This window comes from Stenotrophomonas sp. YJH_SMC_17, assembly GCF_059371655.1.
On sequence record NZ_JCAFUU010000001.1, the window covers coordinates 783,325 to 838,532 of the forward strand.

The 55,208-nt window shown below is 67.1% G+C and carries 56 protein-coding genes (2 of these 56 only partly in view); 28 read left to right on the forward strand and 28 right to left on the reverse strand.

Translation table 11 applies throughout. The features are described 5' to 3' along the window. The 13 genes from AC5P8Z_RS03685 to AC5P8Z_RS03745 all read left to right on the forward strand — a co-directional run. Nucleotides 1–873: the 3' portion of a LysR family transcriptional regulator ArgP gene (locus tag AC5P8Z_RS03685; RefSeq protein WP_286071231.1), read on the forward strand. 33 nt of this gene lie to the left of the window's left edge; only the last 873 of its 906 coding nucleotides appear in the window; the start codon falls outside the window, past its left edge; its stop codon occupies nt 871–873. 172 nt (nt 874–1,045) lie between these two features. Then, nucleotides 1,046–1,492 carry a GNAT family N-acetyltransferase gene (locus AC5P8Z_RS03690; RefSeq protein WP_286071230.1) on the forward strand — a complete coding sequence of 149 codons (447 nt, stop codon included), beginning with the start codon at nt 1,046–1,048 and terminating at the stop codon, nt 1,490–1,492. A 194-nt stretch (nt 1,493–1,686) separates the two neighbouring features. Next, the gene (gene mqo / locus AC5P8Z_RS03695; protein ID WP_495228130.1) at nt 1,687–3,375 is read left to right on the forward strand and encodes a malate dehydrogenase (quinone); all 1,689 of its coding nucleotides are present in this window, start codon (nt 1,687–1,689) and stop codon (nt 3,373–3,375) included. Nucleotides 3,376–3,701: 326 nt separating this feature from the next. Next, nucleotides 3,702–5,894, forward strand: a complete 2,193-nt coding sequence (locus AC5P8Z_RS03700) for a TonB-dependent siderophore receptor (RefSeq protein ID WP_286071228.1) — start codon at nt 3,702–3,704, stop codon at nt 5,892–5,894. A gap of 272 nt (nt 5,895–6,166) precedes the next feature. Then, a complete protein-coding gene (gene mdcA, locus AC5P8Z_RS03705; RefSeq protein ID WP_495228132.1) occupies nt 6,167–7,810 on the forward strand; it encodes a malonate decarboxylase subunit alpha in 1,644 nt (547 codons plus the stop codon). Nucleotides 7,811–7,820: 10 nt separating this feature from the next. Further along, nucleotides 7,821–8,141 carry a malonate decarboxylase acyl carrier protein gene (gene mdcC, locus AC5P8Z_RS03710; protein ID WP_295565550.1) on the forward strand — a complete coding sequence of 107 codons (321 nt, stop codon included), beginning with the start codon at nt 7,821–7,823 and terminating at the stop codon, nt 8,139–8,141. After that, nucleotides 8,138–9,046: a biotin-independent malonate decarboxylase subunit beta gene (locus AC5P8Z_RS03715; RefSeq protein WP_495228134.1), complete on the forward strand. Its 909-nt coding sequence runs from the start codon at nt 8,138–8,140 to the stop codon at nt 9,044–9,046. The genes mdcC and AC5P8Z_RS03715 overlap by 4 nt, the downstream gene beginning before the upstream one ends. Beyond that, on the forward strand, nt 9,043–9,753 hold the full coding sequence (mdcE, locus tag AC5P8Z_RS03720) for a biotin-independent malonate decarboxylase subunit gamma (protein ID WP_495228136.1): 711 nt from the start codon (nt 9,043–9,045) through the stop codon (nt 9,751–9,753). Before AC5P8Z_RS03715 ends, mdcE begins: the two co-directional genes overlap by 4 nt. Next, nucleotides 9,746–10,387 (forward strand): malonate decarboxylase holo-[acyl-carrier-protein] synthase, encoded by a 642-nt coding sequence (gene mdcG, locus AC5P8Z_RS03725; protein WP_495228138.1) that lies wholly within the window; start codon nt 9,746–9,748, stop codon nt 10,385–10,387. The genes mdcE and mdcG overlap by 8 nt, the downstream gene beginning before the upstream one ends. Further along, nucleotides 10,384–11,241, forward strand: coding sequence for a triphosphoribosyl-dephospho-CoA synthase MdcB (gene mdcB, locus AC5P8Z_RS03730; protein WP_495228140.1), 858 nt, complete (start codon nt 10,384–10,386; stop codon nt 11,239–11,241). The genes mdcG and mdcB overlap by 4 nt, the downstream gene beginning before the upstream one ends. Then, nucleotides 11,238–12,158 (forward strand): malonate decarboxylase subunit epsilon, encoded by a 921-nt coding sequence (mdcH, locus tag AC5P8Z_RS03735; protein ID WP_495228141.1) that lies wholly within the window; start codon nt 11,238–11,240, stop codon nt 12,156–12,158. Before mdcB ends, mdcH begins: the two co-directional genes overlap by 4 nt. A gap of 104 nt (nt 12,159–12,262) precedes the next feature. Then, on the forward strand, nt 12,263–13,630 hold the full coding sequence (locus AC5P8Z_RS03740; RefSeq protein ID WP_495228142.1) for an SLC13 family permease: 1,368 nt from the start codon (nt 12,263–12,265) through the stop codon (nt 13,628–13,630). A gap of 217 nt (nt 13,631–13,847) precedes the next feature. After that, the gene (locus tag AC5P8Z_RS03745; protein ID WP_286071219.1) at nt 13,848–14,567 is read left to right on the forward strand and encodes a GntR family transcriptional regulator; all 720 of its coding nucleotides are present in this window, start codon (nt 13,848–13,850) and stop codon (nt 14,565–14,567) included. A gap of 64 nt (nt 14,568–14,631) precedes the next feature. Here AC5P8Z_RS03745 and AC5P8Z_RS03750 read toward each other — a convergent pair whose 3' ends face one another. Beyond that, nucleotides 14,632–14,958, reverse strand: a complete 327-nt coding sequence (locus tag AC5P8Z_RS03750) for a hypothetical protein (protein ID WP_495228144.1) — start codon at nt 14,956–14,958, stop codon at nt 14,632–14,634. A 31-nt stretch (nt 14,959–14,989) separates the two neighbouring features. Next, nucleotides 14,990–15,448, reverse strand: coding sequence for a hypothetical protein (locus AC5P8Z_RS03755; RefSeq protein ID WP_495228146.1), 459 nt, complete (start codon nt 15,446–15,448; stop codon nt 14,990–14,992). Nucleotides 15,449–15,599: 151 nt separating this feature from the next. Here AC5P8Z_RS03755 and AC5P8Z_RS03760 point away from each other — a divergent pair, with 151 nt between their 5' ends. Beyond that, complete coding sequence (locus AC5P8Z_RS03760) at nt 15,600–16,547, forward strand: nucleoside hydrolase (RefSeq protein WP_286071216.1); 948 nt, start codon at nt 15,600–15,602, stop codon at nt 16,545–16,547. 4 nt (nt 16,548–16,551) lie between these two features. Here the strand turns inward: AC5P8Z_RS03760 and AC5P8Z_RS03765 are convergent, their stop codons facing one another. The 6 genes from AC5P8Z_RS03765 to AC5P8Z_RS03790 form a co-directional block, all read right to left on the reverse strand. After that, nucleotides 16,552–17,811 carry an MFS transporter gene (locus AC5P8Z_RS03765; RefSeq protein WP_286071215.1) on the reverse strand — a complete coding sequence of 420 codons (1,260 nt, stop codon included), beginning with the start codon at nt 17,809–17,811 and terminating at the stop codon, nt 16,552–16,554. Nucleotides 17,812–17,889: 78 nt separating this feature from the next. Next, a complete protein-coding gene (locus AC5P8Z_RS03770) occupies nt 17,890–18,903 on the reverse strand; it encodes a hypothetical protein (RefSeq protein WP_495228148.1) in 1,014 nt (337 codons plus the stop codon). A 128-nt stretch (nt 18,904–19,031) separates the two neighbouring features. Next, entirely contained in the window at nt 19,032–20,345 is a 1,314-nt protein-coding gene (locus AC5P8Z_RS03775) for a sensor histidine kinase (RefSeq protein ID WP_495228150.1), read from the reverse strand. Continuing rightward, nucleotides 20,342–21,082 carry a response regulator gene (locus tag AC5P8Z_RS03780; protein ID WP_286071212.1) on the reverse strand — a complete coding sequence of 247 codons (741 nt, stop codon included), beginning with the start codon at nt 21,080–21,082 and terminating at the stop codon, nt 20,342–20,344. Before AC5P8Z_RS03780 ends, AC5P8Z_RS03775 begins: the two co-directional genes overlap by 4 nt. A 57-nt stretch (nt 21,083–21,139) precedes the next feature. Next, the gene (locus AC5P8Z_RS03785; RefSeq protein WP_286071211.1) at nt 21,140–21,685 is read right to left on the reverse strand and encodes a redoxin family protein; all 546 of its coding nucleotides are present in this window, start codon (nt 21,683–21,685) and stop codon (nt 21,140–21,142) included. A gap of 3 nt (nt 21,686–21,688) precedes the next feature. Beyond that, complete coding sequence (locus tag AC5P8Z_RS03790; RefSeq protein WP_495228152.1) at nt 21,689–22,483, reverse strand: alpha/beta fold hydrolase; 795 nt, start codon at nt 22,481–22,483, stop codon at nt 21,689–21,691. A gap of 369 nt (nt 22,484–22,852) precedes the next feature. Between AC5P8Z_RS03790 and AC5P8Z_RS03795 the strand changes: the two genes are divergently transcribed. From AC5P8Z_RS03795 to AC5P8Z_RS03815, 5 genes are all read left to right on the forward strand, one after another. Next, nucleotides 22,853–23,497 carry an HvfX family Cu-binding RiPP maturation protein gene (locus tag AC5P8Z_RS03795; RefSeq protein WP_286071209.1) on the forward strand — a complete coding sequence of 215 codons (645 nt, stop codon included), beginning with the start codon at nt 22,853–22,855 and terminating at the stop codon, nt 23,495–23,497. Between the two features lie 100 nt (nt 23,498–23,597). After that, complete coding sequence (locus AC5P8Z_RS03800) at nt 23,598–24,074, forward strand: HvfA family oxazolone/thioamide-modified RiPP metallophore (RefSeq protein WP_495228153.1); 477 nt, start codon at nt 23,598–23,600, stop codon at nt 24,072–24,074. Between the two features lie 58 nt (nt 24,075–24,132). Further along, a complete protein-coding gene (locus tag AC5P8Z_RS03805; RefSeq protein WP_495228155.1) occupies nt 24,133–24,978 on the forward strand; it encodes an HvfB family MNIO-type RiPP peptide maturase in 846 nt (281 codons plus the stop codon). Beyond that, the gene (locus tag AC5P8Z_RS03810) at nt 24,971–25,705 is read left to right on the forward strand and encodes an HvfC family RiPP maturation protein (protein WP_495228157.1); all 735 of its coding nucleotides are present in this window, start codon (nt 24,971–24,973) and stop codon (nt 25,703–25,705) included. Before AC5P8Z_RS03805 ends, AC5P8Z_RS03810 begins: the two co-directional genes overlap by 8 nt. A gap of 52 nt (nt 25,706–25,757) precedes the next feature. Next, on the forward strand, nt 25,758–26,396 hold the full coding sequence (locus AC5P8Z_RS03815; RefSeq protein WP_286071205.1) for a ferric reductase-like transmembrane domain-containing protein: 639 nt from the start codon (nt 25,758–25,760) through the stop codon (nt 26,394–26,396). A 136-nt stretch (nt 26,397–26,532) separates the two neighbouring features. Here AC5P8Z_RS03815 and AC5P8Z_RS03820 read toward each other — a convergent pair whose 3' ends face one another. The 11 genes from AC5P8Z_RS03820 to AC5P8Z_RS03870 form a co-directional block, all read right to left on the reverse strand. Further along, nucleotides 26,533–27,669, reverse strand: coding sequence for a metallophosphoesterase (locus tag AC5P8Z_RS03820; RefSeq protein ID WP_495228159.1), 1,137 nt, complete (start codon nt 27,667–27,669; stop codon nt 26,533–26,535). A 102-nt stretch (nt 27,670–27,771) separates the two neighbouring features. Next, nucleotides 27,772–29,313, reverse strand: a complete 1,542-nt coding sequence (locus AC5P8Z_RS03825) for a TerC family protein (protein ID WP_286071203.1) — start codon at nt 29,311–29,313, stop codon at nt 27,772–27,774. A 43-nt stretch (nt 29,314–29,356) separates the two neighbouring features. Next, nucleotides 29,357–29,581, reverse strand: coding sequence for a helix-turn-helix domain-containing protein (locus tag AC5P8Z_RS03830; RefSeq protein WP_005408494.1), 225 nt, complete (start codon nt 29,579–29,581; stop codon nt 29,357–29,359). After that, the gene (locus tag AC5P8Z_RS03835) at nt 29,581–30,048 is read right to left on the reverse strand and encodes a DUF2975 domain-containing protein (protein WP_286071992.1); all 468 of its coding nucleotides are present in this window, start codon (nt 30,046–30,048) and stop codon (nt 29,581–29,583) included. The genes AC5P8Z_RS03830 and AC5P8Z_RS03835 overlap by 1 nt, the downstream gene beginning before the upstream one ends. 184 nt (nt 30,049–30,232) lie before the next feature. Continuing rightward, a complete protein-coding gene (locus AC5P8Z_RS03840; protein WP_286071202.1) occupies nt 30,233–30,814 on the reverse strand; it encodes an NMCC_0638 family (lipo)protein in 582 nt (193 codons plus the stop codon). A 127-nt stretch (nt 30,815–30,941) separates the two neighbouring features. Beyond that, nucleotides 30,942–31,463: a GNAT family N-acetyltransferase gene (locus AC5P8Z_RS03845; protein ID WP_286071201.1), complete on the reverse strand. Its 522-nt coding sequence runs from the start codon at nt 31,461–31,463 to the stop codon at nt 30,942–30,944. Further along, complete coding sequence (locus AC5P8Z_RS03850; protein WP_286071200.1) at nt 31,460–31,900, reverse strand: hypothetical protein; 441 nt, start codon at nt 31,898–31,900, stop codon at nt 31,460–31,462. The genes AC5P8Z_RS03845 and AC5P8Z_RS03850 overlap by 4 nt, the downstream gene beginning before the upstream one ends. 71 nt (nt 31,901–31,971) lie before the next feature. Continuing rightward, a complete protein-coding gene (locus tag AC5P8Z_RS03855) occupies nt 31,972–33,714 on the reverse strand; it encodes a GGDEF domain-containing protein (protein ID WP_495228161.1) in 1,743 nt (580 codons plus the stop codon). A gap of 162 nt (nt 33,715–33,876) precedes the next feature. Next, complete coding sequence (locus tag AC5P8Z_RS03860; protein WP_286071198.1) at nt 33,877–34,902, reverse strand: AI-2E family transporter; 1,026 nt, start codon at nt 34,900–34,902, stop codon at nt 33,877–33,879. 118 nt (nt 34,903–35,020) lie between these two features. After that, nucleotides 35,021–36,073 (reverse strand): sensor domain-containing diguanylate cyclase, encoded by a 1,053-nt coding sequence (locus AC5P8Z_RS03865; RefSeq protein WP_286071197.1) that lies wholly within the window; start codon nt 36,071–36,073, stop codon nt 35,021–35,023. A gap of 146 nt (nt 36,074–36,219) precedes the next feature. Then, nucleotides 36,220–37,227 (reverse strand): LacI family DNA-binding transcriptional regulator, encoded by a 1,008-nt coding sequence (locus AC5P8Z_RS03870; protein ID WP_286071196.1) that lies wholly within the window; start codon nt 37,225–37,227, stop codon nt 36,220–36,222. Between the two features lie 95 nt (nt 37,228–37,322). Between AC5P8Z_RS03870 and AC5P8Z_RS03875 the strand changes: the two genes are divergently transcribed. The 5 genes from AC5P8Z_RS03875 to AC5P8Z_RS03895 are packed head-to-tail and all read left to right on the forward strand — an operon-like array spanning nt 37,323 to nt 41,967. Then, entirely contained in the window at nt 37,323–38,375 is a 1,053-nt protein-coding gene (locus tag AC5P8Z_RS03875) for a sugar phosphate isomerase/epimerase family protein (protein WP_495228164.1), read from the forward strand. A 27-nt stretch (nt 38,376–38,402) separates the two neighbouring features. After that, nucleotides 38,403–39,641, forward strand: coding sequence for a nucleoside permease (locus AC5P8Z_RS03880; protein ID WP_495228166.1), 1,239 nt, complete (start codon nt 38,403–38,405; stop codon nt 39,639–39,641). Then, nucleotides 39,642–40,766: a Gfo/Idh/MocA family protein gene (locus tag AC5P8Z_RS03885; RefSeq protein ID WP_286071193.1), complete on the forward strand. Its 1,125-nt coding sequence runs from the start codon at nt 39,642–39,644 to the stop codon at nt 40,764–40,766. It abuts the gene before it with no gap. A gap of 19 nt (nt 40,767–40,785) precedes the next feature. Beyond that, nucleotides 40,786–41,652: a sugar phosphate isomerase/epimerase family protein gene (locus AC5P8Z_RS03890; protein WP_495228168.1), complete on the forward strand. Its 867-nt coding sequence runs from the start codon at nt 40,786–40,788 to the stop codon at nt 41,650–41,652. Between the two features lie 27 nt (nt 41,653–41,679). Further along, nucleotides 41,680–41,967, forward strand: coding sequence for a c-type cytochrome (locus AC5P8Z_RS03895; protein ID WP_495228318.1), 288 nt, complete (start codon nt 41,680–41,682; stop codon nt 41,965–41,967). Nucleotides 41,968–41,977: 10 nt separating this feature from the next. Here AC5P8Z_RS03895 and AC5P8Z_RS03900 read toward each other — a convergent pair whose 3' ends face one another. From AC5P8Z_RS03900 to AC5P8Z_RS03925, 6 genes are all read right to left on the reverse strand, one after another. Then, nucleotides 41,978–42,721 carry a 3-keto-disaccharide hydrolase gene (locus AC5P8Z_RS03900; protein WP_495228170.1) on the reverse strand — a complete coding sequence of 248 codons (744 nt, stop codon included), beginning with the start codon at nt 42,719–42,721 and terminating at the stop codon, nt 41,978–41,980. An 11-nt stretch (nt 42,722–42,732) separates the two neighbouring features. Next, nucleotides 42,733–43,308 carry a gluconate 2-dehydrogenase subunit 3 family protein gene (locus AC5P8Z_RS03905; RefSeq protein WP_495228171.1) on the reverse strand — a complete coding sequence of 192 codons (576 nt, stop codon included), beginning with the start codon at nt 43,306–43,308 and terminating at the stop codon, nt 42,733–42,735. Next, nucleotides 43,308–44,993, reverse strand: coding sequence for a GMC oxidoreductase (locus AC5P8Z_RS03910; protein WP_495228173.1), 1,686 nt, complete (start codon nt 44,991–44,993; stop codon nt 43,308–43,310). The genes AC5P8Z_RS03905 and AC5P8Z_RS03910 overlap by 1 nt, the downstream gene beginning before the upstream one ends. 27 nt (nt 44,994–45,020) lie before the next feature. Continuing rightward, nucleotides 45,021–45,917, reverse strand: a complete 897-nt coding sequence (locus tag AC5P8Z_RS03915; protein ID WP_495228175.1) for a hydroxypyruvate isomerase family protein — start codon at nt 45,915–45,917, stop codon at nt 45,021–45,023. A 479-nt stretch (nt 45,918–46,396) separates the two neighbouring features. Then, nucleotides 46,397–47,182: a hypothetical protein gene (locus AC5P8Z_RS03920; protein WP_495228177.1), complete on the reverse strand. Its 786-nt coding sequence runs from the start codon at nt 47,180–47,182 to the stop codon at nt 46,397–46,399. A 93-nt stretch (nt 47,183–47,275) separates the two neighbouring features. After that, nucleotides 47,276–47,851 carry a single-stranded DNA-binding protein gene (locus AC5P8Z_RS03925; RefSeq protein ID WP_010483495.1) on the reverse strand — a complete coding sequence of 192 codons (576 nt, stop codon included), beginning with the start codon at nt 47,849–47,851 and terminating at the stop codon, nt 47,276–47,278. Nucleotides 47,852–48,144: 293 nt separating this feature from the next. On the opposite strand from AC5P8Z_RS03925, the gene AC5P8Z_RS03930 reads away from it, so the two are divergent. The 4 genes from AC5P8Z_RS03930 to AC5P8Z_RS03945 all read left to right on the forward strand — a co-directional run bounded on the left by AC5P8Z_RS03930 (nt 48,145) and on the right by AC5P8Z_RS03945 (nt 54,167). Then, nucleotides 48,145–49,176, forward strand: a complete 1,032-nt coding sequence (locus tag AC5P8Z_RS03930) for a LacI family DNA-binding transcriptional regulator (protein WP_286071185.1) — start codon at nt 48,145–48,147, stop codon at nt 49,174–49,176. Between the two features lie 130 nt (nt 49,177–49,306). Beyond that, nucleotides 49,307–50,209, forward strand: a complete 903-nt coding sequence (locus tag AC5P8Z_RS03935; RefSeq protein ID WP_495228179.1) for an ABC transporter ATP-binding protein — start codon at nt 49,307–49,309, stop codon at nt 50,207–50,209. A 12-nt stretch (nt 50,210–50,221) separates the two neighbouring features. After that, complete coding sequence (locus tag AC5P8Z_RS03940; protein WP_495228181.1) at nt 50,222–53,806, forward strand: M1 family aminopeptidase; 3,585 nt, start codon at nt 50,222–50,224, stop codon at nt 53,804–53,806. 61 nt (nt 53,807–53,867) lie between these two features. Then, nucleotides 53,868–54,167: a hypothetical protein gene (locus AC5P8Z_RS03945; RefSeq protein WP_495228183.1), complete on the forward strand. Its 300-nt coding sequence runs from the start codon at nt 53,868–53,870 to the stop codon at nt 54,165–54,167. A 78-nt stretch (nt 54,168–54,245) separates the two neighbouring features. Here AC5P8Z_RS03945 and AC5P8Z_RS03950 read toward each other — a convergent pair whose 3' ends face one another. The 3 genes from AC5P8Z_RS03950 to AC5P8Z_RS03960 all read right to left on the reverse strand — a co-directional run. After that, complete coding sequence (locus AC5P8Z_RS03950; protein ID WP_495228185.1) at nt 54,246–54,557, reverse strand: hypothetical protein; 312 nt, start codon at nt 54,555–54,557, stop codon at nt 54,246–54,248. 91 nt (nt 54,558–54,648) lie between these two features. Next, on the reverse strand, nt 54,649–54,951 hold the full coding sequence (locus AC5P8Z_RS03955) for a hypothetical protein (RefSeq protein ID WP_495228186.1): 303 nt from the start codon (nt 54,949–54,951) through the stop codon (nt 54,649–54,651). Continuing rightward, nucleotides 54,948–55,208, reverse strand: partial view of an SseB family protein gene (locus AC5P8Z_RS03960; RefSeq protein ID WP_495228188.1) — the 3' portion only. Its footprint extends 126 nt past the window's final position; the window shows 261 of its 387 coding nt (coding positions 127–387); the start codon falls outside the window, past its right edge — the gene reads right to left on this strand; its stop codon occupies nt 54,948–54,950. Before AC5P8Z_RS03960 ends, AC5P8Z_RS03955 begins: the two co-directional genes overlap by 4 nt.

Sequence of the window (55,208 nt, forward strand, 5' to 3'; positions counted from 1 at the left end):
GCCGCGGTGATCCGCGAAGGCAGCTTCGACCGCGCCGCGCAGTCGCTGAATGTCACCCCGTCCGCCATCTCGCAGCGGGTCAAAGCGCTGGAAGACCGGATCGGCCGCCTGCTGGTCAAGCGTGGCACCCCGGCCACCGCCACTGCCGAGGGTCAGCTGCTGGTGCAGCTGGCCGAGCAGACCGCCCTGCTCGAACACGATGCATTGCACCGGATGGGCCTGGCGGACGAGGATCTGCCACAGGCCAGCATCCCGGCGGCGGTGAACCACGACAGCCTGGAGACCTGGTTCCCGCAGGCGGCCTATCAGTTCGCACAGACCACCGGCACCACGCTGGACCTGCGCGTAGAGGACCAGGACCACACCGTCGAACTGCTGCGCCAGGGCACGGTGCTCGGTGCAGTGACCACACTGGACGAGCCGGTGCAGGGTTGCCAGATCCACGCGCTGGGCAGCATCCGCTATGCGGCGACCTGCACCCCTGAGTTCCGCGAGCGCCATTTCGCCAAGGGCGTGACCGCGCAGGCGCTGGCGCAGGCCCCGGTGCTGGTGTTCAACCGCAAGGACGACATGCAGTCGCGCTTTGCCCGGCGCATGGCCGGCGACGACCTGCCCAGCACCGCGCCGACCTGGTGGATCCCGTCCACCCGCGCTTTCGTGCAGGCCAACCTGGGCGGCATGGGCTGGACCATGAACCCCCTGCCGCTGGTGAAGCGGCACCTGGACGCCGGCCGCCTGGTCTACGTGCGCCAGCGCGCCTGGGAAGACGTACCGCTGTACTGGCAGCACTGGAAGGGCGACGTGCAGACCATGGCGCTGCTGACCCGCGCGGTGCTGGACGCGTCCTCCGCGCTGATCCGGCGCAAGCGCTGAAAAAAAAGCGGACTGAGGGGATCACGTCATCTTTGCCCTGCATGACGTTTGGGCCTTAAACGACTTAATCGCCTCCGTCTCCTTTTTCTCCATCCAATCTCCATGCGCCCTACACACCGGGTCCATGCGTGATGCGGATACTGGCCGGCCGATCACTGCAAGGAAGCCCTGCATGCCCGTATTCGTCCGCGATGCGCGCCCCGAAGACGCTGCCGCCTGCATCGACCTGCGTGGGCGCACCCGCGAGAACGCCTTCAGCGCCGCGCAACTGGCGGAGCTGGGCATCACCGCGCAGACATGGGCCGAAGCCATCTCGGCAGGCGACTTCATCGGCCGCATCGCCTGGGACGGCGAGCGCATGGCCGGCTACTGTTTCGCCGATCGCGACAGTGGCGAAGTACTGGTGCTGGCCCTGCTGCCTGAATATGAAGGCCGCGGCATCGGCCGCCAGCTGCTGCAGGAGGTGGTCAGCCTGACCCGCGATGCCGGCCACCCGCGGCTGTTCCTGGCCTGCTCGGCCGACCCGCGCTCGCGCTCGCACGGCTTCTACCGGCGCCTGGGCTGGCGCCCGACCGGGGAGGTCGACGAGGCCGGTGACGAGATTCTTGAGTTGGTTTGATTGACGGCGCCGCCAGGCATCGCCCGGCGCTACCGGGTAAGGATGGCGCGAAGTGCCGGATGCTGCGTTGCATCAAAAACGGACCGGATCCGGTTAGAATCGCAGCTGGATGCTGCAAGGCGTTGTTTCTTCACGCCCTTTCCCTGCTCCCTGCGCATCCTGAACTCCTCCCCTCCGCCAACGATCCCGCCCCCATGAAGAAATTTGGCAAGGCTCTTCTCGCCCTGCTCGTGCTGCTGTTGCTGGCCGCCGCGCTGTTCCTGTACTGGCCGCTGACCCAGCGCTCGGTGCCCGCCGCCAGCAATGACAAGCCCGTCGACGTTGTGCTGGTCGGCGCCGGCATCATGAGCATCACCCTGGCCACCTACCTGCAGGAACTGCAGCCGGACTGGAACATCCAGGTCTACGAACGCCTCGACACCGTCGCCGGCGAAAGCTCCGATGGCTGGAACAACGCCGGCACCGGCCACTCGGCCTTCGCCGAACTGAACTACACCCCGGAACTGCCCGACGGCAGCATCGAGACCAAGCGCGCGGTCGGCATCGCCGAATCGTTCGAGGTCTCGCGCCAGTTCTGGTCGCACCAGGTCAAGGAAGGGCGGCTGAGCCAGCCCAGCGACTTCATCAACCCGACCCCGCACATGAGCTTCGTCTGGGGCGATGACAACATCGCCTACCTGCACAAGCGCCAGCAGGCCCTGGTGAAGAATCCGCTGTTCTACGGCATGCAGTACTCCGAAGATCCGGCACAGATCAAGCAGTGGGCACCGCTGCTGATGGAAGGCCGTGACCCGAAGCAGAAGGTGGCCGCGACCTGGATGCCGCTCGGTACCGACGTCAACTTCGGCGTGATCACCCGCCAGCTGACCACCGGCCTGCAGCGCAGTCCGAACTTCAGCCTGCACCTGAACCATGAAGTGAGCGCGCTGCGGCAGAACGCCGACAAGAGCTGGAACGTGACGGTGAAGGACCTCAAGGCCGGCACCGAGTCCACCACCCACGCCCGCTTCGTGTTCATCGGTGCCGGTGGCGCCGCGCTCAAGCTGCTGCAGATGTCGGGCATCCCGGAATCCAAGGACTACGCCGGCTTCCCGGTCGGTGGCCAGTTCCTGGCCTTCCAGGGCCAGGACGTGACCTCGCGCCACGGCGTGAAGGCCTACGGCATGGCCGAGACCGGCTCCCCGCCGATGTCGGTGCCGCATCTGGATGCGCGCAAGCTGGACGGCAAGCCGGTGGTCCTGTTCGGGCCGTTCGCGCTGTACAGCACCAAGTTCCTCAAGCACGGCTCGTGGTGGGACCTGTACTCGTCAGTCACCCACAACAACGTCGGCCCGATGCTGGAAGTGGGCAAGGACAACCTTGATCTGGTGCAGTACCTGATGGGCCAGGCGCGCCTGAACGATGCTGATCGCCAGGCCGAGCTGGTCAAGTACTTCCCCAACGCCAAGCCGGGCGACTGGAAGCTGATCACCGCCGGCCAGCGCGTGCAGATCATCAAGCGCGACCCGCTGAAGGGCCCGGTGCTGCAGTTCGGTACCGAGATCGTGACCGACAAGGACCACACCATCGCCGCGCTGCTGGGCGCCTCGCCGGGCGCGTCGACTTCGCCGCCGATCATGCTGGACCTGATGGCCAAGGCCTTCCCGGACCAGATGAAGGCCGGTTGGGAAGCGCGCCTGCGCGAGATCGTGCCGTCGTACGGGCGCAAGCTCAACGACAGCGCCGCGCTGACCAACGAGATCCGCACGCTGACCAGCCAGACCCTGCACCTGCCCTACCTGGAAGTGCCGGTGGATGCCAATGCGGCAGCGCCTGCGCCGACCGCGGTTCCGGCGCCGGCCAAGGAAAAGCGAAACGCCAACGAGGAACTGCAGGCGCTTTAAGCCCGCCATTTCCTTTCGATGCAGACGGACGGCCACCTTCGGGTGGCCGTTCGTTTTTTGGGAGGGGCTCCCTGGTGTAGAGCCGAGCCCATGCTCGGCTCCAGCCAGAAGCAGCCGAGCATGGGCTCGGCTCTACGGACGGCCGTGCCCGGTGCCAGGACGCCCCTGCGCATCGATACGAATTGTAATGTTGTTAAGAATTATTTACATTTGCGCCCTGCGCAGTGACCGCGCCCTCCCAGATGGACCTGATGTGCCCGAAGCCGCCGCCCCGGGTACTGGACGACTGTCGCCACCCTTCCCCGCTTCCAAGCCTCGAGCCCACCATGTCCTTGACCCTGCGTAACCGCCTGCCCCGCCGCGCGCTGCTGCCGGCTGCCCTGCTTTCGTCGCTGTCCCTGCTGGCGGCGCCCAGCGCGTTTGCTGCCGCCGACGGCTCAGCTGATGCCAAGACCCTGGACCGGGTCAGCGTCCGTGCCGAGCAGTCCGCTCCGCCATCCAGCACCACCCGCCTGCCGATCACGCTGCAGGAAACCCCGCAGTCGGCCACGGCGATCAGCCTGAAGCGCCTGCAGGACGAATCGCTGTTCAGCATCAACGACGTGATGCGCAACGTCACCGGCGTCAGCGTGTCCTTCTATGACACCCAGCGGCCGCTGTACTACGCACGCGGCTTCGCCATCACTGACTTCCAGGTCGACGGCATCCCGACCTACAGCGGTTCGACCAACCAGGAGTACGACACCGCCTTCTATGACCGCATCGAGGTGATCCGCGGTGCCAACGGCCTGCTCAGTGGCGCCGGCGTGCCGTCGGCCACGGTCAACCTGCTGCGCAAGCGCCCGGGCAAGGAGTTCGATGCCTCGTTCGCGATCAGCGCCGGCAGCTGGGACTACCGGCGCATGGAGGCGGACGTGACTGCGCCGCTGACCGATGATGGCCGTTTCCGCAGCCGCGTGGTCGCCGCCTATACCGATCGTGGCCTGTATTACGATCGCTACGACGAGAACAAGATGGCCGGCATGGCGGTGCTGGAAGGCGACGTCACCGACAGCACCACGATCACCCTCGGCTACCAGAGCCAGGACAACAACCCGACCGGCTCGACCTGGGGCACCGTGCCGTTCTTCGACAACCAGGGCAACTTCGCCCACCTGCCGCGTTCGACCAACCTGTCGCCGAAGTGGAGCTACTGGAAGCGCGAGAGCAACACCGCGTTCGCCAACCTCGAACAGCGCTTCGGTGACAACTGGCTGCTGAAGATCAACACCGCCTACACCCGTGGCAACGTGCAGAACGTGCGCCTGTACGGCACCGGCAACCCGGACCCGGTGACCGGCTCGGGCATCTTCCTGCGCGCGGCCGCCGGTGATTCCAAGGACACCCGCCGCAACGTCGACGCCTACCTGACCGGCAGCTTCGACCTGTTCGGCCGCGAGCACGACCTCACCGTTGGCGCGCAGTGGTCGGACCTGGAAGGCACGACGAACACCCTCGCGCTGAACTACCCGACCGACTGGGCGCGCTGTGGCAGCGAACGCTGCTACTACATCCCCAATGTGTACAGCTGGAACGGCGACATCTCCGAAGTGACCTACCGTCGTACCGGCGCACGCCGCGTAGCCAAGACCACGCAGAGTGGCGTGTACCTGGCCACCCGCCTGCGCCTGGCCGATCCGCTGTCGCTGATTGCAGGCGCGCGGCTAAGCCGCTGGGAAACCCTCAGCCGCTCCTACAACGCGGCAGGCGCCTATACCGGCACCAGCGGCGCCTACAAGGTGAGCGATGAAGTCACCCCGTACGTGGGCCTGGTCTACGACATCACCCCCAACGTGTCGGCCTACGCCAGCTACACCGAGATCTTCAATCCGCAGAACTACAAGGACCGCAACGAGAACCTGCTGGCGCCGGTGCAGGGTTCGAACCTGGAGGCAGGCATCAAGACGCAGTGGTTCGATGGCCGCCTGACCGCCAACGCCGCCGTGTTCGAAGCCAAGCAGGACAACTATGCAGTGCGTGACATGGGCGTACCGGAAGGCTCGCTGAGCGATGGCACCTCGGCCTACATCGGCGTCAACGGCACCAAGGCGCGCGGCTGGGAGATGGACGTCAATGGCGAGATCCTGCCGGGGTGGACGGTCAACGCCGGCTACACTCACGTCAAGGTGACCCGCGCCGCCACCGACCTGCTGTACGCCAACCCGCCCAAGGACCTGCTGCAGCTCAACACGCAGCTGCAGCTGCGCGGCGCGCTGGAACGACTGAGCATCGGTGGCGGGGTGCAGTGGCAGAGCAAGGTGCAGGGCTACAACATCGCGTATCCGCTGGGCGGCACGGTCACAGTGAACCAGCCGGCGTACTCGCTGGTGCAGTTCAACGCCAACTACCGCATCAGCGACAACTGGACCGCGACGCTGAGCGTGCGCAACGCGCTGGACAAGACCTACTGGGCCAACCTGGACTACAACAACTTCGGCGAGCCGCGCTTCGTGTCGGCCAGCCTGCGCTGGAAATTCTAAGCCCGCCGCATGCCGGGGTCGGATCCCTTTCCGCAGGAAAGCTCTGACCCCACATCGGGGCCCTATCCACGCATGCCCTGGAACTACCGGCGCAAGCGCGGTGGGTGCCGACCGTTGATCGGCACCTGCCTCCCCGCACTGCCACGACCGACGGTCGCGGCCTACCTGAATGGGCCCGCCTGCGTGCGGGCCTTTTTTTTTGCTGCGCTGCGGGTTGCACATCCCTTTGTAATTATGCCGTAATTATTCCGACACCAATCGGAAGCCGGTCGATGAACCCGAGCTGGGACACGTTGGAACGCAGCCGCCAGGCCCGCCTGGAACGGGCAGCGCCTTGGGCCCGGGGCCGCGAAGTCGCCGCCGCCAATGTGGGCGAGCTGCTGCACGCGCTGCTGGAGCCGGGCGACAAGGTCTGCCTGGAGGGCAACAACCAGAAGCAGGCCGACTTCCTGGCCCAGGCGCTGGCCGATCTGGACCCGGCACGGGTGCACGACCTGCACATGGTGCAGTCGGTGCTGTCCCTGCCCTCGCACCTGGATGTGTTCGAGCGCGGCATCGCGTCCAAGCTGGATTTTTCGTTCTCTGGCCCGCAGTCGGTGCGGCTGGCCAACCTGGTGGCCGAAGGCCGCATCCAGATCGGCGCCATCCACACCTACCTGGAACTGTTCGGCCGCTACTTCATCGACCTGACCCCGCGCGTGGCCCTGGTCGCCGCGCAGGCCGCCGACCGCCACGGCAACCTCTACACCGGCCCGAACACCGAAGACACCCCGGTGATCGTCGAAGCCACCGCCTTCGGTGGCGGCATCGTCATCGCCCAGGTCAACGAAATCGTCGACACCCTCCCCCGCGTCGATATCCCCGCTGATTGGGTCAACTTCGTGGTGCAGGCACCGCGCCCGAACCACATCGAACCGCTGTTCACCCGCGACCCCGCGCAGATCTCCGAGATCCAGGTGCTGATGGCGATGATGGCCATCAAGGGCATCTACGCCGAGTACGGCGTCAACCGCCTCAACCATGGCATCGGCTTCGACACCGCGGCCATCGAGCTGCTGCTGCCGACCTACGCCGAATCGCTGGGGCTGAAGGGAAAGATCTGCCAGCACTGGGCGCTGAACCCGCACCCGGCGCTGATTCCGGCGATCGAATCGGGCTTCGTCAAATCGGTGCATTCGTTCGGTTCGGAACTGGGCATGGAGAAGTACATCGCCGCACGTGGCGATGTGTTCTTCACCGGTGCAGACGGTTCGATGCGCTCCAACCGCGCGTTCTCGCAGACCGCCGGCCTGTATGCCTGCGACATGTTCATCGGCTCGACCCTGCAGATCGACCTGCAGGGCAACAGCTCCACCGCCACCCGCGACCGCATCGCCGGTTTCGGTGGCGCACCCAACATGGGTTCGGACGCACGCGGACGCCGCCACGCCAGCGACGCGTGGATCAAGGCTGGCCAACAGGCCGCGCGACCGGGCGAGATGCCGCGCGGGCGCAAGCTGGTGGTGCAGATGGTGGAAACCTTCCGCGAGCACATGGCGCCGGCCTTCGTTGAACGACTGGACGCCTGGGAACTGGCCGAGCGCGCGGACATGCCGCTGCCGCCGGTGATGATCTACGGCGACGACGTCAGCCACGTCTTGACCGAGGAAGGCATCGCCAACCTGCTGCTGTGCCGCACGCCGGAGGAACGCGAACAGGCGATCCGCGGCGTCTCCGGCTACACCGCCGTCGGCCTTGGCCGCGACCGCGCGACGGTGGAGAACCTGCGCGACCGCGGCGTGATCCGTCGTCCTGAAGATCTTGGCATCTCACCGCGCGATGCCAGCCGTGACCTGCTGGCCGCGCGTTCGGTCAAGGACCTGGTGCGCTGGTCCGGCGGACTGTACGACCCGCCCAAGCGCTTCCGCAACTGGTAAGGGACTGAGCATGGAAACCCTCGACTATCGATTCGACGGCCGTACCCCCGTGCGGTTCCCGCGCGATGCGGTGCTGGTGGGCGTGCTCGCCTCGGGCAACCTGGAAATCCTGCTGGAACCCGCCGCACTGGACGGCGCAATGACGGTGCGCATCATCACCGCCGCGCAGGGCTTCGGCACCATCTGGCAGGCGGTCATCGCCGATTTCGCCCAGCGCCATCCACTGCGCGATGTACGCGTGTCGATCAACGACGCCGGCGCGACGCCGGCCGTGGTCAGCCTGCGCCTGGATCAGGCCGTGGAAACCCTGCTGGCCGGAGGCACGCCATGAGCCACGTGCAACGCCACAGCTATTACGAAGCCGATGCACGCGAACGCATCGCCGGCCTGGTCGACGCCGGTTCATTCCGCGAATTCCTCGGCCCCGCACGGCGCATCATGAGCCCGCACCTGGCCCAGCTCGACCAGCCGGCCGCCTTCGATGATGGCATCGTCGTCGGCGAAGCGACGCTGCAGGGCAGGCGCGTGCTGCTGGCCGCGCAGCAGGGCGAATTCATGGGCGGTGGTGTCGGCGAAGTGCACGGCGCCAAGCTGACCGGCCTGCTGCGCCGCGCGGCGGAAACGCAGCCCGATGGCGTGCTGCTGCTGCTGGATACCGGCGGCGTGCGCCTGCACGAGGCCAATGCCGGTCTGATCGCTATTTCCGAAATCATGCGCGCCACCCTGGGCGCACGCGCCGCCGGCGTACCGGTGGTGGCGCTGATCGGCAGCGGCAACGGCGCGTTCGGCGGCATGGGCATCGTCGCCCGCTGCTGCACCACGGTCATCATGTCCGAGGAAGGCCGGCTGTCGCTGTCCGGGCCGGAAGTGATCGAGACCGTGCGCGGCGTGGAAGAGTTCGATTCGCGCGACCGCGCACTGGTCTGGCGCGTCACCGGCGGCAAGCACCGCTATCTGATCGACCAGGCGCAGGTGCTGGTACCCGATTCGATCGAAGCCTTCGCCCGCGCCGCCGCCAATGCATTGCAGGTCGACGCCGCTAGCCGCGATACCGACACCGCCTTGAGCGCCCTGCAGGCCCGTCACGCCGCGCTGAAGGCACGCGTGCAGGCCTGGGGCGACTGCCGCGATGGACTGGCGATCTGGGCCCGCCAAGGCATTGCCGAGCCCGAACGCCTGCCGCTGCTGGACACCGACGCCTTCCTCGCCGCCACCGCCGACCGGAGCCTGCCATGAGCGCCCCGCTGCAGACCCTGCTCGACGCCCTGTTCCCGCGCGGCCACCGCATCGACATCCACGATTCGGTGCTGACCGGTACGGCCACTACCGAAGATGGCGAAGTGACGGTGATCGGCACCACCGACCGCATCGAGGTCGGCGTCGACCACGCGCTGGCGCTGGCCGAAACCGTGCTGGCCAGTACCGCCGCACACCCGCAGCGACCGATCGTGATGCTGGCCGACACCGCCGGCCAGCGCCTGGCCCGCCGCGATGAACTGCTGGGCATCAACGGCTGTTTCGCCCACCTCGCGCAGACGATCGACCTGGCCCGCCGTCGTGGCGCGCGCCTGGTCACCCTGGTCTACGGCGAATCGGTGAGCGGCGGCTTCCTGTCCTTCGGCCTGATGGCCGACCACATCCATGCCCTGCCCGATGCACAGGTGCGGGTGATGGACCTGCGCGCGATGGCGCGGGTGACAAAGCAACCACTGGAAAAACTGCAGGCACTCAGCCAGAGCTCGCCGGTGTTCGCACCGGGCGTGGCCAACTACGTGTCGATGGGCGCGGTCGAATCGCTGTGGGACGGTGACCTCACCCTGCACCTGCTGCAGGCGCTGCGCACGCCCAGCGACGGCGACCTGCGTGCCGCACGCGGCGCCGAACGTGGTGGCCGGGCGCTGGCGGCCGATGTCTGCACTGCGGTGGCCCGCGGCGATGCCTGACCGGCCCGCCCGCCACACGCTGGTCTGGCTGTCGGCGCTTGCCGACTGGCGGGCCGACGTGGCCGCGCAGGAACCGCGCCTGGCGGCGTGGTTCGCGCAGGGGCTGCCGGCGATGGTGGCGCGGCGTGCCGTGGATGATCCCGACCCGCGCCTGCGCCTGGGCGTGCCGCTGCCGCCGAGCGAAGGCAAACAACGCCTGGCGCTGCGCGTGCCGCTGCACGACGTGCTGCGCCAGCAGCCGCCGCCGACGCTGGAAGCCATCCTCACCAGCGGCGTTCCCAGCCACTGGCAGGCCGCGCTGCACGCACTGGCGCGCCTTGCGCCTGCCCGTGTGTTCGGTGCCTTCGCCTGGCAGCACCTGAGTGGCCTGCCCTATGTGCATGCCGCATCGGACATCGACCTGCTGTGGCAGGTGGACGCCACGGCACAGGCCGATGCACTGGTGGCGCGACTGCAGCAGTGGGAAGCCGAGCACGGCCGTCGGGTGGATGGCGAACTGTGCCTGGCCGACGGCGGCGCGGTGAACTGGCGCGAATACGCCGGTGGCAGCCGCCAGGTGCTGGTAAAACGCCTGGAAGGTGCTGCGCTCGAAGCCCGCGAACGACTGTTCGTGGCCACCGGAGTGGCCGCATGAACGCACTCGCCCATGCCACCCGCCCCGACGCGCGCCGCGTCGACAGCGCGCGCCTGGGCCGCCTGGCCATCGCCAGCCTGCATGCCGAACTGGCCTGCGCGCCCAAGCCGGGCCTGGTCACGCCGTTCGATACCGGCAGCCATGACGACATGGATGCCGGTACGTTCCTGCGCAGCCTGTTCGCGCTGCGCCACTACTTCACCGCGATTGCCGACGCCGGTGCTGCTGATGCGCCGTTTGCCAGCCTGCGCGCGCACGGCATCGCCGCCGAGCACGCGATGCTGCGCGCCACCGGCGGCATCAATACCCATCGCGGCGCCATCTTCAGCCTGGGCCTGCTGGTCGCCGCTGCCGCCCGCTGCCGCCGCCAGCAGGGCCACCCCGCGCCCGCCGCGCAGATCTGCCTGGCCGTGCAGCACTGGGCCGATGCGTTCGCCGCGGCGCCGCTGGATGCGAACAGCCCCGGCCAGCGGGCGCGCGCGCGCCATGGTGTGCCGGGCGTGCGCGAACAGGCCGCCGCCGGTTACCCCGTGCTGCGCGACCTGGCCGTACCGACCCTGCGCCATGCCCTGCACAACGGCCTGCCGCGTGGTGCGGCGCTGTGCCAGACCCTGATGCAGTTGGTCGCGCAGGTGGACGATCTCAACCTGCTGCACCGTGGCGGCGCCGATGGTCTGGCCTGGGCGCAGCAGCAAGCGCGCCGCTTCATCGAGGTGGGCGGTGCCTTTGCGCCTGGCTGGCAGGCACGCCTGCGCGGCATCGGTGAGGGCTTCGTCGCGCGCCGCCTGAGCCCTGGTGGCAGCGCCGACCTGCTGGCCTGCAGCTGGTTCCTGCTGCAGCAGGAGGGCACATGAGCCTTGCCCTGCTCTGCCCCGGACAAGGTGCGCAGCACGCGGCGATGTTCGACCGCGTGCGCGAGCTGCCCGCTGCCCGAGACGTGCTGGCGTCGGCCAGCGCCGCGCTCGGCCGTGATGTGTTCGCGGCCGCTGCCGACGAAGCACGCTTCGACAACGCGCTGGCGCAACCGCTGCTGTGTGCCGCAACGTTGGCGCACTGGCACGGCCTGCGCGAAGCACTTCCGGCACCGCTGCTGGTGACCGGCTACAGCATTGGTGAACTGGCCGCGCATGCAGTTGCCGGCAGCGTTGATGCAAGCGTCTGCCTGGCCCTGGCCGCGCAGCGCGCGCGGCTGATGGATGCCGCCAGCCCCGCCGATGCAGGCATGCAGGCCGTGCTGGGGCTGGAGCGCCACACGCTGCAACAGCTGTGTGATGCACACGGTGCGCATGTGGCGATTTCCAACGGTCGCGATCACTTCGTCGTCGGCGGCACCCAGGCTTCCCTGCGGGCGCTGGCCGATGCCGCTCGCGCGCAGGGCGCGGAGGTCCGCCCACTGCCGGTGCATGTCCCCGCGCATACGCCGCTGCTGCACGCCGCCGTCGCACCGTTCGCCGCCGCACTCGATGTCTCGGCGCTGCAGCCCCCGCGCCTGCCGCTGCTGGCCGGCATCGATGCGCGCCCGGTGCGGGACCGCGCGGCAGCGGTGCACACGCTGTCGGCGCAGCTGGCACAGACCATTCAATGGGCGCAGGTGATGCGCCAGGCCTTCGAGCGCGGCGCGCGGGTATTCCTGCAGCTGGGCCCGGGCAATGCATTGGCGCGCATGGTCGCGCCGTCCTATCCGTGCTGCGAGGTTCGCGCGGTGGAAGAGTTCCAGAGCCTGGACGGCGCGGCGGCATGGGTCCGCAGCGCGCTGGAGCGGCTGCAGTAACGGGTTCGAGCAGTACGTATCACGCATCACGTTGTACGACGCCTTACCCCGGGATGGCGGGTCTCCATCCGAGCTGTACCCGAGTCACGTGTCTGGGAGGGCGCATGAGTCCACAAATCGCAACGATCATCGGTCTGGTGATCATGTTCATCGTCGCTACCGCGATGCCCATCAACATGGGTGCGGTGGCTTTCGCCCTCGCCTTCATCATCGGCGGGATCTTCGTCGACATGGGTGGCAAGGACGTGCTCGCCGGCTTCCCCGGTGACCTGTTCCTGACCCTGGTCGGCATCACCTACCTGTTCGCCATCGCGCAGAAGAACGGCACCATCGACCTGCTGGTGCACTGGGCGGTGAAAGCGGTACGCGGCCATATCGTGGCCATTCCGTGGGTGATGTTCGTCATCACCGCCGTGCTCACCGCCTTCGGCGCGCTGGGCCCGGCCGCGGTGGCCATCATCGGCCCGGTGGCACTGCGCTTTGCCAAGCAGTACACCATCAACCCGCTGATGATGGGCTTGCTGGTGATCCACGGCGCGCAGGCCGGTGGCTTCTCGCCGATCAGCGTGTACGGCAGCATCACCAACGGCGTGGTGCAGAAGGCCGGTCTGGAAGTGACCGAGATGGCGGTGTTCCTGACCAGCCTCGGCTTCAACTTCATGATGGCCATCATCTGCTTCCTGGCCTTCGGTGGCGTCGCGCTGATGCGCCGCGGTTCGATCACCGCCGCCGGTAGCGTCGGCAACGCCGAACTGGCCATGGCTGGCGGCCCGCAGGCGTCGTCGCGGCAGTTCGCCATCGAAGGCCACGGCGCGCTGGTCGCCGCCGGTGGTGGCACGCTGTCCAATGATCCGGCCGCGCTGGATGCGGTGGGCTTCACCCGCGAGCGTCTGTTCACCCTGGTCGGCCTGCTCGGCCTGGGCGTGGCCGCGCTGATCTACAACCTCAACGTCGGCCTGGTCTCGATCACCGTCGCGGTGGTGCTGGCCCTGCTCTCGCCGCAGAGCCAGAAGGGTGCGGTCGATGGCATCAGCTGGTCGACCGTGCTGCTGATCTGCGGCGTGGTGACCTATATCGGCGTGCTCGAAAATGCTGGTGCGGTGGACTTCATCGGCCATGGTGTTTCCAGCATCGGCATCCCGCTGCTGGGTGCGCTGCTGGTCTGCTACGTGGGCGGCATCGTGTCCGCATTCGCCTCCTCGGCGGCCGTGCTGGGCGCGACCATTCCGCTGGCGGTGCCGTTCCTGCTGCAGGGCCACCTGGGTGCGGCCGGCGTGATCTGCGCGCTGGCGGTGTCGTCCACCATCGTCGACGTCAGCCCGTTCTCGACCAACGGCGCGCTGGTGGTGGCCTCGGCCGCGAAGGAAGAGCGCGAGACGCTGTTCCGCCGCTTCCTGGTGTACAGCGGCCTGGTGGTGGCGTTCGGCCCGCTGCTGGCCTGGCTGGTGTTCGTGGTACCGGGCTGGATGTGAGTGCGAGGGGCGCCGGAGGATTCCGGTGCCTTTCAAGCCACAGGGCGGGATAGGCCGGGGAGGCGACTGGGTGGAGTCGACCGTTGGTCGACTATCGCGCGCAGCGCGGGATCTTCGGCATCCATGCGAAGCGCAGTCGACCAACGGTCGACTCTACCAAGCCGTGTTTCCGCACGGCGCTACAGGTTCCACGCAGGGAGGCAGTACACTTTCCACCATGGCCATTGCTCCCGCCCCGCGTTCGCCGAAGAAGCGCGCACCTCTGTACGAAGAGGTGGCCGAGCATGTGCGCGAGCGCATCTACGATTACCGGCTGCCGCCGGGCGAATGGATCGACGAACCCGCGCTGTGCGAGGAACTCGGCATCAGCCGTACGCCGCTGCGCGAGGCGGTGAAGCTGCTGGCCGCCGAAGGGCTGGTGCAGATCGATGCCGGCCGCGGTGCGCGGGTCACCCGGCTCACCCTGGAAGACCTCAACCAGCTGTTCCCGGTGATGGCGATGCTGGAAGGGCGCTGCGCGCATGAGGCGGTCAAGCACATCGACGATGCCGGCGTGCAGCAGTTGGAAAACCTGCATGCGGCGATGGAAGCGGCTGCCGCCAACGGCAACATTGCCGAGTACTACCGCAACAACTACCTCATCCACGAGACCGTGCAGCACTACGCCGGCAACCCGTGGCTGATCCGTATCACCCACGACCTGCACCGCATCCTGAAGATGCATCGCGGCCGCCAGCTGCTCGCACCGGGCCGCACCGCGCAGTCGCTGGCCGAGCATCGCGAGCTGATGGACTGCTTCCGCCGCCGTGACGCGCAGGCGGCAGAGCGCACGATGGAACGGCACCTGCTGAGCCAGGGCCAGGCGCTGGCCGCGTACGTGGCCGATGGTGGGTTGTTGAACGTGCCCGCACCGCTGCCGACCGAAGGCGGCGGCTGAGCTGGCTGTTGCCTCGCCGGGCATGGCCCGGCGCTACCGATGGCTGCGGATCGCTATCTGCGCCTCAATCGCCGCAGCTGCCACTATCGCCGCCGCCGCTGTCGCTGCTGCAGTCCGATCCGCCATGGCTATGGCTGCCGTGGCTGTCACTGGCATACCCGCCCGAGGAATCGTGGCTGCCCGCGAAGCTGCCATCACCGCGGCTGACCGGGCCATCGGCGGTGGCGACCGCCATGCACAGGATCGCCCCAACCAGCGGCAGCAGCCAGACAAGCAGCAGCTGCACCATCCGCCCTCCCACCGACACGTCGTCGCGCCGCAACACCACATACGTGGCAACCAGGTTCAGGCCCAGCACCAGGGCGATGAGGGCCAGAGTCACCACCCGCATGGCATGCCTCCGCAGCAGCGAACCGGCGCGGTCATGGCGCCACCATCAATGACTGGATCTGCGCGCGCTCATTCAGTGGCCGCTGGAAACCCGTCGGATAGACCGGTGCATGGCGCTCGCCCTTGAGCAGGAACAGGCTTTCGCTGCCCAGCGTGGCCTCGCGGATATGGCCCAAGGTGTAATGCCACATCGTCCACAGCGGCACCCGGATCGTCGCCGGCACCTTGCCCTCACGCGGCCGCAGCACTTCCTGCACCTGCAGCACCAGGCGGATTTCGTTGTCCAGGCCTGGCCCGGTGCGCGATCCAGGATCGGTCAGCCGCCGTCCCTTGCCATCGACCATCTCCACGTCGACCACCTTGGCGCGGACGATCTGGCCGGCTTCCGCCACCATTTCCTCCAGCGGCTTCGGCGCCACCGAGGTGGCCGATGCCGGCGCGACGGCGCCCAGGCACAACAGGCCGGCCAGCAGGATCGCGGGGGTCTTCATGGCGGTTCTCCTTCCGTGGATACCCCCTGACGATAGCACCGCCGCCCCGGTTCGCCCTGCCTGTCATGAAGATGGGACAATGTAGGGCGCGCCGGCCTGTCTCCGGGCCGCCGGCGCCCCCCGCACCACACGGAAGAAGAAGAACAACAACATGCTGAAAGTCATTTTCGATACCGACCCGGGCGTCGACGACGCCCTGGCCCTGCTGTACCTGCACAAGCACCCGCAGATCGACCTGATCGGCGTCACCACCACCTTCGGCAATGCCTCGGTGGAGTCCACCACGCACAATGCGCTGTACCTGAAGCAGGCCTGGGGCTTTGCCGCCCCGGTCGCGCGCGGCGCCGCTGGCCCGCTGCAGCCGGAAGCCACCCCGGAAGCCTGGCCGGTGCACATCCATGGCCACAACGGCCTGGGCAACCACCCGGTGCCGGCTGCGCTGGACGTGGCTGCCGATGCGCGCCCGGCCCACCAGCTGATCATCGACCTGGTCCGCGCCCACCCGGGTGAAGTGACCCTGGTCGCGGTCGGCCGCATGACCAACCTGGCCCTGGCCCTGCAGCAGGCGCCGGACATCGCCGGCCTGGTGCGCGGCGTGGTGCTCATGGGCGGCGCCTTCCACGTCAACGGCAACATCACCCCGGCCGCAGAGGCCAACATCTGGGGCGATGCCGAAGCAGCCGATGTGGTGTTCACCACCGATTGGCCGGTCACCGCGATCGGCCTGGACGTGACCACCCGCGTGGAAATGGACCGCGACGGCCTGGACAAGCTGGCCGCCCTCGGCGGCGCCGACGCCGAGCTGGTCCGTGCGCTGTCGCAGGACTACGTGGACTTCTACCTGCAGGCCGGCCACAAGGGCATGGTCGTGCACGACTGCTGCGCCTGCATCGCGCTGACCCGTCCGGAGCTGTTCCAGTTCGAACGTGCCAGCGTGCGCGTGGCCACCGACGGCGTTGCCCGTGGCATGACCATTCCGAAGCCGGAAGGCATGGGCTTCGGCCCCAGCGTGTGGGATGGCCACGTGCTGCAGTCCGTCGCCATCGGCGTGGATGCGGCCGCGGTACTGGCCGACATCGAGCAGACCCTGAAGGTCTGATCGCCTAGCGCTTGCCCCTGCCCGGGGTCGTCTCGGGCAGGGTCCACAGCACCGGCAGCACCAGCACCGCCACCAGCGCGATCATCGCGCCCGGCGCCGCTGCCCAGCCGCTGCGCTCCACCCACCACTGCGCCAGCCACGGTGTCGCGCCGCCGAACACCGCCGTGGCCATGGTCACCCCCAATGCCAGCCCGCTTACCCGGCCCTCGCCCGGGAACTGCTCGGCCGTGGCCGGGGCCGCGACCGCGCTCACGCCACCGGCCACGCAGGCCAGCAGCACCGCGGCCAGCGCGATGCCCCACACCGAAGCCTGCGCCATCCACGCGAACAGCGACAGCGGCAGCAGCGCCGCCAGCACGGTCAATCCCAGCAGCATCGGCCGGCGCCCCACGCGGTCGGACAACGCACCGCACAGCGGGGTGATCGCAATCACCGCCACTGCCGCAATCGTCGACAGCCACAACGCGTCGCCTTCGTCGTGGCCCTGCGCATGCAGGAATGCCGGCACGTAAGTGATGCCCACGTAGTAGGTGATCGAACCCAGCGCCGAGATCGCGAAGGTGCGCACCACTGCTGCCGGATGGTTGCGCAGCACATGCCGAAGCGGCGTGGCGGGAATGCTGCCCTCGCGCCGCTGGCGCTCGAACTCGGGCGATTCGTGCATGCCCGAGCGCGCGACCAGGATCACCAGCGCCAGCGCGGCACCGACGAAGAACGGAATGCGCCAGCCCCAGCTGTCCAGCTGCGCGGTGGGCAGCAGCGCGACCGTAAGCGCGGAAATCGCCACCGCCAGCAGCGCGCCCACTTCACTGGCGGCCGACGCCAGCGAGGTCACCAGGCCTCGTCGCCGCACGGGTGCGCTTTCCAGCAGGTAGGCCACCACGCCGGTGTATTCGCCGCCCACCGAAAACGCCATCACGCAGCGCAATACCAGCAGCAGCACGCCAGCGGTGGTGCCTGCGGTGGCGGCGGTCGGCAGCAGCGCGGTGGCCAGCATCGCCGCGGCCATCAACGCCATCGACGCCAGCAGCATCCAGCGCCGGCCGAGCCGATCGCCGAGATGGCCGAAGCACAGCGCGCCCAGCGGGCGCATCAGGTAGGACACCGCAAAGCCGGCCAGTGTCGCCAGCAGCGCCTGCTCGCCACCGCCGAAGAACACCCGCGACAGCACCGTGGCGAAGTACAGGTACAGGGTGAAGTCGTACCACTCCACTACCGTGGACAGGCCGGCCACCCACATCGAGCGCTGCCGCGCCACCGTCATTGCGTATTCGCCTTCAACAGCCTCGTTCCCGTGGGTGCAGGTTCCGGGCAGGGTGTCACGGTCGGGGTGAAGTACTGGTCATCGGCCATCCATCTGCTGCATGTACTGCGTCCCGTGCCCGGTGAAGCGCTCACCGTCAAAGCCAAAGCAGAACCGTCCTTCCTCGAACACACGGTAGACCAGCAGCGCGCCATCCAGGCAGAACTGCTGCTGGTCAACGCCCGTTTCCAGGGTTCCGTAGCGGCTGGTGTCTCCGCCCTTCTCCGCTGGCCCGGTGAACGCATCCACCGGCAATGGCGTGGCTCGACCCGTGCGGGTGTCGACCAGCACCACCGAGCGCTGGAAGAACTCGGGGCGATCATCGACCTGCACCAGCAGGTAGTGCTGGTTGAAGTTGGGCTTCTCGTTGCTGAGGGCTTCCTCGACGCGCGCCACGTGCTGCGCATCGCAGAAATCGACCGGGCTGTAGCGATAGCTGCATCCGTCGTGGTCGTAGGGCAGGTTCATCCCTGAATAGCTCACGCCTGCCTGGTTGCCCAGGTCGTCTCCCGGCTCCGGTGTGCTGCACAGCAGCCACGAGCGCTGCGCATCCTCGGGATCGGCCATCAGCTTCGGCTCGCGGCCCGCTTCGTAAGCCGCACCACCCGGGAACTCCTCCCCGAAGCGGTGGCGGACGATGGGACGTGCCTTCTCCAGCGGCAGGCCGATCTTCGCCCCACGGAACGAAACGAACGTCATCGTCGGAAGGATCACCTCCTCCACCGGCAATCCTTTCCATTGCCCCCGCACGCAGAACGTGGCGATCTCGTTTTCCTCATCCACCCTGCAGGGTTTCGGCGCGTTCACGGCCAGCCAGGGATGGGCCGGGCGATCGGTCTGAAGGTCGATGTACCAGCCGTCCAGCGCACAGGTCGGCAGCGCATCCAACAGCGGAGAGAGGTCGGCGCTGGCGGTCGGCATCAGCGCCGGTGGGACCGCAGGCGTGTGCTCGGCCGGTATATCCGGCGAGCGCTGGCAGGCCAGCAGCAACCCTGCGCTGATCAGCAGCGCGATACGGCGTGCGTGCCCGATTGAAGGATGGCGTCCCTGCATTGCGTAGTGCTCCCTGGTTTCAACACTCGCTGCAGATGATCGCTGATCCCGGTGCCATGCAGGAACGTCGCAGATCCCACATCCGGGTCAGAGCCCTTTGCTCCCGCAAAGGGATCCGACCCCGCCAGTTACCCCGGCAGCTGCAATTCGGCCCGCAGGCCACCGCCCTCCCGGTTGTGCAGCCGCAGCGAGCCGCCCAGCGACTGCGCCAGCTGCACGGCGATGGCCAGGCCCAGCCCGGTGCCGCCGGTATCGCGGTTGCGTGAGCTTTCCAGCCGATGGAACGGTGCCAGCACGGCCTGCAGCTGGTCCTCCGGAATGCCGGGGCCGCGGTCGGACACGCTGATCCACGGCCGGCCTGCTGCATCGCGCCCCGCCTCGATCTCGGCACTACCGGCGTAGCGCAACGCGTTGTCGACCAGGTTGCCGACCACCCGCCGCAGCGGCTGCGGCCAGGTCTGCACGGTCAGGCCTGTGGGCGCGCCACCACTGACCGCCTTGCCCATGTCTTCATAGTCGCCCACCACGCTGGCCAGGAACGCGCCAAGATCCATCGCCACCGGCGCGCCACTGGCCACGTGGCTGCTGCGCGCATAGGCCACGCCTTCGCGCACCAGTTGCCCCAGGTGGTCCAGGTCATCCAGCAGGCGCTGCTGTGTGGCATCTTCGGGCAGGGTTTCCACGCGCAGCTTCATGCGCGTGATCGGCGTCTGCAGATCGTGCGAGATGGCCGCCAGAATCTGCAGCCGCTCGCTGACATGGCCACGGATGCGCGCCTGCAGTGCATTGAGCGCGGCTGCGGCCGTGCCCACTTCGGCGGGGCCGTCTTCGGGCAGCACCGGTGCGTCCTTGCCCGGCTGCAGTTGCTCGACGGCGTGCGAGAGCTGCCGCAGCGGGCGCAATGCCAGCCGCACCGCCAGCCAAGCGCATACCAGCAGCAGGGCCAGCTGCGCCAGCAGCACGGCCGGCAGCCAGCGCGCCAGCGGCAGGCCCGACGGTGTTACTTCGATGGTCAACGGTGAACCGTCGTGCAGGCGCAGCTCCACTTCGAAACGTTCCGGCAGGCGTGCCACCTGCCGCGCCTGCAGCGGATAGCGGTGTTCCAGGCTGTCATCGATGATGGCGGTGACCTGGCGCGCACGATCGGTTTCCAATGCCGGGCCGGCCTCTGCCGGGCGCAACAGGTAGCGGTACGTACGCCGCTCCAACCGCGGCACCCAGGCCTGGCGCTGGTCGGCCGACAGGTGTTCCAGCAGGGCCACGCTCACTGCAACATCCTCGTCCAGGTTGCGCAGCATCATGCTGCGGGTGGACTGGTAGCGTTCGTAGAACAACAGACCGAAGGACAGTGCATGGGCCAGGATCAACCCGCCCAGCAGCACCAGCAGCAGGCGCGCCGACAGCGTGCGCGGCCACGGCAGGCGGCGCGCGCGGGCGTTCATTCCTCCGGCCCCAGCAGCTGCACCGGCACGCTGAACACGTAGCCTTCGTTGCGCACGGTCTTGATGTAGGTGGGCTCACGCGCGTCATCGCCCAGGCGCTGGCGCACGCGGCTGACCAGCAGATCGATGGAACGATCGAACAGTTCTGCATCACGGCCCTGGGTAAGGCTGAGCAGCTGGTCGCGGCTGAGCACGCGGTTGGCGTGGTCGAGAAACACGCGCAGCAGGCGGAATTCCGCACCGCTGAGCGGATAGGCGGTGTCCTGCGCATCCAGCAGATGGCGGGCAGTGGTATCCAGGCGCCAGTCGCCGAAGCCCAACTGGCGGCCGGCTTCGCTCACCTGCAGGTTCGGCGGCAGCATCTGCGTGCGTCGGATCACCGCATTGATGCGCGCCAGCAGTTCGCGTGAGGAGAACGGCTTGGTCACGTAGTCATCGGCGCCCATTTCAAGGCCGATGATGCGGTCGGTTTCATCGTCGCGGGCGGTCAGCAGCACCACCGGCACCGCGCGACGCTTGCCGGCACGCAGGTTGCGGCACAGGCTCAGCCCGTCCTCGCCGGGCATCATCACGTCCAGCACCACCAGGTCCACCGCGTGGGTATCCATCAGCGCGCGCATCGCACGGCCGCCATCGGCCTGGCTGACACGCAGGCCGTTGCGCTGCAGGTAGTCGGCCAGCATCTGGCGGATCTCGCTGTCATCGTCGACGACAAGGATGTGCGGTACGTGGTTCATTGCGTTCTCGATGAAGACGGAGGTCAAGGCCGCGCGGCGCGGCCATGGTAGCGCGGCTCAGGGGCTGGCCAGCAGGCGCTGGATCTCGCTTTCGGTACGTGCGTAGTCGCCTTCGCCGTAGTGGCGGTAGACCACCCTGCCCTGCCGGTCGACCAGGTAAAGCGCCGGCCAGAAGCGGTTGCCCCAGGCGTTCCAGATCCGGTACTGGTTGTCCTGCACCACCGGCCAGGTGATATCCAGCCGCGCGATGGCCTTGCGCACATTGCCAGGCAGGCCTTCGTAGGCGAACTCCGGTGTATGCACGCCGATCACCTGCAGGCCCTGCCGCGCGTAACGTGCATGCCACTGGTGCACATGCGGTGCCACGTTGAGGCAGTTGCTGCAGGCATAGGTCCAGAACTCGACCAGCACCACCTGCCCTCGCAGCTGGTTCAACGCGAGCGGTGGGCTGTTGTGCCAGGGCCCGCCGCCATCGAACCCGGCAGCAGGAGCGGCCTGCGCCGGATGCGCATCGGCCGCCGGGCTGGGCCAGGCCATCAGCAGCGCCGCCCCACCCAGCAGGCCCAGCAACAACGGCAGTGCATACACACGCAGCCCGGCAATCGTTCAGCCCCCCTGCTCGGCCAGCGGCAGTTCGGCCGGCTTCACGCCTGCGGCTTCCAGGATGCTGTCAGCCACCTGGGCCGGGTGCGAGAGCAGCGACACATGGCTGCTGCCGATCGATTGCAGCTGCGCGCCAATGCGCTTTGCGGTGGCCGCCTGCAGCTGCGGCGACAACATGCGGTCGTCACGGCTGAGCACGTACCAGCTCGGCTTGCTGCGCCATGCGGCCACGCGGACCGGCTCACCAAGAGCGCTGGCCTTCAATGGCACCTGCGTGCTGTACAACAGTGCGGCGGTCTTCTTCATCACATCCGGTGCGAAGTCCTGGGCGATGGCGTCGGCTGGCAGGGTCAGGTAGCCGTCCTTCTCCTGCAGGCGCGTCAGGCCCGGGCCGACCGGATAACCCTCGCCCTGCTGTGCCGATGACTGCCCGGCATCCGGTGCGAATGCGGCCACGTACACCAGCGCCTGCACCTTGGGATCGTTGCCCGCTTCGGTGATGACCGTGCCGCCCCAGCTGTGGCCGACCAGCACGACCTTGCCCGGTGCAGCGGCAATCGCGCGACGGGTGGCGGCCACATCGTCGGCCAGCGAGGTGAGCGGGTTCTGCACCGCCACCGCCGGCAGCTTCCAATCGTGCAACGTGGTGATGACCTTGTTCCAGCTGGAGCCATCGGCGAAGGCGCCGTGTACCAGAATGACGGTGGGCGGGGCGCCGGCATCGGCCTCGTCGGCGAACGCCGGCGTCGCGACGCCAGCAAGGGCGAGGGCAGCGGCGAGCAGGGTGATGCGGATCATGGGGGGTACTCCGGTGTTGGGAGTGGCCATTTCCGCCTGGGGATGTATCGGCGCTGTTTCGCTGCGAGGCAGAGTTGTACCGGACTGTAGGGCGGCGGCGGGTTCCTACAGTTGGATACATTCGGCCGCCGGGCATGGCCCGGTGCAACCGCAGCCGGGTGTCCTCGCGCGTACATGCGGGGAACCTTCTCCACCCGATAGCGCCAGGCCATGCCCGGTGAACGCCCGACCCGGCGCCTTTGTATCTGACTGTACGAAACCCCTGACACAGCCACAGTCGCTGACAAAACCCCGGGCAACAGCACACGTTGCCGATACCTGTGCCGCCTGAAATGGCCTCCATCGACCACTGGCCCGCAGGACACCCCCATGATCAGCACCGCCTCTTCCGTGTACACGCCGCGCCTGGACGCCGTCGGCCGCTGGCTCTCGCCATTGGCGCTGCGCACCCTGCTGGCCTGGGAGTTCTTTGAATCCGGCCGCGAGAAGCTGGCCGGCCAGAACTGGTTCGCCGACCTGGAAGGGCGTTTCCCGTTCCCGTTCTCCACCCTGCCTGCGTCACTCAACTGGCAGCTGGCCACCTGGCTGGAACTGGTGGGCGCTGTGATGCTGCTGCTGGGCCTGGCCACGCGCTCGGTGGCCTACATCTTCTGGGTGCTGACCCTTGTTGCCATCGCCGCTGTGCACTGGCCCGGCCAGTGGAACGGCCTGGGCGAACTCTGGCAGGGCTATGCGATCACCGACCAGGGCTACGGCAACTTCAAGCTGCCGCTGCTCTTCCTGGCCATGCTGCTCCCACTGATCCTCAACGGCGGCGGTGCGCTCAGCCTGGACCGCCTGCTGGCCGGCCCGCAGCGCCCCACGGCGGGCAACGACGGCCTCGGCTGGGGCGTTAGCCTGATCGCCCTGCTGCTGCCGGTCGCCGTGCTGCTGCCCGGCGTCGGCTTCGGTGGCGCGCTGCTCGGCGGCGCCCTGCTGTTGGGCTACGTACTGCGCCGTCGCCGCAACGCCTGATCCGCATCGCCCCTCCCCACGCTTCTTGCCTTCGTTTCCGTCGCCTTCAAGCGGCGTCCATCCCGCACGCCCTGCGTGCCAATCCCAAGGAGTCATCATCATGTCCGTCTCGACCAAGAACACCGCTGTTTCCCGTCTGCCGCGCATCGGCGCCATCGGCATCGCTCTGGCCGGTGGCCTGCTGCTGGCTGGCCAGGCCGCCGCGATCCAGCCAATGGCCATCGGTGCCGTGGCGATGAGCGCCGCCGCCGAAGGCAAGTGCGGTGAAGGCAAGTGCGGCGCCAACAAGGCTGCCACCGGCAAGCCTGCCGGCAAGGCCAAGGTGGCCGAAGGCCAGTGTGGCGAAGGCAAGTGCGGCGACGCCTCGTTTGCCCGCACCGACCGAGACCACGACGGCCGGGTCTCGCGTGCCGAGTTCAACGCCGTGGCGGCCACGCGCGCCGCCGAATTCGACCGCATCGACACCGACCACGACGGCTACATCAGCGAACAGGAAGCGCACGACTACCTGCGCAGTGTCTACACCGCCAACGGCAAGCCGATGCCGAAGGGCCTGTTCTCCCGCGTCAACGACTGATCGTTTCCCCACCCGGCGCCGCCCTTGCGGCGGCGCCACTGCCCTGGAGTACCGTCGCATGTCCCTGCCCCTGTCTTCCGCCAGCGCTGGTCTCGGCCTGCGCCGTGGCCTGATCGATGAACTGCTGGCGATGCCGGCCAATGCCATCGACTTCCTCGAAGTGTCGCCGGACAACTGGATCGGGGTTGGCGGTGCCCACGGCGCGGCGCTGCGCCAGTTGAGTGAGCGCCATCGCCTGACCTGCCACGGCCTGTCGCTGTCGCTGGGTGGTCCGGACCCGCTGGATCGCACGCTGCTGGGACAGACGCGCGCCTTCCTCGATCTGCACCAGGTGCAGCTGTACAGCGAACACCTGAGCTACTGCGCCGCCGGTGGCCATGTCTACGATCTGCTGCCATTACCGTTCACCGCCGAGGCCGTGCGTCACGTTGCCGGTCGCATCCGCCAGGTGCAGGACACACTGGGCCGGTGCATCGCCGTGGAGAACATCTCCTACTACGCCGTGCCGGGTGCGGACATGAGCGAGATCGACTTCATCACTGCAGTGCTGGCCGAGGCGGACTGCGACCTGCTGCTGGACGTCAACAATGTTTTCGTCAACGCCTGCAACAACGGCTACGACGCCTTCGATTTCCTGGCACGCGTGCCGGCGCATCGCGTCGCCTCGCTGCACGTGGCCGGCCACTTCGACGAGGACGATGGCTTCAAGATCGACACCCACGGCGCGCCGGTGAAGGGCGTGGTCTGGGCGCTGCTGCGTGAGGCATATGCACGTGTCGGCGTACGCCCCACCCTGCTGGAGCGCGATTTCAACTTCCCGCCTTTGGCCGAGCTGCTGGCCGAGGTCGAGCAGATCCGCCACGCGCAGGCCGATGTGCTGCTGCCCGAGGTGGCCCATGGCTGAGCCGCTGGCCACCCTGCAGCAGCGCTGGGCCGACCATGTACGCGACCCATCGATGCCCGCGCCTGAGGGCGTCGATGCACAGCGGATGGCAGTCTACCGCCGCCTCTGCATCGACAGCTTGGGCAGCCTGCTGGCAGGCAGCCTGCCGCGCCTGCAGGCGCAGCTGGGTGATGCCTGCTGGCGCGACACCGTGGACCACTACTACGCGGGGCATGCCTGCCACACCCCGCTGTTCCCGCAGATCGCCGGCGAATTCGCCGCGTGGCTGGGCGCGCAGGCAGACCTCGCGCTGCCGGGCTGGGTGGCGGAACTGGCGCATTACGAAAGCACGCAGCAGGCACTGCACATTGAAGCGCGTGACGCCGGCCAGCAGCCATTGCATGCGCCACAGGCAGGCAGCGTGCTTGCACTGTCTCCGCTGGTGCGGGTGGTGGGCTACCAGTGGCCTGTGAATGAGGATGCCGGGCTGAGCGGTGCGCCGACCACGGTGCCGACGTTGCTGCTGCTGCGACGCCTGGATGACTTCAGCCTGCAGGTGCAGGAACTTGCACCGCTGGCATATGCGCTGCTGTCGGCGTTCGGCGATGACGGCGCCCGTGCGGAAGACGCGCTGCAGGGACTGGCCGACCTGCAGGGCGTGGCCGCCGACGAACTGCGCACAGCCTGCACTCCGCTGCTGGGCGAGCTGTGCGGGGCCGGCGTGCTGGTTGTGCCTAGCGACTGTTGAAGGTGCCGGCCAGAGGCCAGTGCCACCCATCTCCATTCTTCGAGGTCTGATCATGGCTGTTTCGAATACCTCCTCCCTGCACGGCTGGCGCCTGTTCGTGGCCATCGCCGTGGTCCTGATCGCCTTCGCACTGGCGGCGTTCGCCCTGCAGCCCGACGTGGTCGAGGGCAGCCGCGCGGCGATCCGGGTGACGGCACGCACATCGTTCCTGCTGTTCCTGGCCGCCTTCACCGCCTCCTCGTTCGCCAGCCTGCTGCCCGGTCCGTTCACCCGCTTCCTGTTGCGCGAGCGTCGCATCGTCGGCCTGTCGTTCGCGTTCTCGCACCTGCTGCATGCAGTAGCGATCACCGCCTTCGGCATCCTCAACCCCGCGTTCTGGCCGGCGCGCTCGGCCCTGGCCAACCTGCCGGGCACGATCGGCTATGTAGCCATCCTCGCCTTGGCCATCACCTCGCATCGTGGCATCGCCCGCCGCATGGGCCCCACCGCGTGGCGTCGCCTGCACGTGACCGGCATGTGGATCATCGCCGCAGTGTTCACCTATTCGTACTTCAAGCGCGTGCCCGGCAACTTCTGGTACGCGGTGCCCTCCGCGTTGCTCTTCACCGCTGTCGTGGTGCGTGCGATCGCCAAGCGGGCGCAGTCGCTGCGGCGCAATGCGCATGCGCGGCCGCCGCTGTGGAGTTCCTGAGGAGGCCGTTACCTGTAGAGCCGAGCCCATGCTCGGCTGCCCCTGGTTCAGCCGAGCATGGGCTCGGCTCTACAGAGGGATCCCAGCACGATAGACAGCGAATTCCCCGCGGAAAGGGATCTGACCCCACTTCAGGTCACGCGGCACGGCGCAGCGTGATCAGGGTGATTTCCGAGGGCACCCCGATGCGCGCGGGGAATCCGGCCCACAGGCCAGCGCCATTGCTCACGTACAGGGTCATCCCGTCCACCTCGTAGCGGCCGGACACGAAACCACCATTGGCCCGCCTCACCAGCTGGTCCATGCCGATGATCTGCCCGCCGTGGGTATGCCCGGACAACTGCAGCTTCACACCGCGCGCAGCGGCCTCACGCGCATTGCGTGGGCGGTGATCGAGCAGGATCACCGGTGCGGACGGATCGGCACCCTCCAGTGCAGCCTGGAGATCCGGCAGCGGCAGGCCGTAGCGTGCCGCCACCGGGTCGGTGACACCGGCGATGGTGAGCGCCGCATCGCCGCGTCGTACCTGCAGATGACTGTTCTCCAGCACCTGCATGTGCAGCGCGCGGAACGCCTGCATCCAGTCCTGGTACTGCGCGTAGTACTCGTGGTTGCCGGTGATGGCAATGACGCCGTCCGGCGCCTGCAGATCGGCCAACGGACGCGCGTCGTCGCGACGGGCCTCGACGCTGCCATCGATCAGTTCGCCAGTGATCACGATCAGGTCCGGCTTCAACGCGTTGCTCTCGGCCACCACCCTGCGCACCCACTCGCCGGTCAGCAGGCGGCTGGCGTGGATGTCGGTCAGCTGCAGCACGCGATAGCCGTCGAATGCGGCCGGCAGATCCTTGATCGCCACGTCGATCTGCCGGGGCTTGGGTACGGCCATGCCCTGGCTGATCCCATAGCCACTCACCAGCAGGGCCAGCAGGCCGACCAGCGGCCGCAGCTTCGGTGCACGCAGGGCCGATACCATGCACGGCCAACGCAGCAGGCGCGAAACCAGCAGGCCGGCGTCCAGTACCAGCATCACCAACGCCAGCAGCAGCACCGCAGTGGAGCCGGTCGCCAGCGCGGCGATCGCCATTTTCGGAATTTCCGGCGACGCCATCGTGCCCCAGAAGGTCGCCACGATGCGCAGCTGCACGGCCACAGCCACCATCAGCAGCGACAGCACGACCTTCAACCCGATGGGCATGCGCAGCGGCCAGAACAGGCGCCAGGCCACATACAGGCCCATCAACAAACCGATCGTACTCAGCACTGCAACCATCCATGACAAAAAACGGGCCCGCCATGGTGACGGCTGCGGGCCATGTTGTGTAGAGCCGAGCCATGCTCGGCTGCATCCCCGAAGCCGAACATGGGCTCGGCCCTACAACGGCTGGTCGAGGTGTTCCACCCGCAGGCGGGCAATGCGGCGCTTCTCCATCGCGAGCACAGTGATGCGCACGCCGGCCACGTCCACCGCATCACCGATGTCCGGCAGGCGTCCCAACTGCTCCAGCACCAGTCCGGAGATGGTCATGTAGTCGGCACTGCGCGGCAGCGACACGCCAGCCAGGCGCTGCAGGTCATCCAGGGTCAACGCGCCATCGGCCTCCCACTGGCCTTCCCCCTGCGCGATCACGCCATAGCGTTCGTCCTGGGTATCGACCAGATCACCGGCAATCGCCGCCAGCAGGTCGTTGGCCGTCACCAGGCCTTCCACGCTGCCGTACTCGTCCACTGCCACCGCCAACGGCACCGGATGCTGGCGGATCAGCTCCAGCGCCTGGAGCGCGCTGGCGCTGGACAGCACGTACTGCGGCTCGCGCAGGTTGCCTTCCAGCTGCAGCGGCCTGCCCTGCAGCAGGTCGGCCAGCAGATCGCGGCTCTGCACCACGCCGCGCAGGCTGTCCAGATCACCGTCGCCGACCAGCAGGCGGGTGTGCGGCGACGCCACCAGGCGTGCCACCACGTCTTCCTGGCCACGGGCCAGGTCGATCCACTGCACGTCGGCGCGCACGGTCATCACGCTCGACACCGGACGGTCGGCCAGGCCCAGCACGCTGCGGATCATCTCGTGCTCGGCCGGCTGCAGGCGCTCTTCGGCATCGACGTTTTCGTCAGCGCTTTCGTCGTCGTGGCCATTGGCCGGGCGCGCGCCCAGCATGCGCAGCACCGCATCGGCAGTGCGCTGGCGGAACGGCTGGCGACGCTCGTTGCGCTCGCGGTTGAAGCGCACCCACTGGTTGAATCCCTCAACGAGGATCGAGAAGGCAATGGCCGCGTACAGGTAGCCCTTGGGGATCTTGTAGCCCAGGCCCTCGGCCACCAGGCTGAAACCGATCATCAGCAGGAAGCCCAGGCACAGCACCACCACCGTGGGATGCTTGTTGACGAAGCGGGTCAGCGGCTTGCTGGCCAACAGCATCAATGCCATCGCGATGGTCACTGCGGCGTACATCACGCCCAGGTTGTCGACCATGCCGACCGCAGTGATCACCGAGTCCAGCGAGAACACCGCGTCGAGTACCACGATCTGTGCCACGACCATCGCGAAGCTGGCGTAGACCTTCCTGCCGTTGTCCTCGTGCTGGCGGCCTTCCAGCCGCTCGTGCAGCTCCATGGTGCCCTTGAACAGCAGGAACAGGCCACCGCCCAGCAGGATCAGGTCGCGTCCGGAGAAGCTGTGGTCAAACAGCGTCAGCAGCGGTTCGGTCAATTTCATGATCCACGCCAACGCCGCCAGCAGCACCAGCCGCATCAGCAGGGCCAGCGCCAGGCCGATCACGCGCGCGCGGTCGCGCTGGTGCGGCGGAAGCTTGTCGGCAAGGATCGCGATGAACACCAGGTTGTCGATGCCGAGAACGATCTCCAGCACGACCAGGGTTGCAAGGCCCATCCATATCGAGGGGTCAGCCAACCATTCCATTTCAGGTCCGTTTCGTCAGTAGGTGAGGGAAAAAAGCGATCACTCAGTCAGCGTCCTGTGCCTGCGCCGGGTCATGCCCGAGCAGGTCGCCGGGCGTGCACTGCAGCTCGCGGCAGATCGCGTCAAGGGTGGAAAAGCGGATGGCTCGCGCCTTGCCGGTCTTCAGGATCGACAGGTTGGCCAGGGTGATGTCGATGCGCCCGGCCAGCTCGGACAGGGTCATGCCCCGTTCCTGCAGCATGCGGTCCAGGGTGATGACGATCGCCATCAGATGACACCATCGAGGTCATCGCGCATGGCTGCGCCCACGGCGAAGACGCGCGCAAGCACGAACAACATCAGCACGGCCACCAGGCCAGTGATCGACATGCCACCACCGACTTCCATCCAGGTGAAATCCGGGCCCATCCAGGCCGCATAGGCACCGATCAGGATCGACAGCAGTTCCATCGACAGCATCAGCCAGGCCATGCGCTGCAGGCGCCGTGCATTGGCGTGGGTGAACGGCCGCTCGCGCGCCGCCGACTTCAGCAGCCTCAGCAGATGGCGCAGGAACAGCAGGCACAGCACCAGCAGCGTGACGATCGCGCCCAGGCCCAGGGAGAAGTGCAGGAACAGATCATTGCCATGCGCGGCGGCAGCGGCGCTGTCGTGCACGCTGTCGAGCAGCCAGCGGCGGTCGTGGGCCACCAGCAGCACCGCCAGCAGTGCGGCCAGGATGCCCAGCCAGCACATCGCCCGCACAGCCTGTACGGCGGCCTGGGCCAGGGTGAACAAGCCTCGCGCAGATCTGGCGCGGGCGGGACGAGCGGTCAAGCGGCCTCCGGCATTGGGGTGGCCTCGCCGCCCCGGAGTGGATTTATCGATAAACGATATACCACATGCCGCGTGAAAGGCTGAATCGCGAGCGTGGTCCCTGTCAGGGCCCAGGCGCGCCCTGCTCCAGCATCGCTTCGCCCGGGGCCGCCGAGGCCATCGCCTGCACGCCGGCTTCGGCCGCCTGCCGCGTGACCAGGCGGAAGCGCACCTGCAGCTTGCCCTGCCCCGGCGTGGCCCAGCCGTACTGGATGGCCATCTGATCGGCCGACAGTGGCCCACGCCCTGGCAGCGATCGCACCTGCAACGGCTTGGGTGCGGCCTGCACCAACCGGGCGAATCCCTTCTGCACGACCGCCGCATCGGCCTTCTCGGCGTAGACCGTGCAGGTGCCATCGTCGGCCCAGCTGACCGCATAGCGCCCGCTGGCCAGCGGCACCATCCAGGCCACCCCCGGCTGGCCCTGCAGCAACGTTGCAGCCTCGGCGGGCTGCAGCGGCGACAGCCCGTTGGATTCCATCAACGACTGCAACCGCGCCGGCGCACCGATGTGCTGCATGCAGGCGGTGTCGAACAGTTCGCTGAAGGGATCCTGCACCGGGGCCTTGGCCTTGGGAGTACGCGCGGGTTGCGCCACCGCCAGAGTGGGCAGCAGGGCCAAAGCCAGCCAGAACGCAGGACGCATCGGGATTCCACGCTACGGAAAACAGCAGGGAGGATGGCAAAGCCCGGGCGTGCCGCGCAATGGGTCATTGCTTGACATACGTGGATGACGCCCCCGGTGCACCGGTGATGCCGGCCAGCGGCCGGCACTACCCGGTGCTGTAGCGGTAGACCAGATCATCGGCATCACTGCGCACCGCGCGCGTGTCGAGCACACCGCCCAGGCGCCGCGCGACGGCCTGCGATGCCAGGTTGTCCGGCGCCATGTAGCTGACCAGGGTCGGCAGCTGCGGCACCACAAAGGCCCAATCCCGCAGCGCACCGGCCGCTTCGGTCGCAAAGCCCTGCCTTTCGTGGCCGTCATACAGCAGCCAGCCCAGTTCCTTTTCCGGAAACAACGGGCCGTGATTGATCCCCACCTGGCCGATGCAGGCACCGCTATCGATGCGCTCGATCATCAACGCGCCATGCCCGAACAGATGCCAGCTGGCCAGGTCGTGGCAGAACTGGCCCCACGCCGCGACTTCACCGAACGGACCGCCCATGCCCTGCGCACGCGGCGAAGCGAGGAAGGCGGCATAGACGTTGAAGTCATCCAGCCGTTGCGGCCGCAGCCGCAATCGTTCCGTGTGCAGGGTCGGGATCTCGAACATGGCGGCGCGCGGGCTCAATACACCGCCAGATGACCGCAGCCACGGCGCTGCGGCTGTCCTTCCATCGTGACCTGCACGCTGGCCTGGGTATCCCTGCCTTCTGCATCGCGGCACGACGCGCGCTTGATCTCGACGATGGCCGGTTGCCTGCCGAGTTCACCGTTGAGCACGATCAGCGAGCTGGGCACACCCGCCGGCTGGCCGCGATAGCGCAGCGCGCCCTTCCAGGTACGGCCATCGGCATTGAGGCGGGCATCGAGGTTGCCCTTGCCCGTCGAGGCGATCTCGATGCTCCAGCCCTCACCACCACCGGTGAAGGACGGCACCGGGCTCAGGTCGGCAGCGATGGAGGGATGCCGTGGCTCGTCGGCCAGGGACTGCGCGGGCGTGGTACATCCTGCAAGCAGGCCGGCCAGCACGCCGGCCGCAGCAAGGGCGATGGGACGCATGACCATGTCGGGCTCCTGCAGGCATCGGGGCCGCCAGTCTAGGCGGCGCAAGGTGCGTCGGTGATGAATGCCACCGATCAACGCGCAATGCGACCTCCACCTGCCACCCTTACCCGGTCGCGGCCCTGTGCCTTGGCCTGGTACATGGCAGCGTCGGCGGCACGCAGCAGGCTGCGCCAGCCGAGCGCATCGGTTCCCCCTTCGGCCACCCCGAAGCTGGCGGTGACCTGCAGCACACCACCATCGGCCAGTGCGATATCCATCTGATGCAGGGCCACGCGCAGGGACTCGGCCAATTGGCGGCCACCGGCCAGATCACCGTCGGCCAGCAGCACCAGGAACTCCTCACCACCATAGCGGGCGATGCTGTCGCTGCGGCGCAGGTGCCGTTGCAGCAACTTCGCCACCTGCACCAGCACTTCGTCTCCGGCATCGTGGCCGTAGCCGTCGTTGATCGCCTTGAACCGGTCCACGTCCAGCAGGATCACCACGGCGCCGGCGCCTCCTTCGGCATGGCGCTGCTGCACCTTTTCTTCCAGCGCGCGCCGGTTCAACAGCCCGGTCAATTCATCGGTACCCGCCAGCTGGCGCAGTTCGCTGGTCAGCGCAGAGCGCTCGCGCGACTTCTCGCGCAGGACTTCGATCGCATCGAACAGGCGCTGCATTTCGGCCAGCGGGTGGGTGACATGCTGCTCCGGCCCGGGTGCCTCCGAAGCAATCTGGATGACCTGCTTCTGCGCCTGCAGCAGCGGCCGCAGGATCTGCCGGTGGGCAATGCGCAGGGCCACGCCCAGTACCAGCAACGTACCCAGCACCGTCGCCACCAGCACCACCAGGCGCGTTGCTTCACGGTTGCGGGTGCGTTCGAAGCGGGCGATGGACACGTTCAGGAAGCCGTCGCGCAATGCTTCCAGCGATTGCAGGGTCGGCACGTAACGCTGAGTGAACTCGGCCGCGGTCCACGGCGGAGGCAGGCCGCGGCGACCGTCTTCGATCAGTTGCTCGATCATCGGCAGCGATTCGCCGAAGAACTGACGGCGCGCCATGTCCCAGTGCCAGGACAGCACCGGGTCGCTTCGAAACACCGACTCATGGCTGCCCGCCAACCGCCACAGTTCCAGCAGGCGCCCCTCGGTCTGCTGGGCCGCGCGCACCTGCTCGTCGCGCCAGGCGCCGGGAACCGCCACCGGCGCCATCACGTTCGAGGCCAGGCGGCCACCATGTTCGCGCAGGTCGATCAGTACCTGGCCCTGCATCGCCGGAATCGCTGCTTCGCGATCGGCGGCGACCAGCACATTGATCTGGGCGGAGGTGAGCCGGTGCAGGCGATCGACCACGGCGAACATGCTGTTGATCGCACGCTCCACCTCTTCCACCTGGCGCGCATCGTGTGGCCGGGCTGCCACCCGGTCGACGGCGGCACGTGCAGCGTGCAGCCGGCGTCGTGCGTCGGCCAGCAGACCCTGCCCGTCGACCACGCCCGGGTCAGCCTTGAACGCCGTGTCCAGCTGCAGCATCGCGGCATCCACGCGTCTGCGCGCCGCTGCCAGCTGGGCGCCAAGCCGCGCCTGCTCGGCCGCATCATGGGGATCGGCGCCGAGCAGGCTGTTGGCCGGGCCGCGCTCGGCCGACACCAGGTTGGCCAGATCGAAGGTCTGCCGCAGCTGGCGCAGGCTGGCCAGGTTGTCTTCGGTACCGGTGTAGCGCAGCGTGCCCTGCATCAGGGCGATGGCCATCAAGGGCAAGGTGCAGACCACGAACAACCCGGTGAGGATCCAGACCCAGGTCCGCAACCCGATGGGTGATGCCTTGCCGGCCATGCAAATTTCCCCTGACGTGCCGATCACTGTAGCGGCCGGTTCCGGCAGCGCCAAGCCAGCGCCGTGCAGACCGTGGCGACGGGTATCGCATAACGACCGCGAACGCGCCGACAAGACGGCAAGGCCCGCCTCAGCGTAGTGGAAATGTCACATCAGGCCGGGTCAGATCCAGCGCTGATCGACCAGCTCACGCTTCACGTAGGCATAGAACACCGGCGCTGCCACCAGGCCGGGCAGGCCGAATGCCGCCTCCATCACCAGCATCGCCAACAGCAGCTCCCAGGCACGGGCCTGGATCTCGCCGCCGACGATGCGTGCGTTGAGGAAGTACTCCAGCTTGTGGATCACGATCAGGTACAGCAGCGCGGCCACCGCCACATAGAACGAGACCGACAGCGCGACGATGGTGATGATGGTGTTGGAGATGATGTTCCCCACCACCGGCAGCAGGCCGGCGATGAAGGTGATCAGCACCAGCGTCTTGGACAACGGCAGGTGCACGCCGAACAGCGGCAGCACGCCCAGCAGGAAGATCGCCGTGAACACGGTGTTGAGCAGCGAGATCTTCACCTGCGCGAACACCACCTGGCGGAACGCGGTGGCCAGGCGGCTGGTGCGGCCGACCAGCTCCTGCGCCAGCGGCCCGAGCTGTGGCAGCGGCAGTTCGTCATACAGCGCGATCATCGCGCCCAGCACCATGCCGATCAGCACCCGTACGCCAATCTGCACCGCCGAGGTACCGGCCACGCCCAGCTGGCGCTGGTGCTCTGCCGCCCAGTCGTTCAGTGCCGTGCGCAGCGCGGGCATGTCCTCGGGAATATACGGCTGCAGCAGCGCCGGCACCTGATGGCGCGAGCTGTTGAGGATCTCCATCAGATGCCCCAGCAGTGCATCCGGGCCACCGGTCTCGGTACGGAAGAACGAGGCGACGCCGATACCGGCCATCACCAGCGCACTGATGATCACCGCCGACAGCACGATGACCGCGATCGCGCGCGCACGTCCCGGCGGCAGCTTGCCCTCGACCGTGGACGCCAGCACGTGGGTCAGCTGGAACACCAGCAGGCCCGACAGCAGGGTCACCACCAGGCCCAGCTTCAGCGCCAGCCACATGCCCAGCAGCATCATCAACCAGGCCGCGATCCTCGGAACAGGGGGCTTGGACTGGGCTACGAGGGCGTCTTGCATGGGGGGCACGTCCGGGCGGGGTGGCCCATGGTAGAGGATTGGAGGCGACGATTCCGCGCGCAGGATGAATGGCTGTCTGGCAGCGCGTGCAGGGGCCTGCGGCCTCGACACATCATCTTCACTCGCCGTAGCTGGCGGTGTTCTTGCCCTGCCGCTTGGCGTGGTAGAGCGCACGGTCGGCCTGCGCCAGCCAGTCTTCCACGCTGCCACCGCGCGGGGTGGCGGCAATGCCGATGCTCACGCTGAACTCGATGCCCGGCGTGGCCTGACGGGCGGCCTCGAGCAGGTGCAGGCGCACCCGCTCGGCCACATGCATCGCATCCACGGGCGCGCAGTCGTGCAGCAGCACGACGAACTCGTCGCCGCCCAGTCGCGCCGGGGTGTCGCCGGGCCGGGCGAAGGCGCGCAGGGTCGAGGCGATGTGCCGCAGTACTTCATCACCGGCGCGGTGCCCGTGCGAATCATTGATGTGCTTGAAGTCATCCACATCGAGCATCAACAGGCAGGCAAAGCCGCCCTGCCCGTGTGCCTTGTCCAGCGCCTGCTGCGCACGCAGGATCAGGAAGCCGCGGTTGGCCAGCTCGACCAGCGGATCCATCCGGCTCAACCGCTGCAGCTGACGGTTCTGCGATTTCACCCGGCGCGCCAGCTGCCAGCTGAGGATGCTCAGCCCGATGCCATAGACGAACAGGAACGGCACGCTGAGTACGACCGTGCGCTGCGATGACACGGGTTGGTACGGGAAGCCGAGTGCCCACCAGGTGAGCGCGAATCCCACCACCAGCGCCAGCGTGGCCCGCATCGCCAGGCGCACGCCGTCGGCCGCGATCTTGTCGGCCACCAGCAATGCCGCGAACAGGGCGCTGGGCACTGCGCTCAGCGCCATGAACGCGATCCAGCCACCGCCGAAGAAGGAATCGACCACCATGCAGCGGAACTGGACCGCGGCCGGCTTGCGCGAGCGCTGGGTCAGCACCCGTGCCAGCGCCGGCCACGCCAGCGCATTGAGCAGCAACAGGACCCAGGGCAGCGCGCCATCCTGGCGCTCCAGCATGATCGAGGCGATGGGGATTGCCCCCAGGCCGTTGCCCACGAAGCGCATCCAGCCGATGCGTCGTGCCGCGCCGACGCCTTCGATCGCGACCTCCGTCGAGTCAGTCAAGAACGGCATTGCCGACCCCCTTGCGCGATCGCACGATCCAGCCCGGCCCGTGCCGGGCTGCCTGTCGCGAGTCTGACAGCTTTACGTCAATTCGGGATCAAGGTTGCAGCCAGCTGCGCTGGCTGTCACGGCGCCCGAAGGCACCCCGCCCGCCCTTACCCGCGCCTGGGCGCAGCCGTTGACCCCCGCACCATCAAGCTGAAATCCAGCGTCTGCTGAAGCGGCACATCCGTCTGTTCGATGATGGCGAGCAGCAGGTTGACCGCGCGCTCGCCGATTTCCCGCATCGGCTGCCGGATGGTCGTCAACGGCGGTGTGAGGTAACGCGAAGAGGCCAGGTCGTCGAAGCCGACGATGGACAGCTCGTCCGGCACGCGGATGCCCCGGTCGCGGCAGGCCGCCAGCGCGCCCAGCGCCATCTGGTCGCTGAAGCAGAAGACTGCGGTCGGTGCGGTCGCGTCCGCCAGCAGCGCCATCGCCGCCGCATGGCCGGATTCCACGGAAAAGTCTCCCGGCACGACACTCAGCTGGCGCAGGCGGCCGCGCGCCTTGCCGGCGGCCCGCACCCCTTCCAGGCGCTGCTGGTGCAGCGGATTGTCGGGCGGCCCGCCGACCACAGCGATGCGTTCGTGGCCCAGGGCGTACAGGTGCTCCATGACCGCGCGCGCGGCGGCGGCATTGTCGATATGCACACTGGGCAAGCCCAGCGTGGGGTCGAACTCGCATCCGTTGACCACCGGCGCGGCCGCACCCCTCTGCTGGACAATCTCGCGCGCCGTCGGTGGCAGCCGGTGGCCAAGCACGATCATGCCGTCGGCCTCGTTGCGCCGGAGCATCTGCGCGTAGCGCTCCTCGCGGTCGGGTTGGTCCTGGGTATCGCCCAGCAGCACCGCGTAGCCGACCGCCTGAGCGGCGTCTTCGGCACCCTGCAGGATCTGCGCGAAGAACGGGTTGGCGATATCCGGAACGGTGACCAGGATCTTGCCGCTGCGCTGGGTCTTCAGCGTGCGGGCCACCGTGTTGGGCACGTAGCCCAGCGCGACGGCGGCCTGCTCGATGCGCGCGCGCGTGGCCGGCAGCACCTTGTCCGGCCGCGAAAGCGCGCGCGACACCGTGCCGGCGGAGACGCCGACGTGCTTTGCAATGTCGTAGATGGTGGCCATGGCGTTAGTTCTCCTTTCCGCTGTGCAGTGCACAACAGGTCCTGCGTGAGCCCCTGCTAGGATAATGCAATCGATTGCATCGAGGGCGAATCACGTTGAAGACGCTCAAGGGTCCAGCGCTGTTCCTGGCGCAGTTCATCGGCGACACAGCTCCTTTTGATCGGCTGGACACGCTGGCCGGCTGGGCCGCGGGCCTGGGCTATTCTGGCGTACAAGTGCCGACCAGCGCCCCCCACCTGTTCGACCTGGCCGAGGCGGCGCGCAGCCAGGCCTACTGCGACGATGTGGCCGGGATGCTGGCCGGGCACGGCGTGCGGATCACCGAACTGTCGACCCACCTGCAGGGGCAGCTGGTCGCCGTCCACCCCGCCTATGACAGCCTGTTTGACGGTTTCGCACCGGCGGGCACGCGCGGCGACCCCGCCGCTCGCCAGGCCTGGGCCGTGGATCAGCTGATGCTGGCCGCCAAGGCCAGCCAGCGGCTGGGACTGACCGCGCACGCCACGTTCTCCGGCGCGCTGGCCTGGCCGTATTTCTATCCCTGGCCACAGCGCCCGCCCGGCTTGGTGGAAGAGGCCTTCGCCGAACTGGGCCGTCGCTGGCGACCGATCCTCGATGCCTTCCATGCCTGCGGCGTGGACCTGTGCTTCGAGATCCATCCTGGCGAGGACCTGCACGACGGCGCGACTTTCGAACGCTTCCTCGAGGTGGTCGACCATCATCCGCGCGCGAAGATCCTGTACGACCCCAGCCACCTGCTGCTGCAGAAGATGGATTACCTCGGTTTCATCGACCGCTATCACGCGCGCATCGGCATCTTCCACGTCAAGGACGCGGAGTACCGCGCCAGCGCCAGCAGTGGCGTGTATGGCGGCTACCAGGACTGGATCGATCGCCCCGGCCGGTTCCGCTCACTGGGCGACGGCCAGATCGACTTCAAATCGATCTTCTCGAAGTTCGCGCAGTACGACTTCCCCGGCTGGGCGGTACTGGAATGGGAGTGCTGCCTGAAGCACCCCGAGGACGGCGCACGGGAGGGGGCCGCCTTCATACGCGACCACATCATCCGCGTGACCGAACGCGCCTTCGACGACTTTGCCGACAGCGGCACCGACGCCGCATCACTGCACCGCATGCTGGGACTCTGAGCCGATACCGCCCCGGGAGGGCAAGCCATGACGCACGCCATGTCGCGCTTGGGCGCGATGATGTTTCTGCAGTTCTTCATCTGGGGGGCGTGGTTCGTGACCCTCGGCACTTATCTGGTGCAGGGCCCGCTGCAGGCCAGCGCCAGCCAAGTGGCCACGGCCTTCCTCAGCCAGTCCGTCGGCGCCATCGTCGCGCCCTTCCTGGTTGGCCTGATTGCAGACCGCTACTTCGCCGCGCAGCGCATCCTTGCGGTCCTGCACCTGGCCGGCGCAGTACTGCTTTGGATGGCCTCCACCGCCGACAGCTTCAGCACGTTCTCCGCCTGCGTGATGGGCTACATGCTGCTGTTCATGCCAACGCTGGCGCTGGCCAACAGCGTGGCAATGCGGCACATGCAGTCGCCGGAGAAGCAGTTCCCGCTGGTGCGGGTGGCCGGCAGCGTCGGCTGGATCGTCGCCGGCGTGCTGATCGGCTGGCTGGGTTGGGAACAAGCACACCGGCTCGAGCTTACCTTCCAGATGGCGGCGCTGGCCTCGCTGGCGCTTGGCCTGTACGCGTTCACCCTGCCGCACACGCCGCCGCTGGCGAAGCAGCGCGATGCCGGCCTCGGGCAGATCCTTGGCCTGGATTCGCTGCGCCTGCTGAAATCGCGCGCGTATCTGGTGTTCTTCCTGGCCTCCATCGCCATCTGCATCCCGCTGTCGTTCTACTACAACTTCACCAACCCCTACCTCAACGACCTGGGCGTGCGCGGCGCTGCGGGCCTGCAGTCGCTGGGCCAGGTGTCCGAAGTGCTGCTGATGCTGGCCATGCCGTTCCTGTTCGCGCGGCTGGGGGTGAAGACGATGCTGGCGGTGGGCATGGCCGCGTGGGTGGTGCGCTACGTCATGTTTGCCTTCGGCGACATCGGCGATGCCGGCGGCGGTTTCATCCTGATCGTCCTCGGCATCGTGCTGCACGGCATCTGCTACGACTTCTTCTTCGTCACCGGACAGATCTACACCGATGCGCATGCCGGCCCCGACGCGCGCAGCAGTGCACAGGGCTTCATCACCCTGGCGACCTATGGCGTGGGCATGCTGATAGGCACCTTCCTGTCCGGCGCGGTGGTGGAGCACTACACCACCGCCGCCGGACGCGACTGGCAGCAGATCTGGCTGTTCCCGGCCGGTGTCGCACTGGTCGTGCTGATCGCCTTCCTGCTGCTGTTCCGCGATCGGCCACTGGTCGCAGCCGCACCGGCTTCGTCCCGGGGAATCCAGTAGATGGCGACGCTTGGAATCGCCATCGTCGGCACCGGCATGATTGGCGCCGTGCATCGTCGCGCGGCGCTGTTGGCCGGTGCGCAGATCCGCGGCGTGGCCGCCTCGTCCGCGCAGCGTGCACATGACGTGGCGCAGTCCTGGAATGCCCCGCGCGCCTATCGGGACATCGACGAGGTCATCGCCGATCCGCAGGTGCAGGTCGTGCACGTCTGTACGCCCAATCATCTGCACCGGCCGATGGCAGAGGCCGCACTGGAAGCCGGCAAGCACGTCATCTGCGAGAAGCCACTGGCCACCTCGCTGGAGGACGCCGAGGCGCTGGCTGCACTGGCTGCCTCGCGCGGCCTTGTGGCCACGGTACCCTTCGTCTACCGCTACCACCCGGTGGTGCGCGAAGCGTGTGCACGCATCGCACAGGGCGAGCTTGGGCCGTTGCACCTGATCCACGGCAGCTACCTGCAGGACTGGCTGCTGGACCCGGCCAGCAACAACTGGCGCGTGGACCCGGCACTGGGCGGTACGTCGCGCGTGTTCGCCGACATCGGCTCGCACTGGTGCGACCTGGTGGAATGGATCAGCGGCGAGCGTTTCGCCGAGGTCAGTGCAGCATTCGCCACCGTGATCGCCGAGCGCGGCGCGGCCAGCGGTCAGAGCTTCAGCACGCCGACGGCCAACGGCGCGATGCAGGCGGTCACCAGCGAAGACGTGGCGGCGGCGATGTTCCGCACCGGCGCCGGCACGCTGGCGTCATTGACGGTCAGCCAGGTCTCGGCCGGACGCCACAACCGCCTCTGGTTCGAGATCGATGGCGCCCGGGCCAGCGTGGCCTTCAACCAGGAGGACGCCGAGCGACTGTGGATCGGAAGACCCGACCAGCGCGAGGAGATCTTCGTGCGTGGCCCGGGTGCAGGCAGTGCCGAACAACGGCGGCTGTCGGTGCTGCCGGCCGGCCACGCGCAGGGCTACGGGCATTGCTTCGAGGCATTTGTCGCCGACAGCTATCGCGCGATCGACGGCGAACGGCCCGAGGGTCTGCCCACTTTCAACGACGGCGTGCGCTCGGCACGGATCGTCGACCGCGTCATCGCATCGGCCAGGTCCCGCGCCTGGACCACCATCGGTTGAGTTCCCGGAGGAACGCATGATGAAGACCCCAGTTCGAAGAATGACGGCCATGGCACTGTTGCTGCTCGCTGCCCTGCCCGCCTTTGCCGGCGAAGCCCCCGCGCCGCAGAAGCCGATCGCGGTGCAGATGTACTCGCTGCGCAACGCCGGCTCGCTCGACCAGCAGCTGAAGATCGTCCACGACGCAGGTGTGCACGCGGTGGAAACGGTGGGGACCCAGGGCGTCAGTGCCACCGAACTCAAGCAGTTGCTGGACAGGTATTCGATCAAGGCGATCTCCTCGCACGTGGCGCTGGCCGAGCTGCGCAAGGACCTGGACGGCGTGGTGGCCCTCAACCGCTCGATCGGCAACACCACGCTGGTCGTGCCCTACCTGGACGCGAAGGACCGGCCTACCGATGCGGCGGGCTGGACCGCACTGGGCCAGGAGCTGGGCCGGCTGTCGAAACAGGTTCGCGCCAAGGGCATGCGCCTGGCGTACCACAACCACGACTTCGAGCTGACCGACTTCAACGGAAAGACCGGCCTGGAGCTGCTGTTCGCCGCCGCCGGGCCCGACCTGCAGACCGAGCTGGACCTGGCCTGGGTTGCGCGCGCTGGCCACGACCCGGCCGAGATGCTGGGCAGGTTCCGCGGCCGCCTGTTCGCGGTACACGCCAAGGACAACGCCCCGAAGGGCCAGGCTGAAGACGAAGGCGGATTCGCAGCCGTCGGCCAGGGGGTACTGGACTGGAACGCGATCCTGCCAGCCGCGGCCGCCGCGGGCGTGCACTGGTACATCCTCGAACACGACCAACCACGTGATCCGGCCAAGGTGATCCAGGCTGGCGCGGACTACCTGCGTGAACACCTGACCGTCAGCCCGCCGGCCGGCACACAGCGCTAGCCCGCGAAGGAGACTCGCTTGAAGACGATGCTGAAACTTGCGGTAATGCTGTGCGGCGCGACGCTTGCCACCACCGCGTGGTGCAAGGACGATCCCGCCGCCGGCGCCACGCTCTACAGCGCGAACTGCGCGGCCTGCCATGGCGCCGATCGCGCCGGCATGCCAGGGGCGTTCCCGGCGCTTGCCGACGTCAGCAAACGGTTGGACGCTGCGCAGATCAAGGACAAGATTCGCAAGGGAGGCGGCCTGATGCCGCCCTTCGCCCAACTGTCGCAGCAGGAGATCGACGACATCGCCAGTTACCTGGCGAAGTAGTCGGCGGGTACTACAGCTCGCGCACCCAGATGTTGCGGTAGCTGACCCTGGAATCATGCTCCTGCAGATAGAGCGGCGCGCACGCATGGGGTGAGTACGACGGCGCGCCGATGTACTCGGTCTTCCCCGCCAGCACGGTGTCATCCTGCACCAGTACGCCGTTGTGCAGCACCGTGATGCGCGCAGGCGAGAGGAGTCCGCCGCCCGATGAGAAACGTGGCGCCTTCCAGATGATGTCGTACGCCTGCCACTGCCCCGGTGCACGCGAGGCATTCACCAGCGGCAGGGCCTGCTTGTAGATCGAACCCGCCTGTCCATTCGCATAGGTGGGGTTGTTGTAACTGTCGAGCACCTGCAGCTCGTAGAGTTCCTGCAGGAAGATGCCGCTGTTGCCACGGTTCTGGCCGTCGAAGCCCTTCGTCTCCATGGGTGTGCGCCATTCGACATGCAGCTGCACATCGCAGAAGCGTTGCCGGGTGCGGATGCCTTTGCTGCCCGGCACCACGGTCATCGCGCCATCGGCGATCTCCCAAGGCACAGGCCCGCCCTGCTCTGCCTCCCACGCCGAGACACTCTTGCCATCGAACAGCACGATGGCGTCGGAAGGCGCCTTGCCTGCAGGTGTTGCCACGACGGCGGGCACAGGTTCCCACACCTCGGTCTTCTTCGGATCGCGTGCAGGATCGGCAGCGGCATGTGCGAGGGCAGGTGCAGCGGCCAGAACGCCAGCGGCGATCACCAGAGCCTTGATCATCACGGTCTCCATCAGCTGGTCCCCCACGCAGGTGTACCGGGGGTATAGGCCAGGTCGCCGTCGTAGCGACCCGGCACGGCGACGTACTGCAGCACCCCGGTCGCACCGACTTTGGACGTGAAGAAGCCGAAGATGGCCAACTGCTTGAGCATCGTGAAGTAATGCGGCATCGCGTCGCCCTCTTCAGGCGTACCGGTCTCGGTCACATCGGCATTGCGTGCCTTGGCTTCGGCATCCAAGGTCCGCAGCAACCCGGCGCGGGCTTCCGGTGTAAGCGATACGAACCGACCACCCGCGCGCTTGTCGATGTCGACCAGTCCGGCGCGGAACGTTGCCTGCTGCCGGGCGGTGTAGCAGTCGCTGACGAACGTTGCCATGAACGCACCGGCGCCCGCGTCCTTCGCCCCGGGTGTCCTTGTCCGCGGCAGGATGGTCTCGGCGATCTCGTCCAGCATGCCGATTTCGGCATCGGAGAACGCTGGGATCGCCCCCGCCGCGGGCGCCTTGCCCTGCACCAGTGCCGGCAGCCCGACCATCGCCGCACCGGTGGCGGCCACGATCATCTTCAGCAGTTCGCGACGATCCATCACAGGTTCCCCGCTTTCAGTTCGCGCACGGCGTGGTCGGCGGCACGTGCCGTCAGCGCCATGTAGGTCAATGAGGGATTCACGCAGGCACTGGACGTCATGCAGGCACCGTCGGTGACGTAGACGTTGGGTGCGTCCCAGACCTGGTTGTGTGCGTTCAATACGGAGCTCCTGCGATCACGCCCCATGCGCGCGGTCCCCATCTCATGGATGCCCTTGCCCGGGGCGTAGTCGTTGTCGTGCATCTTCACGTCCTTGACCCCGGCCGCCTCCAGCATCTCGGCAGCATCGGCGGCCATGTCCTTGCGCATCGCCAGTTCGTTGGCGCGCATGGACACGTCCATCGCCAGCACCGGCAACCCCCACTTGTCCTTGCGCTCGCGGTCCAGGCGGATGGTGTTGTCGTGGTGCGGCAGCATTTCGCCGAAACCGGTCATGCCGATCCGCCAGTCACCGGGTACGGTCAGCGCTTCCTTCAGGTCGGCGCCGATGTTCAGCTCGGCGATCTCGCGCGACCAACCGGTGCGGCTGGCACCGCCCTGGTAGCCGAAACCGCGCAGGTAGCCGCGCTTGTCGGCCGCGACATTACGGAACCGCGGAATGTAGAAGCCGCAGGGACGGCGGCCGAAGTAGTACTTGTCTTCGTAGCCCTCCACCCGACCCGAGGCACCTGCGCCGAAATGATGGTCCATCACGTTGTGCCCCAATTCGCCCGACGAAGAACCCAGCCCGCCGTCCCAGACATCGGTCGCCGAGTTCATCAGCAGCCACGTCGAGTTGAACGACGACGCGTTGAGGAAGATCACCTTGGCCGTGTACTGGTAGGTCTGGCCGGTTTCGGCGTCGATGACCTCCACGCCGCGCGCACGCTTGCGATCCTTGTCGTACAGCACCTCCTTGACGATCGAGAACGGACGCAGCGTCAGGTTGCCGGTCTTCATCGCCGCTGGCAGCGTCGCCGCCTGGGTGGAGAAGTAGGCACCGAAGGGACAGCCCAGGATGCACTTGTTGCGATACTGGCAGTTGACGCGGCCCTGCTCGGGCATCGGCTTGGTGATGTTGGCCGTACGCGAGTGGATCATGTGCCGCGTTCCGCCGAAGGCCTTCTTGATGCGTGCGGCCACATCCTTCTCGACGATGTTCAACGGGATCGGCGGCAGGAACTCGCCGTCCGGCAGCACGTCCAGTCCTTCGCGCGTACCGGCGATGCCGGCAAACTTTTCCACATGGTCATACCACGGCGCGATATCGGTATAGCGGATCGGCCAGTCGGTGGCGATGCCCTCCTTGAGGTTCGCCTCGAAATCCAGGTCGGAGAAGCGATAGCTCTGCCGCCCCCACATCAGCGAGCGCCCGCCGACGTGGTAGCCACGGAACCAGTCGAAGCGCTTGGTCTCGATGTAGGGCGAGTCCTGCTCGTTGGCCCACATCCCTTCCAGGTTCTCGGCCAACCCGTAGTCGCGCATCAACACCGGGAACGCGGCCTTCATCGCCTGCGTCGGCCGGTTGCGATGCGGGAAATCCCACGCTTCCTTCATCGCGTTGACGTAGTCCTTGACGTGCTCGATGTTGCGACCGCGTTCCAGCATCAGGACCTTCAGGCCCTTCTCGGTCAGCTCCTTTGCTGCCCAACCGCCACTGATTCCCGAGCCAACAACGATGGCGTCGTAGTGATTATCTGCCATGGGTCTCTCACCTGGGTGGATATCGTTTCAGACGTCGCAGAGGCGGATCGCCTCGCGCAATGAAGCAACGGGATCGGGCGCCGCAGGCATGAATTCCTGCGCCAGATATCCCTTGAAACCGGTGTCGCGGATCGCGCGGCAGATGGCCGGATAGTTCAGCTCCTGCTGGTCTCCGATCTCGTTGCGGCCGGGCACGCCTGCGGTGTGGTAATGCTTGAAGCACGCGTGATGCCTGCCGATGGTGGCGATGATGTCGCCCTCCATGATCTGCATGTGATAGATGTCGTAAAGCAGGCCGAAGTTGTCCGAGCCGAGCCGCTGGCACAACTCCACGCCCCATGCGGAGTGGTCACACAGGTAGTCGCGATGGTCGACCCTGGAGTTCAGAAGCTCCATCACCAGCACCACGCCACGCTTCTCCGCATGCCCGAGGATGCGCTTGAGGCCGGCCTCGGCATTCGCCATGCCGTCCTGCGGATCCATACCGTTGCGGTTGCCGGAGAAGCAGATGAGGTTGCGGTAGCCGGCATCGGCGACCAGATCGATGTGCCGCGTGTAGCGTGCCACCAGCTCATCGTGGAACTCGCGACCGGCAAAGCCCTTGGTCAGGCCCAGCTCCGCGCCGTTGCACATCGAGCTGTAGACGCCGTGGGCCTTCAGCGTGGGCCAGTCTTCGGGGCTGACCAGGTCGATCGCGGCAAAGCCGATGTCCTTCACCGTCGCGCAGAGCTGGGCAACCGACAGCTGCGGGAAGGTCCAGCGGGCCACGGCCTGCTTCAGGTTGCCCTTCAACGGTGCAGTGGCGGCGAATGCAGGCAACGCTCCCGCAGTACCCAGGGCTACGCCCCCAGCAATCGCCATGCGCAGCGCATCGCGCCGCGTGAGCCCCGGGGGCGGGATCGGTCTGATCGTATGGATGGACATCCACCTTCCGGCCTCCCAACCGGCATCAAACGCAACAATTCACAGCAATGCAATCGATTGCACCATAGGGGATGAATTTGACTGTTTGCAAGTCGCGGTGCACGAAAATCGATGCTGCGAAGCACAACGCAGTCGACATCGCGCAAAACGAAAAGCCCCGCATGAGCGGGGCTTTCTTTTCTGCTGCGAACGAGCTTTCGATCAAAACGGTTGTGCACATTTGATGACTCAGCTCCAAACCCGTCGAGCGGTAAAAGCACTGAATCATTCACTTAAAGAGCGCGTCGACCGTTCCTTCTTCAACAGACCAAACGGAATCCGTAGATCCCCCACTTCCTTGTCGACGCGTAGACCGTGGAAAATTTCAACTCAATCAGTCTCACTCTGGCCAGTCCCTCCACCCATTTCTGCTTCCCGATACCGTCTCAGGCAAGAGGCATCACCAACTGCATCAACATGTGCTGGTGCAGTTCCAACGTTCATGACCTCGTGATCTCGAATCCTCTGACCAAAGGGTTCTTCAGCGCAGTTCTCCACGACCAACCGCAACCGCTGAGATAACCCAGCATCATTGTCACGCGCCCGAGCCGGCGCTCTATGGATGCAATGGTGTAGCCGGCTGGCATGCCGGTCGCCGCCATCCATTCAACCAACTTGGCCAGCTTTTGATTGGGTGTAACGATCTCAACCGTGTCCCCCGACTGCAGCTCACTGATTAGGCAGGTCTTCAACGTGCTCCTCGCCATCACACCCACGTTCGAAATTGAGGGTTTGCGCCAGAACACTTGCATGCGAAAAATTCGGCAGCAGCGTTTGTGATGTCGAGGCGTGATGTGCAGGCCATATCGCGATCGGCCGATCTCTTCAAGGTTGTATCTGTACTGATCGCGAGCTTCGCCCCCCTCAGGCTCTGGTTTCGAGGCCACCATGACCCGTCCCACAATGATTACACCCACAAGCCATACGCCCAGGGGAATCAGTGGCCCGAAGTAGAACAGCAACGCGACATCAAACTGATACGAGTAGATCGCACCGTTGACGATCCGCATCGCAATCGGCGAGAACAACGAGATCAAGACGCCAGCGAAGAGCAGCTCCATCGCTCGAGTCGGCGTGATTGCATAGGTTGGGGCATTGCACAGGCGATCGGCCACCGCATACGCTGCGAGACTCCCCCCTGCCGCTATCAGCGCGCATCCGGTGAAACTGATCCACATGGGCAACGCCTTGAGCACTGCAAACTGGTGCTGGATCCATTCTGTCATTGCTTACCCTCCATCAGTTTACGTTAGCGGCACAAAGCCCAATAAAAAAAGCCCCGGCAGATGCCAGGGCTTTTTTTGTGACTCGCGTGTTCCTTAGAACGGAATATCGTCGTCAGCGAAGTCGTCCATCGGCGGCGCCTGCTGCGGCTGCGGGCGCTGGTTGCCACCCTGGTTGCCGTAACCGCCGCCCTGGTTGCCGCCCTGGTTGCCATAGCCACCGCCCTGGCCGCCACGCTGGCCGCCGCCACCGCCGCCGTACTCCTGGCGCGGGGCCTGCTGGCGCTGCGGGCGATCGCCGCCGTAGTTGCCGCCACCGCCACCACCGCCGCCTTCACCGCGGCCGCCCAGCATCTGCATTTCGTCGGCGACGATATCGGTGGAGTACTTCTCCACGCCGTCCTGGCCGGTGTATTTGTCGTAACGCAGGCTGCCTTCAACGTAGACCGAACTGCCCTTGCGCAGGTATTCGCCGGCGATCTCGCCGAGCTTGCCGAAGAACACCACACGGTGCCATTCGGTGCGCTCCTGCTGGTTGCCATCCTTGTCCTTGCGGACGCTGGTGGTGGCCAGGCTGATGCGGGTGATCGCCATGCCGCTCTGGGTGTACTTCACGTCCGGGTCGTTGCCGAGATTGCCGACCAGGATGACTTTGTTGATGCCGCGCGCCATAGGTACCTTCGTCCGTTGTCCAAGGGCAGACCGCCAGTGATAGCACAGCCCCAGGCAGGGGTGCAGTACGCTGGGCCGCCCCTGGTGAAATTTGGGGGAATGCGAGAACGATGCATCTTAGCATTGCCGCCGCCATCCGCCGGGTCAGAAGTCCCTGACCGCAGCCAAGGCTCAGACTGATTTCCTTGTACGGCAATGACTTAGCGTCGCCCCGACGGACGCCTGCAAGGGCATTCGCGTCTGCCCATGGCATCATGCCCGGGCACCTTCCACCTGCCCCCTGCCGTTCGCCCATGACCATCAAAGGCAAAGCCACCTCCCTGGACATCGCCCACCTGGCCGGGGTCTCCCAGCCGACCGTGTCGCGGGCCCTGCGCGGCAGCCCGATGGTCAACGCCGAGACCCGCGAGCGCATCCTGCGCATCGCCCGCGAGCTGAACTACAAGGTCGACAAGAACGCCTCCAGCCTGCGCCTGCGCAATGCCGGCACGCTGGCCCTGCTGTTCTTCGAAGACCCGACCAACGACGACTCGCTGATCAACCCGTTCTTCCATTCGATGCTCGGCTCGATCACCCGTGCCTGCGCCCTGCACGGGCAGGACCTGCTGGTGTCGTTCCAGCAGCTGTCCACCGACTGGCAGGCCGATTACGAGGACAGCAACAAGGCCGACGGCATCATCCTGCTCGGCTACGGCGACTACCACGAGTCGCGCGACCGCCTGCAGCGGCTGGTCGAACAGGGCACGCACTTCGTGCGCTGGGGTGCGGCCCTGCCCGGCCAGCCCGGCGTGTCGATCGGCAGCGACAACTTCCAGGGTGGGCACGACATCACCACCCACCTGCTGCAGCAGGGCTGCCGCCGCATCGCGTTCCTTGGCCACGCTTCCAGCCACTACCCGGAATTCCAGGAGCGTTACCGCGGCCATGTGGCGGCCCTGCAGGACCACGGCCTTGTCGCCGAACCGGCGCTGCAGCACGACGCGATCACCACCGAAGCGTCCGGCCAGGACGCCTGCCAGCTGCTGCTGGCGCGTGGCGAGCCGATCGATGCGATCTGCGCGGCCAGCGACCTGATCGCCATCGGGGCGATCCGTGCCCTGCGCGAAGCCGGCCTGCGGGTGCCGCAGGACGTGGCGGTCACCGGCTTTGACGACATCCCGCTGGCGGCCTCGGTGTCCCCGGCGCTGACGACGGTCCAGCAGGACACCAAGCAGGCCGGCCAGCTGCTGGTGGAACGCCTGCTGGCGTTGATCGGCCGGCAGCCGGTGGAGAGCCAGAGCATCCCGGTGAAGCTGGTGGTGCGGGAATCGTCGCTGCGCCGGTAAGCGCCACCAGACCTCCCGCCACGCCCCAATGTGCGAGGGCGGAATTCTCCCCCCATGACCAACGGCGGATGCGCACGGAGGCCGATGCGCGGATAACGCGCAGACACGCCCATGGAAAGGTGTACGTCGCATGCTGAAGATCGATTCGCTGTCCAAGACGTACGCCAACGGCGTGCATGCTCTCAACAATGTCAGCCTGGACATCCCGCGCGGCATGTTCGGTCTGCTCGGCCCCAACGGCGCCGGCAAATCGTCGCTGATGCGCACCCTGGCCACGCTGCAGGAAGCCGACAGCGGCACGGCCGTGCTGACCGTTCCCGGCGAATCGCCGATCGACGTGCTGCGCGACAAGGATGCCGTGCGCCGCCGCCTGGGCTACCTGCCGCAGGATTTCGGGGTCTACCCCAAGGTCAGCGCGCTCGACCTGCTGGAGCACTTCGCCGTGCTCAAGGGTCTCACCCAGCGTGCGCAGCGCCGCGAAGTGGTGGACGGCCTTCTGCAGCAGGTGAACCTGTGGGACGCGCGCAAGCGCAAGCTGGGCACCTATTCCGGCGGCATGCGCCAACGCTTCGGCATCGCCCAGGCCCTGCTTGGCGATCCGCGCCTGGTCATCGTCGATGAACCCACCGCCGGCCTCGACCCGGAGGAACGCAACCGCTTCCTCAACCTGCTGGCAGCCATCGGCGAGAACGTCGCGGTGATCCTCTCCACCCACATCGTGGAGGACGTGACCGACCTGTGCCCGAGCATGGCCATCATGAACAAGGGCCAGGTGCTGCTGACCGGCCGCCCCACCGATGCCATCGAGGCCCTGCAGCAGCAGGTCTGGCGCAAGCAGGTGGACCCGTCCGAACTGGCCGACCATGAAGCGCGCTACGTGGTGCTGTCCACGCGCCTGGTCGGTGGCCGCCCGGTCATCCATATCCACAGTGCCAGCGATCCCGGCGATGGCTTCCGCGCCGTGGCCCCTGATCTCGAGGACGTCTACTTCCAGCGCCTGCGCCTGCAGGCGCGTGCCCGCGCGGCAGCCTGAGCGGAGCATCCCATGATCCTCAATTTCTTCCGCTTCGAGCTGCGCGAGCAGCTGCGTTCTCCCCTGCTGTGGCTGCTGGCCGGGCTGTTCGCCCTGCTCGCCTTCGCCGCCGCCTCCAGCGATGCGGTGCAGATCGGTGGCGGCAGCGGCAACGTGCACAGCAATGCGCCGACGGTGATCGCGCAGATGCTCGGCATCTTCACCCTGCTGGGGATGCTGGTGAACGCGCTGTTCGTCAGCAACGCGTTGCTGCGTGACTTCGAACTGGGCACTGCCGAACTGATCTTCGCCAGCCCGGTGAAGCGTCGCGACTACCTGGCCGGTCGCATCGCCGCGGCTCTGGCGGCCGGGCTGCTGGTCTACATCATCATTGCGTTCGGCGTGTGGCTGGCACCGTTCATGCCATGGGTCGATCCCGAACGCATGGGGCCGATCAGCTGGCAGGGCTATGCCTGGACGTTCGCGGTCATCGTCATTCCGAACCTGCTGTTCACCACCGCACTGCTGTCGCTGCTGGCGGCGCTGACCCGCTCGATCCTCTGGGTGTACATCGGCCTGGTGGCCTACCTGGTGCTCTACGGTGCCAGCGCCGCCCTGCTGCGTGACATCGACAACACCTGGATCGCGGTGCTGAGCGAGCCGCTGGGCATGCGTGCGCTGGGCCGTACCATCCGCTACTGGTCCACCGCCGAACGCAACAGCGGCATCCCCGAACTGGCCGGCTACCTGCTGGCCAACCGCGCCCTGTGGCTGGGCGTGGCGGCAGCACTGTTCGCCGCCACGTTTGCCCTGTTCCGTACCGAACGCAGTGGCAGCGGCCGCCGCCGCTGGGGCCGCAGGCAAGCGCTGCCGGCCGCCGATGCGGGGGCCGTCCGCCCCACCCGCGTGCCCCTGCCGCGGGTGGTACCGGTGTTCACCGCGGGCACGGCGTGGCAGCAGTTCCTGCGCCAGGTCCGCTTCGATACGCGCGGCGTGCTGCGCAGCGTGCCGTTCATCGTGCTGCTGGTGCTGGGCCTGGCCAACTTCCTGCCCAGCGCACTGTTCCGGCAGACGCTGTACGGCACTTCGATCTGGCCGGTCACCTCGCAGATGGTCATGGCTCTGCAGGGCGCCTTCAGCTGGTTGCTGGTGATCATCGTGCTGTTCTTCGCCGGCGAGCTGGTCTGGAAGGAACGCGGTGCACACATCAATGAAGTGACCGACGCCATGCCCGTGCCGAACTGGGTACCGCTGCTGGCCAAGTTCACCGCGCTGCTGGCAGTGATCGCCTGTTTCCAGGCTGCTGGCGCGCTGGCGGCGATGGGCGTGCAGCTGGCCAAGGGCTACACCCACCTGGAGCCACTGCTGTACCTGCGCAGCCTGGCACTGGATTCGGTGGTCTACATCCTGATGGGTGGCCTGGCGCTGGTGCTGCAGGTGCTCACCAACAACAAGTTCGTCGGCTATGCACTGCTGATCATCGTCATGATCGGCCAGGGCGTGCTGGGCATGCTGGACTACACGCAGAACATCTACAACTTCGGCAGCTGGCCCAATGCCCCCTATTCGGACATGAACGGCTACGGCCACTTCCTGGCCGGGCAACTGGCATTCCAGGGCTATTGGGCGCTGTTCCTGCTTGCGTTGATGTGCCTGGCCTCGGCCTTCTGGGTACGCGGTGTCAGCCAGGGCCTCCGCCAGCGCCTGGCCTTGGCCGGCCGGCGCCTGCGCGGTCCGACCGGTGCCTTCGCCGCGGTGGCCGCGCTGGCGTTCGTCGTCGTGGGTGGCTGGTTGTACTGGAGCACCAACATCCGCAACGAGTTCCTTTCCCCGGACCAGCAGCTGGACCTGCAGGCCCGCTACGAGCGCGAGCTGTCCAGATACCGCACGCTGCCGCAGCCGCGCATCGTGGCGGTGGACAACCGCGTGGACCTCTTCCCCGAATCGCAGTCCATGGTGATCGACGCCCACTGGAAGGTGCGCAACACCCATGCCGTCCCGATCCAGGACGTGCACGTCTCGATGGGAGATGACAAGCAACTGCTCGCCGTCGATCTGGGTGGGCAGACCCAGTCGATGCACGACGCCGATCTTGGCTACCGCATCTACCGCCTGCAGGCGCCGCTGCAACCGGGTGAAACCCGCGACGTGCACTTCCGGGTGATGCAGAAGCCCGACGGCATCACCGCCGGCCAGGCACCGAGCAACATCGTGGACAACGGCACGTTCTTCAACAGCCGCGTGCTGCCGTCCTTCGGCTACAACGAAGGTGCCGAGATCAGCGACCGCAATGAGCGGCGCAAGCGCGGTCTGGGTGAACCACGGCGCATGCCCAAGCTGGAAGACGAGGCCGCGCGCGCCAACACCTATGTGTCCAACGATGCCAACTGGCTCGACTTCCGCACCACGGTCTGCACCGCGCCGGACCAGGTGGCGCTGGCCCCGGGCTACCTGCAGCACGAAACCACGGTCAATGGCCGCCGCTGCTTCAGCTATGCCATGGACCGGCCGATGCTGAACTTCTATGCCTACCTGTCGGCGCGCTGGGAAGTGCGCAGGGCCAGGTACAAGGACATCCCGATCGAGGTCTACTTCGACCCGGCGCACGGCTACAACGTGGACCGGATGATTGAAGCCGTGCAGAAGTCGCTGGCCTACTACGAAGCGAACTTCACGCCTTACCAGCATCGCCAGGTGCGCATCATCGAATTCCCCGGCTATGCCCGCTTCGCGCAGTCCTTCGCCAACACCATTCCCTATTCCGAGGCCATCGGCTTCATCGCCGACCTGCGTGATCCGGACAAGGTGGATTACGTGTTCTACGTGACCGCCCATGAAGTTGCCCACCAGTGGTGGGCGCACCAGGTGATCGGTGCCAACGTGCAGGGCGCCACGGTGCTGTCCGAGTCGCTGTCGCAGTACTCGGCATTGATGGTGATGGAGCAGGAGTACGGCCGCCAGCACATGCGCCAGTTCCTCAAGCGCGAGCTGGATGGCTACCTGTCCGGGCGCGGCGGCGAGGCCATCGAGGAACAGCCGCTGGAGCGCGTGGAGAACCAGCAGTACATCCACTACCAGAAGGGATCGCTGGTGTTCTACCGGCTGCGCGAGGAGATCGGCGAGCAGGCCCTGAACCGAGCATTGAAGCGCTTCCTGCAGGACAAGGGCTACCAGCAGCCGCCGTACACCACCTCGCGCGAACTGCTCGACTACATCCGCGCCGAAACGCCGGCAGATCGCCAGGCGCTGGTCACCGACCTGTTCGAGAAGATCAGCTTCTACGACAACCGGGTGATGTCCGCGAGCGCGCGCAAGCGCGAGGACGGTCGCTACGACGTGACACTGGTCCTGCACGCAGCCAAGCAGTACGCCGACGGCAAGGGCCAGGAGAGCGATGGCAGCATGGATGACTGGATCGAAATCGGCGTGTTCGCCAACGGGCCGTCGGGCAAGGAACGCGACCAGAAGGTGCTGTACCTGCAACGCCACCATGTGACCACGGCCGAGCCCACCATCACGGTGACGGTGGACAGCAAGCCGGACGAGGCCGGGTTTGATCCGTACAACAAGCTGATCGACCGCGTCAGCGACGACAACCGCAAGAAGGTTTCGATGTGATGCAGGTGGTGGTGCCGGGCCGCATGCCCGGTACCACCGCCGTCCTGCCTGGAGTTGACACGTGATCGTGATGGTCTATGGCTTTACGGGCCGCTATGCAGGCGCGTCCGAACTCGAATGGAATGCGCCGGAAGCAGGCGCGTTGCATAGAGCCATGCTGTTCCTGCGCCAGGACGAAGCGCGCGATGCGTTCGACCTGGCCCAGGCCGAATGCGCACGATTCGGCTTTGATGAGATCAGCGACCTGCGCTGCGGCCGCTTGCAGGTGGATGTGCTGGACACCGATGCCTACCGTGGCTTCGCCGGGTTCTACGAAGAGGCCCTGACCAAGGGCTCCGCCCTGCTCTACTATCCGGATTGATTCCCGTGGCGATGCCCCGCGCTTCGGCCCGAACTGATTCCAGTAGTGCCAGGCCATGCCTGGCAGGGCTTCCCCGCATCACCCTCGCGGCGATGTCCCGCGCTTCGGCCCGAGCAACGCCAGCAGCACGTACACGACGATCGAGGCGACCGTACCCAGCAGCGCAGGCCCACCGAAGGCCCAGGCAGCCCGACCCTGCTGCCGCGCCCATTGGCCGAGATGCCAGGCCGCACCCAGGTTGATGAACCAGGCGATGGCGAACACCGGCCACTGCGCCATGCCGACGGCGCGCAGCAACGGCAGGGCCAGCAGTGCGGCAACGATGGCCGCGACCAGGAAGATCAGCGCGGAGCGGGAATGGCGCGGTGCGGGTGCAGCTTCCAGTTCCATGGACAGTCTTCCCTGTGGGCCCGATGTCACCATTGTGGAACGCCACACCATGCTCGGCAAACGTCCCCCTGGTGCGGGGCGAGACACGGCACTACGACCTGCGCAACCAGAGATGGACCAGGATTGCTGGCACTGGCCCCAGCATGGCGAAGCCACCCAGCAACCACGCCCGGCGCCCCTGCAATCGCGCACGCTGGTACAGATGCCAAGCTGCTCCCCAGCTGCCCAACCATGCCAGCAGCGGTGCGGGGCTGTCATCGATATCGAAGCCGAATGCAAGCGTCAGCCCGATCACCATCGACAGCGCCACGCCGGTTGCCAGCCAGATGGCAGCCCGCCGTTCGTGGTGGGCGGCAGCGCGTGCCATCGAGTCCATGCCGGAGACCCTGCTCACCCCTGCGCGAAGTCCTTCAGGATCTCGCCCACGCCGCTGGCGGAAATCTCGAAGCTGAGCGTCGTACCGGGATTGACCACCACGCCGTAGCCACCCGGCACGCGGCGCAGCACGTCCAGCATCAGCCAGCGGATCTGGTGCGGGGCCTGCTGGGAATGGATGCCGACCCGCGCCGGATCGGTGAACACAGCCACGTGCAGGGTGCCCTGCTTGTCGAACAGCAGCGGGTCAAAACCGCTGCCGTCAGGGGTGACCAG

What these genes read in the sequence shown, in the direction of transcription:
- AC5P8Z_RS03825 (WP_286071203.1), bottom strand. Translation starts at nt 29,313, where the DNA reads ATGGAATGGTTGGCTGACCCCTCGATATGGATGGGCCTTGCAACCCTG.
- mdcG (WP_495228138.1), top strand. Translation starts at nt 9,746, where the DNA reads ATGCCTGACCGGCCCGCCCGCCACACGCTGGTCTGGCTGTCGGCGCTT.
- AC5P8Z_RS03810 (WP_495228157.1), top strand. Translation starts at nt 24,971, where the DNA reads ATGGCTGAGCCGCTGGCCACCCTGCAGCAGCGCTGGGCCGACCATGTA.
- AC5P8Z_RS03805 (WP_495228155.1), top strand. Translation starts at nt 24,133, where the DNA reads ATGTCCCTGCCCCTGTCTTCCGCCAGCGCTGGTCTCGGCCTGCGCCGT.
- AC5P8Z_RS03745 (WP_286071219.1), top strand. Translation starts at nt 13,848, where the DNA reads ATGGCCATTGCTCCCGCCCCGCGTTCGCCGAAGAAGCGCGCACCTCTG.
- AC5P8Z_RS03895 (WP_495228318.1), top strand. Translation starts at nt 41,680, where the DNA reads ATGCTGAAACTTGCGGTAATGCTGTGCGGCGCGACGCTTGCCACCACC.
- AC5P8Z_RS03850 (WP_286071200.1), bottom strand. Translation starts at nt 31,900, where the DNA reads ATGGTCATGCGTCCCATCGCCCTTGCTGCGGCCGGCGTGCTGGCCGGC.
- AC5P8Z_RS03885 (WP_286071193.1), top strand. Translation starts at nt 39,642, where the DNA reads ATGGCGACGCTTGGAATCGCCATCGTCGGCACCGGCATGATTGGCGCC.
- AC5P8Z_RS03935 (WP_495228179.1), top strand. Translation starts at nt 49,307, where the DNA reads ATGCTGAAGATCGATTCGCTGTCCAAGACGTACGCCAACGGCGTGCAT.
- AC5P8Z_RS03830 (WP_005408494.1), bottom strand. Translation starts at nt 29,581, where the DNA reads ATGGCGATCGTCATCACCCTGGACCGCATGCTGCAGGAACGGGGCATG.
- AC5P8Z_RS03900 (WP_495228170.1), bottom strand. Translation starts at nt 42,721, where the DNA reads ATGATCAAGGCTCTGGTGATCGCCGCTGGCGTTCTGGCCGCTGCACCT.
- AC5P8Z_RS03775 (WP_495228150.1), bottom strand. Translation starts at nt 20,345, where the DNA reads ATGAACGCCCGCGCGCGCCGCCTGCCGTGGCCGCGCACGCTGTCGGCG.
- AC5P8Z_RS03770 (WP_495228148.1), bottom strand. Translation starts at nt 18,903, where the DNA reads ATGCAGGGACGCCATCCTTCAATCGGGCACGCACGCCGTATCGCGCTG.
- AC5P8Z_RS03910 (WP_495228173.1), bottom strand. Translation starts at nt 44,993, where the DNA reads ATGGCAGATAATCACTACGACGCCATCGTTGTTGGCTCGGGAATCAGT.
- AC5P8Z_RS03765 (WP_286071215.1), bottom strand. Translation starts at nt 17,811, where the DNA reads ATGACGGTGGCGCGGCAGCGCTCGATGTGGGTGGCCGGCCTGTCCACG.
- AC5P8Z_RS03840 (WP_286071202.1), bottom strand. Translation starts at nt 30,814, where the DNA reads ATGCGTCCTGCGTTCTGGCTGGCTTTGGCCCTGCTGCCCACTCTGGCG.
- mdcA (WP_495228132.1), top strand. Translation starts at nt 6,167, where the DNA reads ATGAACCCGAGCTGGGACACGTTGGAACGCAGCCGCCAGGCCCGCCTG.
- AC5P8Z_RS03740 (WP_495228142.1), top strand. Translation starts at nt 12,263, where the DNA reads ATGAGTCCACAAATCGCAACGATCATCGGTCTGGTGATCATGTTCATC.
- AC5P8Z_RS03715 (WP_495228134.1), top strand. Translation starts at nt 8,138, where the DNA reads ATGAGCCACGTGCAACGCCACAGCTATTACGAAGCCGATGCACGCGAA.
- AC5P8Z_RS03940 (WP_495228181.1), top strand. Translation starts at nt 50,222, where the DNA reads ATGATCCTCAATTTCTTCCGCTTCGAGCTGCGCGAGCAGCTGCGTTCT.
- AC5P8Z_RS03800 (WP_495228153.1), top strand. Translation starts at nt 23,598, where the DNA reads ATGTCCGTCTCGACCAAGAACACCGCTGTTTCCCGTCTGCCGCGCATC.
- AC5P8Z_RS03820 (WP_495228159.1), bottom strand. Translation starts at nt 27,669, where the DNA reads ATGGTTGCAGTGCTGAGTACGATCGGTTTGTTGATGGGCCTGTATGTG.
- AC5P8Z_RS03790 (WP_495228152.1), bottom strand. Translation starts at nt 22,483, where the DNA reads ATGATCCGCATCACCCTGCTCGCCGCTGCCCTCGCCCTTGCTGGCGTC.
- mqo (WP_495228130.1), top strand. Translation starts at nt 1,687, where the DNA reads ATGAAGAAATTTGGCAAGGCTCTTCTCGCCCTGCTCGTGCTGCTGTTG.
- AC5P8Z_RS03870 (WP_286071196.1), bottom strand. Translation starts at nt 37,227, where the DNA reads ATGGCCACCATCTACGACATTGCAAAGCACGTCGGCGTCTCCGCCGGC.
- AC5P8Z_RS03950 (WP_495228185.1), bottom strand. Translation starts at nt 54,557, where the DNA reads ATGGAACTGGAAGCTGCACCCGCACCGCGCCATTCCCGCTCCGCGCTG.
- AC5P8Z_RS03780 (WP_286071212.1), bottom strand. Translation starts at nt 21,082, where the DNA reads ATGAACCACGTACCGCACATCCTTGTCGTCGACGATGACAGCGAGATC.
- AC5P8Z_RS03920 (WP_495228177.1), bottom strand. Translation starts at nt 47,182, where the DNA reads ATGACAGAATGGATCCAGCACCAGTTTGCAGTGCTCAAGGCGTTGCCC.
- AC5P8Z_RS03855 (WP_495228161.1), bottom strand. Translation starts at nt 33,714, where the DNA reads ATGGCCGGCAAGGCATCACCCATCGGGTTGCGGACCTGGGTCTGGATC.
- AC5P8Z_RS03905 (WP_495228171.1), bottom strand. Translation starts at nt 43,308, where the DNA reads ATGGATCGTCGCGAACTGCTGAAGATGATCGTGGCCGCCACCGGTGCG.
- AC5P8Z_RS03865 (WP_286071197.1), bottom strand. Translation starts at nt 36,073, where the DNA reads ATGCCGTTCTTGACTGACTCGACGGAGGTCGCGATCGAAGGCGTCGGC.
- AC5P8Z_RS03915 (WP_495228175.1), bottom strand. Translation starts at nt 45,917, where the DNA reads ATGTCCATCCATACGATCAGACCGATCCCGCCCCCGGGGCTCACGCGG.
- AC5P8Z_RS03755 (WP_495228146.1), bottom strand. Translation starts at nt 15,448, where the DNA reads ATGAAGACCCCCGCGATCCTGCTGGCCGGCCTGTTGTGCCTGGGCGCC.
- AC5P8Z_RS03700 (WP_286071228.1), top strand. Translation starts at nt 3,702, where the DNA reads ATGTCCTTGACCCTGCGTAACCGCCTGCCCCGCCGCGCGCTGCTGCCG.
- AC5P8Z_RS03750 (WP_495228144.1), bottom strand. Translation starts at nt 14,958, where the DNA reads ATGCGGGTGGTGACTCTGGCCCTCATCGCCCTGGTGCTGGGCCTGAAC.
- mdcE (WP_495228136.1), top strand. Translation starts at nt 9,043, where the DNA reads ATGAGCGCCCCGCTGCAGACCCTGCTCGACGCCCTGTTCCCGCGCGGC.
- AC5P8Z_RS03880 (WP_495228166.1), top strand. Translation starts at nt 38,403, where the DNA reads ATGACGCACGCCATGTCGCGCTTGGGCGCGATGATGTTTCTGCAGTTC.
- mdcB (WP_495228140.1), top strand. Translation starts at nt 10,384, where the DNA reads ATGAACGCACTCGCCCATGCCACCCGCCCCGACGCGCGCCGCGTCGAC.
- AC5P8Z_RS03795 (WP_286071209.1), top strand. Translation starts at nt 22,853, where the DNA reads ATGATCAGCACCGCCTCTTCCGTGTACACGCCGCGCCTGGACGCCGTC.
- AC5P8Z_RS03860 (WP_286071198.1), bottom strand. Translation starts at nt 34,902, where the DNA reads ATGCAAGACGCCCTCGTAGCCCAGTCCAAGCCCCCTGTTCCGAGGATC.
- mdcH (WP_495228141.1), top strand. Translation starts at nt 11,238, where the DNA reads ATGAGCCTTGCCCTGCTCTGCCCCGGACAAGGTGCGCAGCACGCGGCG.
- AC5P8Z_RS03690 (WP_286071230.1), top strand. Translation starts at nt 1,046, where the DNA reads ATGCCCGTATTCGTCCGCGATGCGCGCCCCGAAGACGCTGCCGCCTGC.
- AC5P8Z_RS03890 (WP_495228168.1), top strand. Translation starts at nt 40,786, where the DNA reads ATGAAGACCCCAGTTCGAAGAATGACGGCCATGGCACTGTTGCTGCTC.
- AC5P8Z_RS03815 (WP_286071205.1), top strand. Translation starts at nt 25,758, where the DNA reads ATGGCTGTTTCGAATACCTCCTCCCTGCACGGCTGGCGCCTGTTCGTG.
- AC5P8Z_RS03760 (WP_286071216.1), top strand. Translation starts at nt 15,600, where the DNA reads ATGCTGAAAGTCATTTTCGATACCGACCCGGGCGTCGACGACGCCCTG.
- AC5P8Z_RS03930 (WP_286071185.1), top strand. Translation starts at nt 48,145, where the DNA reads ATGACCATCAAAGGCAAAGCCACCTCCCTGGACATCGCCCACCTGGCC.
- AC5P8Z_RS03835 (WP_286071992.1), bottom strand. Translation starts at nt 30,048, where the DNA reads ATGTGCTGGCTGGGCATCCTGGCCGCACTGCTGGCGGTGCTGCTGGTG.
- AC5P8Z_RS03925 (WP_010483495.1), bottom strand. Translation starts at nt 47,851, where the DNA reads ATGGCGCGCGGCATCAACAAAGTCATCCTGGTCGGCAATCTCGGCAAC.
- mdcC (WP_295565550.1), top strand. Translation starts at nt 7,821, where the DNA reads ATGGAAACCCTCGACTATCGATTCGACGGCCGTACCCCCGTGCGGTTC.